At 62.5% G+C, this 43,899-nt stretch carries 38 protein-coding genes and 3 tRNA genes; 28 read left to right on the top strand and 13 right to left on the bottom strand.

Annotation, left to right across the window (positions count from 1 at the left end; genetic code table 11):
* On the top strand, positions 1 to 275 hold a 275-nt coding region (locus tag A3AI_RS46870), incomplete at its 5' end, for an integrase core domain-containing protein (protein ID WP_024520659.1).
* A gap of 261 nt (positions 276 to 536) precedes the next feature.
* Here A3AI_RS46870 and A3AI_RS0138825 read toward each other — a convergent pair.
* Positions 537 to 722 (bottom strand): hypothetical protein, encoded by a 186-nt coding sequence (locus tag A3AI_RS0138825; protein WP_024520658.1) that lies wholly within the window; start codon positions 720 to 722, stop codon positions 537 to 539.
* Positions 723 to 1,201: 479 nt separating this feature from the next.
* Between A3AI_RS0138825 and A3AI_RS0138815 the strand changes: the two genes are divergently transcribed.
* Positions 1,202 to 1,423 (top strand): hypothetical protein, encoded by a 222-nt coding sequence (locus tag A3AI_RS0138815; protein ID WP_156928140.1) that lies wholly within the window; start codon positions 1,202 to 1,204, stop codon positions 1,421 to 1,423.
* Between the two features lie 346 nt (positions 1,424 to 1,769).
* Positions 1,770 to 2,996 carry a heparin lyase I family protein gene (locus A3AI_RS0138810; RefSeq protein WP_024520656.1) on the top strand — a complete coding sequence of 409 codons (1,227 nt, stop codon included), beginning with the start codon at positions 1,770 to 1,772 and terminating at the stop codon, positions 2,994 to 2,996.
* Between the two features lie 789 nt (positions 2,997 to 3,785).
* Here the strand turns inward: A3AI_RS0138810 and A3AI_RS0138795 are convergent.
* Positions 3,786 to 4,034, bottom strand: coding sequence for a hypothetical protein (locus tag A3AI_RS0138795; protein WP_024520654.1), 249 nt, complete (start codon positions 4,032 to 4,034; stop codon positions 3,786 to 3,788).
* Between the two features lie 194 nt (positions 4,035 to 4,228).
* Between A3AI_RS0138795 and A3AI_RS49680 the strand changes: the two genes are divergently transcribed.
* The 3 genes from A3AI_RS49680 (at position 4,229) to A3AI_RS48440 (ending at position 6,066) form a co-directional block, all read left to right on the top strand.
* Positions 4,229 to 4,432 carry a hypothetical protein gene (locus A3AI_RS49680; protein ID WP_245287051.1) on the top strand — a complete coding sequence of 68 codons (204 nt, stop codon included), beginning with the start codon at positions 4,229 to 4,231 and terminating at the stop codon, positions 4,430 to 4,432.
* Entirely contained in the window at positions 4,429 to 4,776 is a 348-nt protein-coding gene (locus A3AI_RS44460) for a septal ring lytic transglycosylase RlpA family protein (protein WP_024520652.1), read from the top strand. Before A3AI_RS49680 ends, A3AI_RS44460 begins: the two co-directional genes overlap by 4 nt.
* A 1,137-nt stretch (positions 4,777 to 5,913) precedes the next feature.
* Complete coding sequence (locus A3AI_RS48440) at positions 5,914 to 6,066, top strand: hypothetical protein (protein WP_156928139.1); 153 nt, start codon at positions 5,914 to 5,916, stop codon at positions 6,064 to 6,066.
* A gap of 627 nt (positions 6,067 to 6,693) precedes the next feature.
* On the opposite strand, the gene A3AI_RS0138765 is transcribed toward A3AI_RS48440, so the two are convergent.
* A tRNA-Arg gene (locus A3AI_RS0138765) sits at positions 6,694 to 6,770 on the bottom strand.
* Between the two features lie 348 nt (positions 6,771 to 7,118).
* On the opposite strand from A3AI_RS0138765, the gene A3AI_RS0138760 reads away from it, so the two are divergent.
* From A3AI_RS0138760 to A3AI_RS0138735, 6 genes are all read left to right on the top strand, one after another.
* Positions 7,119 to 12,326 carry an alpha-2-macroglobulin family protein gene (locus A3AI_RS0138760; RefSeq protein WP_024520651.1) on the top strand — a complete coding sequence of 1,736 codons (5,208 nt, stop codon included), beginning with the start codon at positions 7,119 to 7,121 and terminating at the stop codon, positions 12,324 to 12,326.
* 101 nt (positions 12,327 to 12,427) lie between these two features.
* Positions 12,428 to 14,536, top strand: coding sequence for a penicillin-binding protein 1C (gene pbpC, locus A3AI_RS0138755; protein WP_198030338.1), 2,109 nt, complete (start codon positions 12,428 to 12,430; stop codon positions 14,534 to 14,536).
* A 50-nt stretch (positions 14,537 to 14,586) separates the two neighbouring features.
* Positions 14,587 to 16,329 carry an ArnT family glycosyltransferase gene (locus tag A3AI_RS0138750; RefSeq protein WP_024520649.1) on the top strand — a complete coding sequence of 581 codons (1,743 nt, stop codon included), beginning with the start codon at positions 14,587 to 14,589 and terminating at the stop codon, positions 16,327 to 16,329.
* Complete coding sequence (locus tag A3AI_RS0138745) at positions 16,329 to 17,120, top strand: phosphatase PAP2 family protein (RefSeq protein WP_024520648.1); 792 nt, start codon at positions 16,329 to 16,331, stop codon at positions 17,118 to 17,120. Before A3AI_RS0138750 ends, A3AI_RS0138745 begins: the two co-directional genes overlap by 1 nt.
* Positions 17,121 to 17,231: 111 nt before the next feature.
* The gene (locus A3AI_RS0138740; protein WP_051382729.1) at positions 17,232 to 17,987 is read left to right on the top strand and encodes a glycosyltransferase family 2 protein; all 756 of its coding nucleotides are present in this window, start codon (positions 17,232 to 17,234) and stop codon (positions 17,985 to 17,987) included.
* A complete protein-coding gene (locus A3AI_RS0138735; protein ID WP_024520646.1) occupies positions 17,987 to 18,325 on the top strand; it encodes a lipid-A-disaccharide synthase N-terminal domain-containing protein in 339 nt (112 codons plus the stop codon). Before A3AI_RS0138740 ends, A3AI_RS0138735 begins: the two co-directional genes overlap by 1 nt.
* A 115-nt stretch (positions 18,326 to 18,440) precedes the next feature.
* Here A3AI_RS0138735 and metC read toward each other — a convergent pair whose 3' ends face one another.
* Positions 18,441 to 19,634, bottom strand: coding sequence for a cystathionine beta-lyase (metC, locus tag A3AI_RS0138730; protein WP_024520645.1), 1,194 nt, complete (start codon positions 19,632 to 19,634; stop codon positions 18,441 to 18,443).
* 320 nt (positions 19,635 to 19,954) lie between these two features.
* Between metC and A3AI_RS0138725 the strand changes: the two genes are divergently transcribed.
* From A3AI_RS0138725 to A3AI_RS0138710, 4 genes are read left to right on the top strand one after another with little or no spacing between them, the layout of a single operon-like run.
* Positions 19,955 to 20,971 (top strand): amino acid ABC transporter substrate-binding protein, encoded by a 1,017-nt coding sequence (locus tag A3AI_RS0138725; protein ID WP_024520644.1) that lies wholly within the window; start codon positions 19,955 to 19,957, stop codon positions 20,969 to 20,971.
* A 30-nt stretch (positions 20,972 to 21,001) separates the two neighbouring features.
* Complete coding sequence (locus A3AI_RS0138720; protein WP_024520643.1) at positions 21,002 to 22,207, top strand: amino acid ABC transporter permease; 1,206 nt, start codon at positions 21,002 to 21,004, stop codon at positions 22,205 to 22,207.
* On the top strand, positions 22,204 to 23,727 hold the full coding sequence (locus A3AI_RS0138715) for an amino acid ABC transporter permease (protein ID WP_024520642.1): 1,524 nt from the start codon (positions 22,204 to 22,206) through the stop codon (positions 23,725 to 23,727). The genes A3AI_RS0138720 and A3AI_RS0138715 overlap by 4 nt, the downstream gene beginning before the upstream one ends.
* Before the next feature lie 12 nt (positions 23,728 to 23,739).
* Entirely contained in the window at positions 23,740 to 24,483 is a 744-nt protein-coding gene (locus A3AI_RS0138710; RefSeq protein ID WP_024520641.1) for an amino acid ABC transporter ATP-binding protein, read from the top strand.
* Between the two features lie 30 nt (positions 24,484 to 24,513).
* On the opposite strand, the gene A3AI_RS0138705 is transcribed toward A3AI_RS0138710, so the two are convergent.
* The 3 genes from A3AI_RS0138705 to A3AI_RS0138695 all read right to left on the bottom strand — a co-directional run bounded on the left by A3AI_RS0138705 (position 24,514) and on the right by A3AI_RS0138695 (position 28,735).
* Positions 24,514 to 26,361, bottom strand: coding sequence for a tetratricopeptide repeat-containing glycosyltransferase family protein (locus A3AI_RS0138705; RefSeq protein WP_024520640.1), 1,848 nt, complete (start codon positions 26,359 to 26,361; stop codon positions 24,514 to 24,516).
* A 30-nt stretch (positions 26,362 to 26,391) separates the two neighbouring features.
* Positions 26,392 to 27,429, bottom strand: a complete 1,038-nt coding sequence (locus A3AI_RS0138700) for a cysteine synthase A (RefSeq protein ID WP_024520639.1) — start codon at positions 27,427 to 27,429, stop codon at positions 26,392 to 26,394.
* Positions 27,430 to 27,505: 76 nt separating this feature from the next.
* Positions 27,506 to 28,735 (bottom strand): SAM-dependent methyltransferase, encoded by a 1,230-nt coding sequence (locus A3AI_RS0138695; RefSeq protein WP_024520638.1) that lies wholly within the window; start codon positions 28,733 to 28,735, stop codon positions 27,506 to 27,508.
* 277 nt (positions 28,736 to 29,012) lie between these two features.
* Here A3AI_RS0138695 and A3AI_RS0138690 point away from each other — a divergent pair, with 277 nt between their 5' ends.
* A complete protein-coding gene (locus tag A3AI_RS0138690; RefSeq protein WP_024520637.1) occupies positions 29,013 to 29,759 on the top strand; it encodes a tRNA-uridine aminocarboxypropyltransferase in 747 nt (248 codons plus the stop codon).
* A gap of 15 nt (positions 29,760 to 29,774) precedes the next feature.
* Here the strand turns inward: A3AI_RS0138690 and A3AI_RS44455 are convergent, their stop codons facing one another.
* Positions 29,775 to 30,020, bottom strand: a complete 246-nt coding sequence (locus tag A3AI_RS44455; RefSeq protein ID WP_036051331.1) for a hypothetical protein — start codon at positions 30,018 to 30,020, stop codon at positions 29,775 to 29,777.
* 266 nt (positions 30,021 to 30,286) lie between these two features.
* On the opposite strand from A3AI_RS44455, the gene A3AI_RS0138680 reads away from it, so the two are divergent.
* Both A3AI_RS0138680 and A3AI_RS0138675 read left to right on the top strand, forming a co-directional pair.
* Positions 30,287 to 30,484, top strand: coding sequence for a hypothetical protein (locus tag A3AI_RS0138680; RefSeq protein ID WP_024520636.1), 198 nt, complete (start codon positions 30,287 to 30,289; stop codon positions 30,482 to 30,484).
* Positions 30,485 to 30,740: 256 nt separating this feature from the next.
* Positions 30,741 to 30,814 (top strand) — tRNA-Cys (locus tag A3AI_RS0138675).
* Between the two features lie 750 nt (positions 30,815 to 31,564).
* Here the strand turns inward: A3AI_RS0138675 and A3AI_RS50075 are convergent.
* The gene (locus tag A3AI_RS50075; protein ID WP_283807319.1) at positions 31,565 to 31,693 is read right to left on the bottom strand and encodes a hypothetical protein; all 129 of its coding nucleotides are present in this window, start codon (positions 31,691 to 31,693) and stop codon (positions 31,565 to 31,567) included.
* 290 nt (positions 31,694 to 31,983) lie between these two features.
* On the opposite strand from A3AI_RS50075, the gene A3AI_RS48435 reads away from it, so the two are divergent.
* Positions 31,984 to 32,160 carry a hypothetical protein gene (locus A3AI_RS48435; RefSeq protein ID WP_156928138.1) on the top strand — a complete coding sequence of 59 codons (177 nt, stop codon included), beginning with the start codon at positions 31,984 to 31,986 and terminating at the stop codon, positions 32,158 to 32,160.
* A 75-nt stretch (positions 32,161 to 32,235) separates the two neighbouring features.
* Entirely contained in the window at positions 32,236 to 32,457 is a 222-nt protein-coding gene (locus tag A3AI_RS0138660) for a hypothetical protein (RefSeq protein WP_156928137.1), read from the top strand.
* 12 nt (positions 32,458 to 32,469) lie between these two features.
* On the opposite strand, the gene A3AI_RS0138655 is transcribed toward A3AI_RS0138660, so the two are convergent.
* A complete protein-coding gene (locus A3AI_RS0138655) occupies positions 32,470 to 33,150 on the bottom strand; it encodes a helix-turn-helix domain-containing protein (RefSeq protein ID WP_024520634.1) in 681 nt (226 codons plus the stop codon).
* A 376-nt stretch (positions 33,151 to 33,526) separates the two neighbouring features.
* Here A3AI_RS0138655 and A3AI_RS0138650 point away from each other — a divergent pair, with 376 nt between their 5' ends.
* From A3AI_RS0138650 to A3AI_RS0138640, 3 genes are all read left to right on the top strand, one after another.
* Entirely contained in the window at positions 33,527 to 35,293 is a 1,767-nt protein-coding gene (locus A3AI_RS0138650; protein ID WP_245287052.1) for a sensor histidine kinase, read from the top strand.
* On the top strand, positions 35,290 to 35,967 hold the full coding sequence (locus tag A3AI_RS0138645) for a response regulator transcription factor (protein WP_024520632.1): 678 nt from the start codon (positions 35,290 to 35,292) through the stop codon (positions 35,965 to 35,967). The genes A3AI_RS0138650 and A3AI_RS0138645 overlap by 4 nt, the downstream gene beginning before the upstream one ends.
* Before the next feature lie 214 nt (positions 35,968 to 36,181).
* Positions 36,182 to 36,553 (top strand): response regulator transcription factor, encoded by a 372-nt coding sequence (locus tag A3AI_RS0138640; protein WP_024520631.1) that lies wholly within the window; start codon positions 36,182 to 36,184, stop codon positions 36,551 to 36,553.
* 7 nt (positions 36,554 to 36,560) lie between these two features.
* Here the strand turns inward: A3AI_RS0138640 and A3AI_RS0138635 are convergent, their stop codons facing one another.
* Together A3AI_RS0138635 and aspT are read right to left on the bottom strand one after the other, a co-directional pair.
* Positions 36,561 to 37,418 carry a putative universal stress family protein gene (locus tag A3AI_RS0138635; protein WP_024520630.1) on the bottom strand — a complete coding sequence of 286 codons (858 nt, stop codon included), beginning with the start codon at positions 37,416 to 37,418 and terminating at the stop codon, positions 36,561 to 36,563.
* An 80-nt stretch (positions 37,419 to 37,498) separates the two neighbouring features.
* Entirely contained in the window at positions 37,499 to 39,190 is a 1,692-nt protein-coding gene (gene aspT / locus A3AI_RS0138630) for an aspartate-alanine antiporter (protein WP_024520629.1), read from the bottom strand.
* A 387-nt stretch (positions 39,191 to 39,577) separates the two neighbouring features.
* Between aspT and aspD the strand changes: the two genes are divergently transcribed.
* On the top strand, positions 39,578 to 41,191 hold the full coding sequence (gene aspD / locus A3AI_RS0138625; protein WP_024520628.1) for an aspartate 4-decarboxylase: 1,614 nt from the start codon (positions 39,578 to 39,580) through the stop codon (positions 41,189 to 41,191).
* A 132-nt stretch (positions 41,192 to 41,323) separates the two neighbouring features.
* On the opposite strand, the gene A3AI_RS0138620 is transcribed toward aspD, so the two are convergent.
* Positions 41,324 to 41,398, bottom strand: a tRNA-Asn gene (locus A3AI_RS0138620).
* Between the two features lie 273 nt (positions 41,399 to 41,671).
* On the opposite strand from A3AI_RS0138620, the gene A3AI_RS0138615 reads away from it, so the two are divergent.
* From A3AI_RS0138615 to A3AI_RS0138605, 3 genes are all read left to right on the top strand, one after another.
* Positions 41,672 to 41,854 (top strand): hypothetical protein, encoded by a 183-nt coding sequence (locus A3AI_RS0138615; RefSeq protein ID WP_024520627.1) that lies wholly within the window; start codon positions 41,672 to 41,674, stop codon positions 41,852 to 41,854.
* 155 nt (positions 41,855 to 42,009) lie between these two features.
* On the top strand, positions 42,010 to 42,675 hold the full coding sequence (locus A3AI_RS0138610) for a protein-L-isoaspartate O-methyltransferase family protein (protein WP_024520626.1): 666 nt from the start codon (positions 42,010 to 42,012) through the stop codon (positions 42,673 to 42,675).
* 216 nt (positions 42,676 to 42,891) lie between these two features.
* Positions 42,892 to 43,899: TolC family protein (locus tag A3AI_RS0138605; protein WP_024520625.1), on the top strand; the 1,008-nt coding region annotated here is incomplete at its 3' end.

The following is a 43,899-nucleotide window of genomic DNA, read 5'->3' as shown; positions in this document are numbered from 1 at the left end:
CCTTCCAGAAGGCCTGCAAGCGCCTCGGCCTCAAACACATCCGCACCAAGCCCTACACCCCACAAACCAACGGCAAGGCCGAGCGCTTCATTCAAACCAGCCTGCGCGAGTGGGCTTACGCCCAGGCCTACAACACCTCAAGAGAACGCGCCGCCGAGTTGCCAAGATGGCTCCACCGCTACAATTGGCATCGTCCTCATGGCAGTATCGGGTCTGTACCACCAATCAGCAGGCTCGGCTTGGCCGGGTATAACCTCTTGAGGCTCCACAGCTAGAGCGCGCCAGGCGCGTTTTGCAAATCTGACGATCGGCAACCATCGGCCACCAGCCACGTTATTAGCTGGCGTAGCGGCGCCATCCTCGACCCCACTTCGGCGCCCGCGTGGTCGCCGGGTGCGGCGGGCCTCCGGTCAGGCCTTGGCAGCACCCGGCACCGCCGGAAGCAGGCGCCCAGATCATCCGCTTGGCGCGACCAGCGCTGCAGACCGTCGCGCGGGCGAGGGCGATTTTAGAGCGTGTGCGTGTGGGGCGAGCGTCTATTTAGCCAACGATTGGCCGTTGCCCTCCCAAGACCAGTCCCCTGGTGCCAGGGCCGTCGCCGGCTCGGGCGGCGGGATGGGGATAGATGGCGTGAGGAACACGCCAGGGGTGAAGTTCCTATAGATGCCACCGCTGACCTCATCGAGATCGCCGATGGATAGCTCGTGAAGTTCGTCGCTCATGTCTCGATCCTCCTTTGTTTAGGAAGAGAGAATGTCCTCTCTTCGGGCTCGTTCTCGCCGTGACCCAAGTCACAATCCGGGGATCTCGATCGGCAGTGGCGCCACCCAAAGCGTCTATTCGCGTCTACTTTTTGGATCGCACCAGGCGTCACTAGTTTGTTGGCCTCCGGCCGCTCAGCAAGGCCAGTGCACGCGCATTCTCGGCTTCCAACACGGCAATCACCGTATCCTGTCCGTCGCTTGGGTCCGGCAATACCAACAACAGCGTCAACGTGTACGGCTATCAGGGCTGAAGGCCGCGCTATTTTCTTGGGCGCGCGGCTCAAACTGGCCCTCGGGCTTACGAGCCGGGGGCACCTTTTCGCTCGCGGGCTGATTGGTTTGTTTGTTGGCGAGGGTGTCAGCCACCTCGCCGAAATCCCGGCCGCCGACGCCGGATGAGCGCGCGGCGGCCGGCGATGTTTCAGGAGTTGCGATCAATGGCGAGCGCTGCCCGCAAACTCTGTCGGCAATTCGGGATCAGGTTCAATCCGATTGGCCAGAGGTGCGGCGAGCTTGAAACCTGGTGTCGCAATACGATTGAGCACCTGCTCAAGAACCACGGCGAAGAGGCCATGGTCTTGACGCTTCGCGTGCTCACCGAGACGCACCGCAACAATCGATCTGCCCTCAACAGAGAGGTGATCACTGCCGTCAACTGAGTGTGTCGGCTGCGCCGATGGACGTCGCTTGGCCTTCCATTCTTGGACGCTTGGGATGCACTCGACCTTGGCGAACGTGCGCTGATCGCCAAGCGAAGCGCCTCCGGCCCATATGCCACAGGTGGGGCCATGCGATTCAAAATGTCGCCATGCTCACCTATTTTTTTTGCCATACTCGCTCATTAACCAACCGCCCAGCAGTCGGGTGGGCAAAATCAGATCTCCGCTGCTTTGAAGTCTGTTCGCGGCGCGAGCCGCGAGCACGCAGTATGTTGCGCGCCTTTGCGATACGCGGTGGTGGAATGCCCTCGTCAACTCAACATCCTAACGCGATGGAGATCTGAAATTGGATACGACCGGCACGATTACAAAATTTGCGCCCGCACCGAAAACCTACATTGATATCGGTGGCGCCGCATTCGAAGTTGAGACGGCGGGCCGGAGTTATAGCCTGACCAATCCCGATCCGCAGACTTTGCAATTTGAGATCCAGCGGGGCGATCACGCCTGGTTCGATCCCTCGAGTAAGGATCGGGCCGAAGTTGACGGTTCCGCGGGCGGCTACATTCAGCCGGGGACTCCGGTTGCCATCGACTATCAGTTTATGGTGCAGCCGAACGGGCCCAACAACACGTTCACCAACACGGCGTCATGGTTTGTCACCGGAGAAATGCACAACGAAGACGAAGTGAGTGGTGCGGCGACGTCGCCCCCGTTTGCGATTCAACTTGCTGGCAATCATCTGCAAGTTGTTGCTCGCTACTCCTCCCCCGGTCAGAATCCCGGCAGTCCAACTATGCTGACGCTCTGGACCGACCCCAATCCCATTACACCTGGCCAGTATAATAATATTCAAATACAGGCCAATGTATCCAACACCGGCGGTGGCTATCTGCACGTCTCGGTCAACGGCACCCAGGTCGTGAATTATTCGGGTCCGCTGGGCTATGGAGCGCCCACCTATTGGGAGGAAGGACTCTATCGGAACTCGGGTCCAACCGAGAGCGTTACCGCCGATTTCCGCAATACGACGGTCGTCACTGGGGCCCAGGCGGCCGGTTGGACGGGCGTGGGCGGCACGACGACGCCGATCGCTCCGGTCTCGGGCGGCGGCGCCGCCGCCCCGACCGATCCTGCCACACCACTCACGAGCAGGCCGGGCCTCAGCGGCGGCATCGCCGCCCCGACCGATCCTGCCACACCACTCACAAGCAGGCCGGGCCTCAGCCGGGGCATCGCCGCCCCGACCGATCCTGCCACACCAGTCCTGACCGGGTCGGGCTTGAGGGGCGGCGCGTCTTTAGGCGACGTCGCTCAGTTGCTCAACAGTCATCCCGACTTCGCCAGTCCGGCAGCGACGCTGAGCGAGGCCGGAGCATCGAGGTCGGGCACCGTGCCCAACCTCGGCACCACGCCCGATCTCGCCTCAAGCGCCGGTACGAGGGCGTACGCCCTCCTGAATCAGATGATGGCGGGCGATTTCGGCGGCCAATCGCATTTCGCGCAGGCCGCGACGGCATTGTCCGCGTCATCCCCGCAGCAGACCCCTCTCCTGACCAGGTCTCTGCGCTAACCCAGCCAATCGAGACCGCAAGGGACGACCCCGCCGCCCCTTCGGGGGGCGGTCGCGGTGCTACGTTGGAGTACAACGCCCGCACGATGCCGATACGGGGCACCATGGTATCGCCGCCGCGCTCGACCACGAGCATCAGCGCCTCGATTGCCGCACGCCATTGTGGCTCGTCGTGCTTGGCCTTCGGCAATTTGGCGATGAAGTTGCCGGTCGCGTAACGTGTGCAGCTCTTCGCCGCTGGGAAGCGGGATCCGCCGCTGGCATGTTTGCAACCGTCTTAGCAATCCGACCGGTCTTTTCATTCTATTGGCCGAAGGGGGCGCGGGTGGCGGCCTAACATCAGCGCCCGCCGCGGACCAGGTCCGCGAGCAGCATTTTTGCGATCATCTCTGGCGGTGCCCCTCCGAGTTGGGTTGCTTCGGCTCCGAACGGGGATCGAACATGCACCATTGAGCCCTGAACGAAATAGGCCCCGTGATGCTCGACATCGTTGATCGTGACGCTCAGGATTCTGACTGGAGTTGGCCTAGTGCCTCTCATGTGCTCACCCAATCTCGATGAGACAGCGCCCCGAGTTGTCATTGTGATTCGGGCGACGAAACGGCCAGACCGTGAAGAAGAGGCGTTGTGGTGCTGAGCGGTTAACGAAGGGTGAATATTAGCTATCGGACAAAAGGGCCCAGCACCACAGTGCATGCCGAACCGGGCGAGGTGACTGTGACGACCACAGCGCGCCAAATGCACATGGCGAACCAGCCCGAGCGCTGCGAGCCTCGCTGGTGCGTTCTATCACCGCAGCTCGTAGCAGTTCACTATGGTTCGCGGATTGCGCGTCACGTCGTACAACGCGCTGCATTGCACCAGTGCGTTGATGCCCGGTTTGCGGAACAGGATGAGCGAGGTCCGATTGTCATAGCCGCTCGCATAACCGGCAACCTCCCAGCCTTGTCCGAGCAGTTGGCCGATGGTCAACGGCTGATCGTCGGCGGACACACTGGACGCTGCGAGCATCGCTGCAAAGAGAACGCCTGAACGCATGACAAGGCCTGCCGGCCGGCCGCGGGGGAATGCGGCCGGCCGGGGATTTTGTTTCAGAAATTGGAAAAGGCGGGGCAACGGCCGACCAGGAAAGGACGGCGAGCGAAAAGCTCGTCAATAGCGTTGCGTTGACGTTGTTTGCTCGCGTCGCAATGGTGATTGCGACAGGGCTCATTCTTCCGGCGGCGCTCTGGATGGGCAATCGCGGCGTTTCCACGATCGACGAGATCTCGCGCAAGCTCGACACGATGAACGTCGGCCAGGTCGAGCACGCCGCCGAGATTCGCGCGCTGCGCGTGGAATCGACCGCGCAGCAAAAGATCCTCGCCGACCACGAGGCGCGTGTGCGGCTGCTCGAGGCGCAGCAGCGTGTCGCGACGCCGATCGGCCGGCCATGACGCGCCTGGTTGTCCTGGTGGCGCTGGTGGTCGCGATCGCCGGCGGCCTCGAGCTCGCGCACGCCGAGAGCGGCCTCGCGAGCTGGTACGGCAAGGAAAGCGGCCGCTATACGGCGAGCGGCGCGCGGTTCAATCCGGAGGGGCCGACCTGCGCCATGCGGACCAGGCGCTGGCGTTGGGTCGTGGTGACAGATCTCGCGACCGGCCGATCGGCGCGATGCTACGTCAACGACTACGGGCCGGCGGCCTGGACCGGCCGCGTGATCGACGTCAGCCATGGCGTCGCCGGCGCGCTCGGTTTTGCGGGCCAAGGCACGGCGCGCGTCGAGGTCGTCGACCAATGAAGGTTACGGAGCGATGTCAGTCAGGAATGTCGGCGCCCAAGTGAATTAGATGTGCGCGGGGAAGCAATCTGGTGTCACCGCACACCCTTTTTGTGCTTGCAATCTAGGTGAACGATCGGCAACTCTTGGGAATTGTCTCCGCCGTGTTCACGGAGACGTTGCAAGGGGGAACATATGATCCGTGCGAGTATCGTTGCCTTAGTACTTTTGTCCCAAGGAACCGCCGCTTTAGCAGAGCGGTATCAAATCTTCCCGCTGAATGTTAACAGATCACGCAGGGGGGACACAGCTTATCAAGCACTCGTTTTGGATAACGAACTTTCGAGGGCTGTGACCTGTGCGGTCGTCATACTTGGGAGCGATATTCGGCAAATGGCCTGCCAAAGTCGCTTAGATAATGAATTTAAGATGCCGGGTAGCGGTGACCTCACTGCACAGCCGATGATCCCAGGACGTGATCCGGTATCGCCAGGAAACATGCCGGGCATCTGGTACATCAATCAGAAGACAGGCGATGTGCAGTTCTGTCATGTCACCTTGCCCCGCGGGAAACGGTGCTGGGGTTTGGATTGGCAGAACGCCCCAACGCAGTAACTAGGGCATGTACTCATAAATCTAGAGCGGCAGCGGTCTCCCGAGCGAGGCCGCCGCCCCTTCGACGCAGGTACCCACCCGTCCTTGAGGAGGGGTTTTCTCTTTTGATTTAGCCCCCTGTCTGCATCTGCTGGACCATCTGCATTATCTGGTTAAGTGTGCCCATCGGACCCCTCCCACCACTCTGACTCTGGGGCGAGCCGCCAGCCACCGCATCGAGCTCCTCGGAGGACAACTCGTGCAGCTCCAGAGCTTCGCTCTTTGCAGTGATTGCATTTGCAGTCATCACGTTTCTCCCTTGAATTAGTCGACGCTATCATCCGCGCCTGCGACCATATTTAGCATCACCGCTCTCGCCGCTATGTGACGGCCATCACGAATGTCTGATTCAACCGGTCGCTCGCCAATGAGCTTGTGCGCGGTTGTTTTCCAGTTTGTGCCTCGAAGCAGAAGGCCCAGTGTGCCGCACATCACAGTCGAGGCGAGGCCGATATGTTGTCATCCGCACCAGATGATTCACATGCAGCCCCCGAGAGGAAAGTCATGATTGAAGTGCGTGAAATCGAAACGCGTGAAATTGAAGTGCGTGAACTGATCGAAGCCGAACTCGACGGGGTCGCCGGCGGCATGATCAACCAAGACCCGGTCAGACGCCGCCCCGGTCCTAGCGCCGCGGACCCCACCCAGCACCCTTGATGCGCAGCGCGGCAACGCCGTTTTACCACGCCGACGCGCGCGGAAAGCGGTTGGGCTGGGCTCCCGCCTTGGAAGCTTCACATGGTTGTGAGCGCATAATCACACGCAGACGCAAGGCGTTTATGAGTACACGCCCTAGCAAAGCTACGCCGAGTCGCCACGGCCTGCGATCGATGTTGTCTCGATCGCGGGCCGTTCCGTCAGAGCAGCAAGTGCACGGCCGCGACGATCAAAGCGACGAGGCCGGCGAGCGCGCCGAGGACAATCAAGAGGGCATAAGCTGGGGCGCTGTCGGACATGCGATCGCGGCCGCTCATGGTGCAAGTCTCCCGCGGCCGCTCGAGATGGCCGCGAGCATTCCCCGAAAACCTAAAAGTTTCACATTCGCCACGATTCTACTTAAGGGCGAATTCGTTAGATGAGTTACTACGGCAACATAATACCGGAAAATGCCGCAGGTATGAGCGATTTCGTTCCGCAGGGCGGAACTACTTCGGGAATTTCTTCGGGGTTTTTGTGCCAATAAGGCCGGCTTAGACCAGCTTTGATCAGCTAATGTTCTAAGCGAAACGTGTAGTTTTTTCCGGCCGAAATCGCTAAATCCCTTTGATCTAAAAGGATTTTTGCTGGCGATCCCAGCAGGACTCGAACCTGCAACCCGCGGAGTAGAAATCCGCTACTCTATCCAGTTGAGCTATGGGACCATTGCCATGGCATCGCTCTTGGGGCCGGCCGGCGGTTGCGCCGGTGGCCGCATCGGCTTGCCCCCTTCATACCACCGTCAATATGAAAAATCCGCTGTGACGGAAAGGGTTTTTGCGAACCGAATCTGATGAATAGACGACAAAGCGCGTGAGCGGACCGCGTCCGGTCCGCCCGCAATGCTGCGCCGCGCATCCGGGGCCAGCCTATCAAGGCTCCGTTACGGTTTTTGGCTGGGCCATGCGGATTGCGACTGATTTTTACGTTTGCTTTCGCGCCATCGGGCCGTCACCTTTCCGCAGTTTTTTATGCCCGCCGCCTTCGATTTGCGGCCCCCAGGGAGTTTCCTCATGATCGGTTTGATTCGCGCCGTGGCCGTCTGCGCCGCGCTGGCGCTTGGCCATGCCTCAGTGCATGCGTCGGACAAGGCCTTCAGGCGCGACGACCTCGCGGATGCCGCGATCAAGCTGGAGGCGCAGATCAAGGGAGAGGCGGGGCCGGTCAGCAAATCGACCGGCGTCTTGAAAGCGGATGCCGACACCGCCTTCCGGCGCAATGATTTCCGCTCGGGCCTGCAGATCCTGGGGCAGATTGCTGCGGTCGCGCCTGAAGACTCCGGCAACTGGCTTCGGCTGGCGCGGTCGATCCTCCAGATCGTGCCGAAGAACCCGACCGAACAGACGTTCCTGCTCGAACGCGCCTCGACCGCGGCCTATATCGCCTATCAGCGCGCCGCGAGCCCGCTCGATGAAGCGGATGCGCTTGCCGTGCTCGGCCGCTCGTTCTCCGACCGGCATCTGTGGCGGCCGGCGCTGGATGCGCTGCGACTGTCGCTCGAGGGCAGGGAGGTCGCCGACGTCCGCGGCCAGTACGAGAAGCTGCGCGACGAGCACGGCTTCCGCCTGCTCGATTACACAGTCGATTCCGATTCAGCATCGCCCCGGGCCTGTTTCCAGTTCTCCGAGGATTTGGCCAAGCGCACCGACTTCACGCCCTTTGTGGCGCTGGCCGGCGCCGATAAGCCGGCGGTGTCGTCGGAGGAGAAGCAGCTCTGCGTCGAGGGGCTGCGGCACGGCGAGCGCTACAACGTCAATTTGCGCGCCGGACTACCGTCGACCGTGAAGGAGGGCCTGCCGAAATCGGCCGAGTTCAACATTTATGTCCGCGACCGCAAGCCGTTCGTGCGCTTCACTGAGCGTGCCTATGTGCTGCCGCGCACCGGCCAGCGCGGCATTCCGCTGGTCAGCGTCAACACGCCGGCTGTTACAGTCGAGGTCTACCGGATCGGCGACCGCAATTTGATCAATGCGGTGATCGATTCCGACTTCCAGCAGCAGATCAACCGCTATGCGCTGTCGGATCTGGGCGATAGCCGGGGGCAGAAGGTCTGGTCGGGCGAACTCGCGACCACGACTACGCTCAACCAGGATGTCACCACGGCGTTCCCGGTCGACGAGGTGCTCGGCGACCTGCAGCCCGGCGTCTATGTGATGACTGCCTCGCCAAAGAGCCCCGGCAGCAATGGCGCTGACGACAACCAGATCGCCACCCAATGGTTCATCGTCTCTGATCTTGGGCTGACGGCCTTCTCAGGCAATGACGGCATTCATGTCTTCGTCAATTCGCTTGCGTCGACTGACCCGGTCGCGCGCGCCGAAGTGCGGTTGATCGCGCGCAACAATGAGATCCTGGCCACCCGCAAGACCGATGACTCCGGCCACGTGCTGTTCGAGCCGGGCTTTGCGCGCGGCGAGGGCGGATTGTCGCCGGCGATGCTCACCGTGTCAGGCGAGAAGACCGACTACGCCTTCCTCAGTCTCAAATCCAACCCGTTCGACCTGTCCGACCGGGGGGTGACCGGGCGGCCGGTGCCATCAGGCGCCGATGCCTTCGTCTATGCCGAGCGCGGCGTCTACCGCTCCAATGAGACGGTGTACCTGACCGCGCTGCTGCGTGACGGCAAGGGCAATGCACTATCAGGTACGCCGCTGACGCTGGTGGTCGAACGGCCCGATGGCGTCGAGTTCCGTCGCGCCGTGCTGCCCGACCAGGGCGCCGGCGGGCGCTCACTGTCATTGCCGCTCAATTCGGCGGTGCCGGCCGGGACCTGGCGGGTGCGGGCGTTCACCGACCCGAAGGGCGCCTCCGTCGGCGAAACCACCTTCATGGTCGAGGATTACATCCCCGAGCGGCTGGAATTCGCGCTTGATTCCAGGGACAAGCTGATCAAACCGGATGCGCCGGTGGAGCTTAAGGTCGACGGTCATTTCCTCTATGGCGCGCCAGCCTCGAACCTCCAGCTCGAAGGCGACGTCTTGGTGGCGCCCGCCGCCGAGCGGCCGGGCTTTGCAGGATACCAGTTCGGCGTCGATGACGCCGAGACCACCTCCAACGAGCGCACGCCGATTGAGAACTTGCCGGAGTCGGACGCCAATGGCAGTGCGACCTTCCCGGTGAGCCTGCCGAAACCGCCGACCTCGACCCGGCCGCAGGAGGCGCAGATCTTCATCCGCATGGCCGAGAGCGGCGGCCGCGCCGTCGAGCGCAAGCTGGTGCTGCCGGTGGCGCCAACGGCCGCAGAGATCGGCGTGAAGCCGCTGTTCGGCGACCGTAACGTGGCAGAAGGCGACAAGGCGGAGTTCGATGTCGTCTTCGTCTCGCCTGACGGCAAGAGGCTGCCGCGCGACGGGCTGCGCTACGAGCTCATGAAGATCGAGTCGCGCTGGCAGTGGTATCGGCAGAACTCCTATTGGGATTTCGAGCCGGTGAAATCGACCAGCCGCGTTGCCGACGGCGATCTGGTGATTGCCGCCGACCAACCGAGCCGCATCAGCTTGGCGCCGCAGCCCGGCCGCTACCGGCTGGACGTGAAGTCGAACCAGGCGGACGGGCCGATCACCTCGGTGCAGTTCGATGTCGGCTGGTATTCCGACGGCAGCGCCGATACACCTGACCTCCTGGAGACCTCGATCGACAAGCCGGAATATCAGTCCGGCGACACGATGACGGTGTCGGTGAACACGCGCGTCGCCGGCAAGCTGACAGTCAACGTGCTCGGCGACCGGCTGCTGACGACGCAGACCGTCGACGTCAAGGAAGGCACCACGCAGGTCAAGATTCCTGTCGGCAGCGATTGGGGCAGCGGCGCCTACGTGCTGGCGACCTTGCGCCGTCCGCTCGATGCCGCTGCGCAACGCATGCCGGGGCGCGCGATCGGGCTGAAATGGTTCGGCATCGACAAGAAGTCGCGGAGGCTTGCGGTCGATCTCACCCCGCCCGCGCTGGTGCGGCCGAACACGACGCTGAAGATTCCAGTGAAGGTGACCGGGCTCAATCCGGGTGAGGACGCCAAGATCGTGGTTGCGGCGGTCGATGTCGGCATTCTCAATCTCACCAACTACAAGCCGCCGGCACCTGACGATTACTATCTCGGCCAGCGCCGTCTCACCGCTGAGATCCGCGATCTCTACGGCCAGTTGATCGACGGCATGCAGGGCACGCGCGGCCAGATCAAGTCCGGCGGCGATGCCGGTGGCGAGCTGCTCGGCGCGCCGCCGACACAGAAGCCGCTGGCGCTGTATTCCGGCATCGTGACGGTTGCCGCTGACGGCACCGCCGAGATCAGTTTCGACATCCCTGATTTCGCCGGCACGGCGCGGGTGATGGCGGTGGCCTGGAGCGCTACCAAGGTCGGTCGCGCCACGATCGACGTCACCGTGCGCGATCCCGTGGTGCTGACCGCGACGCTGCCGCGCTTCCTGCTCAATGGTGATCACGGCACCATGAGTTTTGACCTCGACAATGTCGAGGGCGCAGCCGGCGATTACACGATCAGTGTCAAGACCTCGGGACCAGTGAAGGTTTCGGGCAACCCGGCGACCAACCTGCATCTCGCCGCCAAACAGCGCAGCTCGACCACGCTGGCGCTCGAGGGCGGCGGTGCCGGTACGGCGCAGATCGATGTCGCGATCGACGGGCCGAATGGGCTTACGCTCGGCCGGCACTATGCGCTCGATGTGAAGCCTGCGACGCAGATCCTCGCGCGCCGTTCGATCCGCACCTTGGCCAAGGGCGAAAGCCTGTCGCTGACCCCGGACATGTTCTCCGAACTTGTGCCGGGCACCGGTACGGTCGCGCTGTCGGCAAGCCTGTCCACCGCGCTTGATGCGGCGGCGATCCTGCAAGCGCTCGACCGCTATCCCTACGGCTGCTCCGAGCAGATCACGAGCCGCGCCATGCCGCTGCTCTATGTCAACGAGCTTGCCAGCGGTGCGCATCTTGCCATGGACACAGGCGTCGATGATCGCATTCGCAGCGCGATCGAACGGCTGCTGGCCCGGCAGGGCTCGAACGGTTCGTTCGGTCTGTGGTCGGCGGGCGGCGACGATGCCTGGCTCGATGCCTATGTCATGGACTTCCTGACCCGTGCGCGGGAGAAAGGGTTTGCGGTGCCGGACGTGCTGTTCAAGAACGCGCTCGACCGTATCCGAAACTCCGTGGTCAATGCCAATGAGCCGGAGAAGGATGGCGGGCGCGATCTCGCTTATGGCCTCTATGTGCTGGCCCGCAACGGCGCTGCTCCCATCGGCGATCTGCGCTATCTCGCCGACACCAGGCTCAACAATCTGGCGACCCCGATCGCCAAGGCGCAGCTTGCGGCCGCGCTGGCGCTGGTCGGCGACCGGGTCAGGGCTGAGCGGGTCTATGCGGCGGCGCTCGACAGCCTGAACCCGAAGCCTGTGCTGGAATTCGGTCGCACGGATTACGGCTCGCAGCTGCGCGATGCCGCAGCGCTGGTCTCGCTTGGAGCCGAGGGCAACGCACCGAGGGCGACGATTACGCAGGCGGTCGCCCGGGTCGAGGTCGCGCGCGGGCTCACGCCCTACACCTCGACGCAGGAGAATGCGTGGATGGTGCTGGCGGCACGCGCGCTCGCCAAGGAGACGCTGGCGCTCGATGTCAACGGCGACGTGGTCAAGACAGCGCTCTACCGCAGCTACAGGGCAGCCGAGGTGGCGGGCCAGCCGCTCAAGATCACCAACACGGGCGATGCGCCGGTGCAGGTGGTGGTGTCGGTGTCCGGCGCACCTGTCGTTCCGGAGCCGGCAGCGTCCAACGGCTTTGCGATCGAGCGCAATTACTACACGCTCGACGGCAAGCCGGCCGACGTGACCAAGGCGAGGCAAAACGACCGCTTCGCAGTAGTTTTGAAGATCACCGAGCCCAAGCCGATCTATGGGCACATCATGGTGTCGGATTATCTCCCGGCGGGGCTTGAGATCGACAATCCGAATCTCGTGTCTTCCGGCGACAGCGGAACGCTGGAGTGGATCGAGGACGGCGTCGACGCTGCGAATGCCGAGTTCCGCGACGACCGCTTCACAGCAGCGATCGACCGTGCGACCGATTCCAAATCGGTGTTCACGGTCGCCTATGTCGTGCGCGCCGTCTCGCCGGGCAAATACGTGCTGCCGCAAGCCTATGTCGAGGACATGTACAATCCCTCGCGCTATGGTCGCACCGGCACCGGCAGCGTTGAGGTGCGGGCGGCGAAATGAGTGATGGTGAGATGAGTAGCGAGACTGTCGTTCCGAGGCGATGCGAAGTATCGAACCCGGAATCTCGAGATTCCGGGTCTGGTCCTTCGGACCATCCCGGAATGACCGCGTTTCGCGTGGATGACGGAGCCAAAGGGCGACACTTCGTTCGCGCAGCGGCAATCGCGGCTGCCATTGTTGTCGTCACTGCCGCGGCGTTCATCACCTGGGCCGTCTGCCTCGGCCCGTTGCCGCTCGACAAGGCGCGCGAGGTCTCCACCACCGTCGTCGACCGCAATGGCAAGCTGTTGCGCGCCTATGCGATGGCGGATGGACGCTGGCGGTTGCCGGTCGATGCCAGGAAGGACGTCGATCCGACCTATCTCAACCTGCTGCTCGCCTATGAGGATCAGCGGTTCTCCTCCCATGCCGGCGTCGATCCGCTGGCGCTGGCGCGGGCGGCATTTCAGCTTGCCACGCGCGGCCATATCGTGTCGGGCGGCTCGACCATCACCATGCAGCTTGCGCGGCTGATGGAGCCGCGGCGCGAGCGCTCGCTCTATGCAAAGCTGCGGCAGATCGTGCGTGCGCTGGAGATCGAGCGTGAGCTCGGCAAGGACCAGATCCTCAATCTCTATCTCGCGCTGGCGCCTTATGGCGGCAATCTCGAAGGCATTCGTGCCGCCTCCATCGCCTATTTCGGCAAGGAGCCGAAACGGCTGTCGCTGGCGGAGGCCGCGCTGCTGGTGGCGCTGCCGCAATCGCCCGAAACCCGCAGACTCGATCGTCATCCGGACGGAGCGCGCGAGGGCCGTGACCGCGTGCTCGATCGCATGGTCGAGGAGCATCGCATCACAGCCGATGAGGCGGCGCAGGCCAAGGCCGCACCCGTGCCGCGGATGCGCAGGCCGATGCCGATCCTGGCGCCGCACTCCTCCGATCAGGCGATTGCGGTGATGAAGGACGCGCCGGTCATCAAGCTGACGCTCGATGCGAACCTGCAGAAGGTGCTCGAGCCACTCGCGCATGACCGTGCCTCTGCACTGGGCCCGAATATCTCGGTCGCCGTCATCGTGGTCGACAACGAGACCGGCGACGTGCTCGCTCATGTCGGTTCGGCCGATTATTTCGACGAGACGCGGGCAGGGCAGGTCGACATGACGCGCGCGATCCGCTCGCCCGGCTCGACGCTGAAGCCGTTCATCTATGGGCTCGCTTTCGAGGACGGCTTTGTCCATCCCGAAAGCCTGATCGACGACCGGCCGATCCGCTTCGGCAGCTACGCGCCGGAGAATTTCGATCTGACCTATCAGGGCACGGTGCCGGTGCGCCGGGCGCTGCAGCTGTCGCTCAACGTGCCCGCAATCGAACTGCTCGACCGCGTCGGCTCCAGCCGATTGGCGTCGCGGCTGCGGCAGGCCGGCGCCAATCTGGTGCTGCCGAAGGATGAGGCGCCTGGCCTTGCGATGGGGCTCGGCGGCGTCGGAGTGACGCTGCAGGATCTGGCGATGCTTTATTCCGGACTGCCGCGGCTTGGCACCACGCGGCCACTGCGCGAGATCATGGACAAGGACGAGCCCCGCGAACCGCTGCGCCTGATGGACAAGGTCGCGGCCTGGGACGTCGGCGATGTCCTTTTGGGCACACCGCCGCCGGAAAACGCTCCGCGCAACCGCATCGCCTTCAAAACTGGAACCAGCTACGGCTATCGCGACGCATGGTCGGTCGGCTTCGATGGCCGCATGACAATCGGCGTCTGGGTCGGCCGCCCCGACGGCGCCTCGGTTCCCGGCCTGATCGGCCGCAACACGGCCGCGCCCATTTTGTTCGATGCCTTCGCCCGCAGCGGCAAGGTGCTGCAGGCCTTGCCCAAGCCGCCAAAAGGCGCGCTGGTCGCCAGTAACACAAAACTTCCGCTGCCGCTGCGCCGGTTCCGTCCCTTGGGGGAACTTGTGCGAAGTGGCGGGGAACAAGCCGTGCTGCACATCCAGTTCCCCCTCAATGGCTCCCGGATCGATGTCGATCGTTCGGGCGGAGCTGAGACTGCTGCCATGCCGGTCCGGGTCTCGGGCGGGGTTTTGCCGCTGACAATGCTGGTGAACGGGCTATCGATCGGCGAGATCGATGGCCGCCGCCAGCGCCTGATCAATCCGCCGGGCCCGGGCTTTGCCAGGCTCACTGTGATCGATGCCACTGGCGCTGCCGACACAGTTGTCGTGAGAATCCAATAGATGTGCCTTAAGCGGTTGTGGGGCTGGCGGTTTCGGCGTATGCGGAACCAATGGTTGAGACCTATTCCCGCCCCCGTTTTGGCGCCGGACGCGAGCCGAAAAACCTCGTCAATCCGGGCAGCCGGCTCGTGCGCGGCCTGGACTTCGTCACCAGCAGTCACGCGCGCGCCGTGGCGTTCCTGCTGCTCTGTGGCCTGCTTTTGTTCCTGCCGGGATTCTTCACCATTCCGCCGGTCGATCGCGACGAGGCGCGCTTTGCGCAGGCGACCAAGCAGATGGTGGAGACCGGCGACCTCGTCGACATCCGCTTCCAGGAGGACGTGCGGTACAAGAAGCCGGTCGGAATCTATTGGATGCAGGCGGCCGCGGTCCAAGCTGCGAGCGCCCTCGGCCTTCCGGGTGCGCAACTGCGCATCTGGGTCTACCGTATGCCGTCGCTGCTGGGAGCGATCGGCGCCGTGCTGCTCACCTATTGGACCGCGCTTGCCTTCGTGACGCGGCGCGGTGCCGTGCTTGCGGCACTCCTGATGTGTAGCTGCGTGCTGCTCGGCGTCGAAGCCCGTCTCGCCAAGACCGACGCGATGCTGCTGCTCACGGTGGTCGCCGCGATGGGCGCGATGGCGCGCCCCTATTTGTCCTGGCAGCGCGGCGAGGATCCCGCCCATTCGCCCTGGAGCTGGCCGGCGATCTTCTGGACGGCGCTCGCAGCCGGCGTCCTCATCAAGGGCCCGCTGATCCTGATGTTCGCAGGGCTCACCATCGTCACGCTTGCGATCCTCGACCGCGGCGCCGCCTGGCTATGGCGGCTGCGTCCGATCTGGGGCCTGATGTGGATGCTGCTGCTGGTGCTGCCCTGGTTCATCGCGATCTTCTGGCGCGCGGGCGATGCGTTCTTCACGGACTCCGTCGGCGGCGACATGTTGAGCAAGCTCAGCGCGCAGGAATCCCATGGCATGCCGCCAGGGCTCTATCTGCTCCTGTTCTGGATCACCTTCTGGCCCGGCGCGCCGCTGGCGGCGATGGCGGCGCCCGCGGTGTGGCGGGCGAGGCGCGAGCCCGGTGCGCAATATCTCCTGGCTTGGCTGATTCCATCCTGGATCGTGTTCGAGGCGGTGTTGACAAAGCTGCCGCACTACGTGCTGCCGCTCTATCCGGCGATCGCGATCCTCACCGCCGGCGCGGTGGAGCGGAGCGTGCTGTCGCGCTCCTGGCTGATGAAGGGCGCGGCGTGGTGGTTTGCGATTCCCGCCATCACCTCGCTGATCGCCGTGGTCGGGGCGATCTGGGTGACCCGGCAACCGGTGTTTCTGGCCTGGCCTTTCGTGGCGGTGTCGCTGATTTTCGGACTGGCCGCGTGGTGGCTCTATGAGGACAACCGCGCTGAACATTCGCTGCTGAACGCCCTGGTTGCCGCGCTCGCGCTCGCTATCACGGTCTACGGCGTGGTGCTGCCGAGGCTGACGCCCTTGTTTCCGAGCGCCGAGATCGCGCACGCGCTGCGCAATGTCCGCTGTGTCGGGCCGAAGGCAGCCGCGGCCGGCTTCCAGGAGCCCAGCCTCGTCTTCATGACCGGCACCTCGACATTGCTGACGGACGGTTCGGGCGCGGCGGATTTCCTGAACCAGGGAACTTGCCGCTTTGCACTTGTCGAGGCCCGCACCGAGCGCAATTTCGTGCAGCGGGCCGAAGCGATCGGCCTGCGCTACAATGTCTACAGCCGGATCGAGGGCTTCAACATCTCGCAGGGGCGGGCGGTCACGATCTCGATCTTCCGCTCCGAAGGCACGGAGTGATGTCGACCTCGGTCGCCACGATCGAATCCCGCGGCTATGTCGTGCAACTGGTCGCGCTGCTGCGTTTGTCGGTCGTGCAGCTCCTGCGCACGCCGACCCACGCGCGGCGTTCCATTGCCGCGCAGCGACTGGGACGCGACGTGCTGCTGATCGCGGGTCTTGGCGGCGTACTGGTAATCGTGCTCTTGGTCGGTTTCGATGCGACTGAGATCGCGCTGATGCCGCCACGCGGCAGCCCTGATGTTTGGTGGGCGCGCGCCGTGACCGACTTCGGCAAGGATTCCTATGTGCTGTGGGCGCTGTTCGCCGCGCTGATTGTGACCGTGACTGCTTTGCCGCTGCTCCAAGGCGCGTCGCGCGCGAGGCTCCTGCGCTTCGGCACGCAGCTCGAATATGTCTTCGTCGCTGTGTTGTGTGCGAACCTCGTCACCGAGGTGCTGAAATACGCGATCGGCCGCGGCCGGCCGTTCGTGGGTGGCAAGGCCAATGCCTTCAACTTCGTGCCCTTTACCGGAACCGAGCCCTATTTCAGCCTGCCGTCCGCACATGCGGTGACCGCGTTTGCACTCGCCTTCGCGGTTGGCGCGGTCTGGCCGCGGCTGCGCCTGTTCATGTTCGCCTATGCTCTCCTGATCGCCATGAGCCGGCTCGTGCTGCTCGCCCATCATCCGAGCGACGTCGTGGCGGGCGCCATGATCGGCATCCTCGTAAGCGTGGCGGTGCGCTACTGGTTTGCCGCGCGGCGGCTCGGCTTTGCCATCCGAAATGACGGCCAAATTGTCCCGATTTGAGGTGATTTAGAGGGTTGCCCAAGCCGCGTCCGCCCCATAAGAAGCGGGCGCCGCGCACGGGGCCCGATTTGCGCAGGCGTGCGGCAGGCCAACCCAGGGACGAGCGTCGATTTGCCTTCTTCCGACCCAGCGGTTTCCGACAAGACCTTGGCGGTTTCCATCGTCGTCCCCGTCCGCAACGAAGCCGACAACATTCTCCCGCTGATCGAGGAGATTGCGGCTGCGCTGAACGGCCGCCAGGACTACGAGATCATCTACGTCAACGACGGCTCGACGGATGCAACCGCGGAACGGCTCGCCGACGCCATGAGGCGCTGGCCCAACATCCGTCAGCTCAAACATGTCGTCTCGAGCGGCCAGTCGGCCGCTGTGCGCAGCGGGGTGCGTGCGGCACGCGGGGGAATCGTGGCGACACTTGACGGCGACGGTCAGAACAACCCGGCCTTTCTGCCTGAACTGATCGCAGCAGTCGAGAAGGGCGGCGCCAAGGTCGGCCTCGCCGCAGGCCAGCGCGTCGGGCGCAAGGACACCGGCTTCAAGAAATTGCAGTCGCGCGTGGCCAATGCGGTCCGAAGTTACATCCTGCACGACGGCACCCGTGACACCGGCTGTGGGCTGAAGGCGTTTCGCCGCGAGGTGTTCCTGATGCTGCCTTATTTCGACGGGCTGCACCGCTTTCTCCCGGCGCTTGTCCGACGCGAAGGATTCGATGTCGCCTATGTTGACGTGATCGACCGTCCCAGGCATTCGGGCGTGTCGAATTACGGCTTCTTCGATCGGCTCTGGATCGGGATCCTGGACCTGTTCGGCGTGTGGTGGCTGATCCGCCGCAAGAGGCCGACGCCCGTTGCGACCGAGGTGAAATGATGCTGATCCAGTTCGGGCAGGCCTTCAGCAATTACGTTTACGAAATCTTCGTCGCCAAGTTTGATTTCTGGCTGGCTTTCGGCCTCATCGCACAACTCGCCTTCGCCGCCCGCTTCCTGGTGCAGTGGATCGCAAGCGAGCGCGCCGGAAAAAGCGTGGTGCCGCTGGCATTCTGGTTCTTCTCGATCGGCGGCGGTCTGTTGACGCTGATCTACGGCCTGGTCAAGCGCGAACCTGTCATCATAATCGGGCAGCTGGCTTCGAACATCATCTATGTCCGCAACCTCATGCTGATCTTCAAGAACCACGCGAAGGGATCGGAGACGCTCGATCGCTGAGTGCTGGCAACCTCAGGAACCAAAGTCAAAGATCGCCAAGTGCCCACGCGCGAATGTTGTGTCGTACAGGTCGACTGGAAATGTCCGTCACGCCGACTCTCCGATGCGCAGCGGCTCAGGCCTTATTGAACGCCACAAATCCGCGTTCCAGATCGGCCTTCAGATCATCGACATTTTCCAGGCCGATATGGAGCCGCACGGTCGGGCCCTCCGGGGCCCATTTGGTGGCGGTTCGATACTCCGCGCAGTCGAAGGGAATGGCGAGGCTTTCGAAGCCACCCCAGGAATAGCCCATTCCGAACAGGGTCAGGGCGTCGAGGAAGGCGTCGACCGCGGCCTGCGGCTTGGGTTGGATCACGATGCTGAACAGGCCGGAGGCGCCGGTGAAATCCCGCTTCCAGATCGCGTGTCCCGGATCGCTTTCCAGTGCCGGGTGCAACACCCTGATAACTTCGGGCCGGCTCTGCAGCCAACGCGCGATGTCGAGCGCGGAACGATAGTGCTGGGCGAGCCGCACGGCCAGCGTCCTCAAGCCCCGCATCGCCAGGAACACGTCGTCGGGGCCGGCGCAGATGCCGAGCAGGTGAGTGGTCTCCTGGATGATCGGCCACGCCGCGGCGTTGGCCGAAATCGTGCCGAACATGATGTCGGAGTGGCCGCCGATATATTTGGTGGCGGCCTGCATGCTGATGTCGACGCCTTGCTCCAGCGCGCGGCGAAACAGCGGCGTGGCCCAGGTGTTGTCGTCGATGACAAGTGCGCCGCGCCCATGCGCCACGGCGGCGATGGCGCGGACGTCAGGCATTTCGAAGGATTGCGAACCTGGCGCCTCCAGCAGGACTGCCCTGGTGTTGGGTCTGAACAGCGTCTCGATTGCGGTGCCGATCAGGGGATCGAAATAGGTCGTCTCGACGCCAAGACGTGTCAGCACGATGTTGCAGATCTGGCGCGTCGGCCGATACACGTTGTCGCAGACCAGGATGTGGTCGCCGGCCCTGAGAACCGAGAGCAGGGTGGTCGAGATGGCGGCGAGCCCCGACGGCGCGATCGCAACGCCCGCGCATTGCGGGCCCTCGAGGGCCATCAGCGTCTGCTGAAAGGCCTTGGTCGTCGGTGTGCCGTAACGGCCATACCGGTACTCGCCCGTATGGGCGTGCAGGTCGGCCGCGGTCGGGTAGAGCACGGTGGAACCGTGAACAACAGGGGGATTGACAAAGCCCTTCTGCGCCCTTGTGTCGCGCCCGGCGGTCACCAGCCTGGTTTCCGCATTGAGGGGATGGCCTGATCCGGTGTCGTTCACGGAGCTCATTCTTTGGTCGCTACCAGAAGTTTCGTTCGCCATTTGCGGGCGAGGCCCGGCGCATCCGGGCGAAATCGTTAATAACAGAATATGGAAGCGGTGCGTCAACCCCTTGACCCGGCCCGCCAGTCGTTCTGTGATGCGGGGGAGCTATTCAGTCGCCGCACGTTGAGGGGCCTGCCGCGACCTTCGATCCATTGCTTGGCCGGTCGGGACGTTAACCGTCTTCGGTTTGACGTTTGCCGCGCGGGGATCGCAGGGCTGGCCTCATCGACGTTACGCGCATTGATCAGCCAACGTACCCAAGGACCCCTTGAAAAGGCCTAGCCATGAAACGCGTATCCCTCCTGTTCACCCTCGCTGCCGCCGCTGCTTTCTCGGCCCAAGCCGCTTCGGCGGAAACGCTCAAGACGATCAAGGATCGGGGCATGCTGTCCTGCGGCGTCAGCCAGGGCCTGCCGGGCTTCTCCTCGCCCGACGACAAGGGCAACTGGACCGGGCTCGATGTCGACGTGTGCCGCGCCATTGCGGCGGCGATCTTCGACGATCCGACCAAGGTGAAATTCGTGCCGCTCTCGGCCAAGGACCGCTTCACGGCGCTGCAGTCGGGCGAAATCGACGTGCTCTCGCGCAACACCACCTGGACGCTGTCGCGCGACACCTCGCTGGGCGCCAATTTCACGGGCGTGACCTATTATGACGGCCAGGGATTCCTGGTGAAAAAATCGCTGAAGGTGAATTCGGCCCTTGAGCTCAATAGCGCCTCCGTCTGCGTGCAGACCGGCACCACCACCGAGCAGAACCTCGCCGACTACTTCAAGGGCAACAACATGAAGTATGAGGTGATCGCGTTCGCCGGTGCGGACGAGACGGTCAAGGCCTATGAATCCGGCCGTTGCGACGTGTTTACCTCCGACGTGTCCCAGCTCTATGCCGAGCGGCTCAAGCTCGCAAATCCCGCCGACCATGTGGTGCTGCCCGAGGTGATCTCGAAGGAGCCGCTGGGACCGATGGTCCGCCATGGCGACGACCAGTGGTTCGACATCGTGAAGTGGGTGCTGTTTGCGATGGTCGATGCCGAGGAGATGGGCGTCAACCAAAAGAACCTCGACGAGATGTCGAAATCGGACAAGCCCGAGCTGAAGCGTGCCTTCGGCACCGATGGCAATCTTGGCGAGCAGCTCGGCCTCACCAAGGACTGGTTCTACCGTATCATCAAGGCGGTCGGCAATTACGGCGAATCCTTCGACCGCAATGTCGGCGCCGGCTCCAAATTGCAGATCGCCCGTGGGCTGAACCAGCTCTGGAACAAGGGCGGCATCCAGTACGCGCCGCCGATCCGCTGATCTCTGCTACCTGGGCCAACGGTTGCGGCGATGAGTATCGAAGCAAGGTCACCACCGCCGCAACTCATATTCCGCCTCAAGCGGGCGCTCGGCGGCCGCTCGGGTTGGAGCGGCGTCGCACTGCAGATCGTGTTCGTGATCGCACTGGCCTGGATTGGCTATGAGATCATAGCCAACGCCCGGACGAATCTTGAGGCCCAGCGAATCACCTCCGGCTTCGGCTTTTTGAAGAACACCGCGGGCTTTGACGTCAGCCAGAGCCTTATTCCTTATTCCGGCTCTGACACCTATACGCGGGTGTTCCTGGTCGGCCTGCTCAATACCTTCCTGGTCTCGATCATCGGCATTTTCTTTGCCACCGTGATCGGGTTCGTTGTCGGTCTGGGGCGGCTGTCGCCGAACTGGCTGTTGTCGCGCGTCGCAGGCGCTTATGTCGAGCTGGTGCGCAACCTGCCGCTCCTGTTCCAGATCCTGTTCTGGTATCTCGCGGTGCTTGCCGCCTTGCCCGGCCCGCGGCAGAGCATCTCGCTGTTCAACAGCTTCTTTCTCTCCAACCGAGGCCTGGTCATCCCCCGGGCGATCGGCGAATCCGGATGGGAGCCGTTCCTCATTGCCGTCGCCGTTGCGGTCATCGCTGTACTGGCCTTGCGCTACTACGCGCGCCGGCAATTGTTCCAGAAGGGAAGGGCGATCAGGATCTGGCCCTATGTCCTCGGGCTTCTCGTCGGGTTACCGCTTCTGAGTGCGCTGATCTTCGGCGCGCCGCTAAGTTTTGAAGTACCGCAGCTCAAGGGCTTCAACTTCGCCGGCGGCACGCGCGTCATTCCAGAGTTCGTCGCGCTGACGGTCGCGCTGTCGACCTACACGGCGGCCTTCATCGCCGAGGTCGTGCGCGCTGGGATCCTGTCGGTGCACAGGGGACAGATGGAAGCGGGCGCATCGCTGGGGCTCAGCCGAGGCACGACCTTGCAGCTGATCGTGGTGCCGCAGGCGCTACGGGTGATCCTGCCGCCGCTGACCAACCAGTATCTGAACCTGACCAAGAATTCCTCGCTCGCGGTCGCGATCGGCTATCCCGACCTCGTCTCGGTGTTCGCGGGAACGACGCTGAGTCAGACCGGCCAAGCGATCGAGATCATCGCCATCACCATGGGGGTCTATCTCCTGCTGTCGCTGACCACGAGCGCGATCATGAGCTTCTACGGATGGCGGCTGAGCCGGAGCCTCGCGCAATGACCGACGTCACCGCATCCTCTTTCGTTCGCGATGCGATGGTCGCCGAGCGGCCCGCGCCGGTCAAAACCACGGGCTTCATCGGTTTCATCCGGACACGGCTGTTGAACTCGCCGACCAACATCCTGCTCACGATCCTCGGCATCCTGCTGGTCTGGTACACCGTCGTCCCCGCGCTCAGATTCCTGCTGGTCGACGCCGTCTGGCACGGCACCGACCGCAACGCGTGCCTTGCGGAAAACGCCGGGCATCCCGTCGGCGCCTGCTGGCCCTATATCGGCGCCAAGCTCGACCAGTTCATCTACGGCTTCTATCCGGTCGAGGAGCGCTGGCGGGTCAACCTGACCTTCGTGATCGCCGCCGTGCTGCTGGTGCCGATGCTGATCCCGCGGTTGCCTGCCAAGGGTTTGAACGCGGGCCTATTCTTCCTGGCCTTTCCGGTGGTCGCGTTCTTCCTGCTGCATGGCGGAGGCCTGAGCGGCTTTGGCGTGAGCTGGATCACGAGCCTGCTTGCGGCCTTCGCCGACAGCATCAAGAGTGCCGGCGACGCGCTGGTGCGGGCGGCGGCCACCACGCCGGTGGTCGGATCGCTGTTGTGGCTGTTGGGTCAGATCGTCGCGCTGATCGGCGTGACGCTGGCACTGATCCTCACACCGCTGGTCTGGGCGCGCGACCAGATCCAGAGCTCGCATTATCCCGTCTGGGTCGATTTCGGGCTGACCGCGATCATCGTATCGGTGCTGCTGTTCGCGCTTGCCGGCGGCGTGCGCACCGGATGGCGCGCGCTTGCGACCTCGTTGGCAAGTTTTGCCGGAATCGCCATCGTCATCGCGGTGATGGGCCTCGACGGTCACGGCTTGCCGGTGGTCGATACCAGGCTCTGGGGCGGCCTCCTGGTCACGCTGGTGGTGTCCGTCACGGGCATCGTCACCTCGATGCCGATCGGTGTTGCGCTTGCGCTCGGGCGGCGCGCGACCATTCCGCTGATCCGCGTCTTCTCGATCATCTTTATCGAGTTCTGGCGCGGCGTGCCGCTGATCACGGTGCTGTTCTTCGCCACCTACATGCTGCCCCTGTTCCTGCCCGGCAATTTCACGGTCGATGGTTTGATGCGTGCGCTGATCGGAATCGCGCTGTTTGCCGGTGCCTATCAGGCCGAGGTGATCCGTGGCGGATTGGCGGCCATTCCGCGCGGGCAGGGGGAGGCCGCGAGCGCGCTCGGGCTGTCCTGGTGGAAGACGACGGCGCTCGTGGTGATGCCGCAGGCGCTGCGCCATGTCATTCCCGGCCTCGTCAACAGCTTCATCGCGCTGTTCAAGGACACTTCCCTGGTGTCGATCGTGGCGCTGTTCGACCTGCTCGGGCAGCTCCGCGCCTCATTCTCCGATCCGAACTGGGCCACGCCGACCACCGCCTTTACCGGCTTTGCCTTCTGCGGGCTGATCTATTTCACCTTCTGCTTTGGAATGTCGCGCTACTCGCTCTTTGTCGAGCACCGGCTCAATCCGTTCCGGCGCAACTGAACCGAGACCATCATGACCGAAAATCCGATTGTCAGCATCAAGGGCCTCAACAAGTGGTACGGCGACTTCCACGTGCTGCGCGACATCAATCTCGAAGTCGGCAAGGGCGAGCGCATCGTGATCTGCGGCCCGTCCGGCTCGGGCAAGTCGACCCTGATCCGCTGCATCAACGCGCTTGAGGAATTCCAGGAAGGCGAGATCGTCGTCGACGGCATCGCGCTCGGTCCGAACCTGCGACGCGTCGACGAGGTGCGCCGCGAGGTCGGCATGGTGTTCCAGAGTTTTAACCTGTTCCCGCACCTGACCGTGCTGGAGAACTGCACGCTCGCGCCGATCTGGGTGCGCAATATTCCGCAGAAGGACGCGGAGGCTGCGGCGATGAAATATCTGGAGCGGGTCAAGATCCCGCAACAGGCGCAGAAATATCCGGGTCAGATGTCCGGCGGCCAGCAGCAGCGCGTCGCGATCGCGCGCGCACTCACCATGAGCCCCAAGGTGATGCTGTTCGACGAGCCGACCTCGGCGCTCGACCCCGAAATGGTCAAGGAGGTGCTGGACACCATGGTCGACCTCGCCAAGGAGGGCATGACCATGCTGGTGGTAACGCACGAGATGGGCTTTGCGCGGGAAGTCGCGAACCGCGTGGTGTTCATGGATGCGGGCCAGATCATCGAGTCCAACACGCCAGCAAATTTCTTCGCCAATCCACAGCACGCGCGTACCAAGCTGTTCCTGAGCCAGATTTTGCGGCACTAGGACGGCATCCGGTGGGATCAGGCTAAAGCATCATTCCGGAATGAACGCTACATCGGCCTGAAGGGATGCGATTTCCTTCTCAAGCGCGCGTCTCACCCGATCGAAAACGCCCTGCCAGTCTCCAGGGCTATCCTGTCGAAACAGCCGCATGCTTGGGTACCAAGGGCTGTCGTCGCGATCGAGCAGCCAGCGGTGATCCGGCGTGTAGCACAGCAGCGTCCAGGTCGGACGTCCCAGCGCACCGGCAAGGTGGGCCACGCTGGTCTCCACTGATATCACGAGGTCGAGGCAGCTGAGCAGCGCCGCCGTCTCGGCAAAATCGGTGAGGTGGCCGGTCATGTCGATCATGCCGGTCATCTCCCGCAGCGCCGCTTGGTCTTCCGGTTTCGTCTCCTTCTGGACGCTGATGAACACCGCGTCGGCGTCGAACAGCTGCAAAAATGTGCGTAAGGCGATGGAGCGGTTGTGATCGTCCGGCTGCCCTGGATTCCCTGCCCAGCAAAGCCCCACGCGCAGCCGATCATGCGTGCCGAGGCGCCGCTGCCAAGCCTGCACACGATCATCATCGGGCGCAGGCAGATAGGGGATCGACGCCGGGATCGTCTGCAATGTAGTGCCAAAGGCGAGCGGCAGGCTCATGAGCGGACAGTGAAAGTCGAATGGCGGCAGACGGGTTGCCGACATTGGAAGGCACTGCGAGATTCCTGGCAATTTCGACAACAGCGGATAGAGCGGGTCCTGAACGACAAGGACGACGCGCGCGCCGCGTTCGGCCAGCATGGGCACGTAGCGGACAAACTGTAAAGTGTCTCCCAGGCCTTCATCGGAGGCGACCAGAATCGTCTTGCCCGCAAGGCTTTGCCGTCCGAGCCACACGGGTTGTGCGAATTGTGGATAGTTTCGCCGCATCTTCCAGCGCGCCTCGCGGCCGGCCCAGCCCGCCCCGAAATTGCCTGTCAGCAACTGGAGATGGGCAATCCCCAACTCGGCCAAGGCATCGGTCGGATCGTCCGTCCTGAGTTGCTCATAGACCGCCATGGCTTCGCTGAGTTTGCGAATTTTCGCGAGTGCGGCGGCCCTGTTATGCAGCGCGTCTCGGAAGCCCGGTTGAAGCGAGAGCGCGCGGTCGAGCCATGGCAAGGCGTCCTCGTCCCGGCCCAGGGAACGAAGGACGGTGCCGAGATTGTTGCAAATGGCGGCGTCGTGGGGCGCAAGCGTGTGCGACCTGTGACAAAGGCTGAGCGCGTCCTCGAACCGTTTCAGGTTGCTAAGGCACGCAGCCTGCCTCTGCAGCGTTGCGACGTCGTTGGGCCGCAACGCGTCGCAGAGGTCGAGATAGGAAAGGGACTCCTCGACACGGCCGAGACCGTGGAGAAGAACCGCGCATTGGTTCGCCGTCTCCCAGTGCTGCGGGTTGAGCTTGAGTGCATGCTGAAGGCTCAGGACAGCCTCGTCCGTGCGTTCGAGGGCGACCAGCGCGTTGGCAAGGTCGCGCCAGAGATTGGCATCGTCAGGTTTGAGCTGGACGGCCTTGTCGAAGACCTGCAGAGCTTCCTCGCCTCGGTCTTGCCTCGAGAGGCAGGTGCCGAGACTGGTCAAATAAATCGGCTTCGGCTCGCGCTGGATTGCGCGCGCGATCCAGTCCGTGGCCTGGCCGTACTGTTCGACTTGCAAGGCAAGGAGGCCCATCAGATGCAGCGCGTCAGCGTGCTCGCTGTCGAGCGCGAGGGCCTCCCGGCAGCAGGCCTCTGCATCGCCTGCACGGCCGGCGCGCAGGTGGCCCAGAGCGGCTAGAAACAGCGCAGACGTCGTCGGCGTCCCGGTGGATTCGTCGACCTGGACCGTCGCGTCGTCCGCCGGCCGATTGGAATCCTTCATCTCCGGGGTTAGCTCCCCGCACACCGCGCCTTACTCGAACGGCACGTCGATCTTCGTGCGCTTCTCGAGCCACGTCGGCACCGGCAGTTTCTTTCCGCGCATGAACTCCGGATTGAACAGCTTGGACTGATAGCGTCCGCCGGAGTCGGCCAGAATGGTCACGATGGTGTGGCCAGGGCCGAGCTGGCGGGCAAGGCGGATCGCGCCGGCGACGTTGATGCCGGTCGAGCCGCCGAGGCAAAGACCCTCGCGCTCGGTAAGCTCGAAGATCACGTTGACCGCTTCCTCGTCGGGAATGATATAGGCCTCGTCGACCTTGCCCGCGCTTTCGATGACGGGCGTCACGCGGCCGAGCCCGATGCCTTCGGTGATCGAGTTGCCGGGCGAATTCTTGGCTTCGCCGTGCTTGAAATACTCGTACATGGCAAAGCCATTCGGATCGGCGCAGCCGATCACGATGTTCTTGTTCTTCTCCTTCAGATAACGGCTGATGCCGGCGAGCGTGCCGCCGGTGCCGACGGAGCAGATGAAGCCGTCGATCTTGCCCTCGGTCTGCTGCCAGATCTCCGGACCCGTCGATTCGTAATGCGCCTTGGGGTTGTCGAGATTATTCCACTGGTCGGCGAACAGCACGCCGTTGGGCTCGGTCTTGCGCAACTGTTCGGCGAGGCGGCGACCGACGTGCTGGTAGTTGTTAGGGTTGGAATAGGGCAGCGCCGGTACCTCGAGAAGCTCGGCACCGGACAGCAGTAGCATGTCCTTCTTTTCCTGGCTCTGGGTGTCCGGAATGAGGATCAACGTCCGGTACCCGCGGGCACTCGCCACAAGCGCAAGCCCGATGCCGGTGTTGCCGGCGGTGCTCTCCACCACGAGCCCGCCGGGCCTGAGCTCGCCTCGCTTCTCGGCTTCGAGAATCATCCACTTGCCGGCGCGGTCCTTCACGGACTGGCCCGGATTCATGAACTCGGCTTTGCCGAGAATGGTGCAGCCGGTCGCCTCGGATGCGCGCACGAGCTTGATGAGGGGGGTGTTGCCGATTGCCTCGACGACGTCTTTGTTGAAGATCATGTTCTTGAAATGCCGGTCGTTTCCTCGGGGGTCCAGCACACGTAATAGGTCGGCCGGCAGTTGCAAGCCAGCTTATTTATCGTTGCTTTGCGAAGACCACCTGCCGCACGTCGATGTTGCCGGACAGGAATCCGGCTTCGCAATAGGCCAGATAATACTCCCACAGCCGCCGGAAACGGTCGTCGAAGCCGAGCGGCTTCAGATTGGGCCAGGCAGCGCGAAAATTGTCCCGCCAGGTCGCCAGCGTCTTGGCATAATCTTGCCCGAAAATGCGCTCGCGGATGACAGGTATTCCGAAGCGGTCGCCGAGCATCTTCAGGACCTGGGGCGAGGGCAGCATGCCGCCCGGAAACACATAGCGCTGGATAAAATCGACCTCGCGCCGGTAGGACTGGAACATGCTGTCCTGAATTGTGATGGCCTGGATGCCGGCAAGCCCTGATGGCTTGAGTCGATCCGCGAGCGTGGAGAAGTATTTCGGCCAGAACTGCTCGCCGACCGCCTCGATCATTTCGATCGAGGCGATGCGGTCGTAGTGATCGCGCTCGTCGCGATAATCCTGCAGCCTGATCTCGACTGTCTCGGCAAGGCCCGCCTCGTGAATTCGCTTTTGCGCAAAATCGCGCTGCTCCCTGCTGATCGTCAGTCCGACGACCTTGGCGCCGAAGGTCTTGGCGACATATTCGGCAAAGCCGCCCCAGCCGCAGCCGATCTCCAGGAGCTTCTGTCCGGGCCGCAAATCGATGGCTTCGGCAAGCCTGCGGTACTTGTTCTTCTGCGCCGAGGTGAGATCAGCGGCGTCATCATCGAACAGCGCCGACGAATAGGTCATGCTCGAATCGAGCCACGCTGAATAGAAGGCGTTGCCGATGTCGTAATGCGCGTAGATGTTTCGCTTGGCCTGACGTTTGGTGTTGCGGTTGAACCAGTGCCGCACCACCTGCACGAAGCGGATCAGCGGCTTGTTGGCCAGCATGGCCTGGATCAGGTCGTGATTGACGCAGAACAAGTAGAGAAATTGCGTCAGGTCCGGCGTGTCCCAGTCGCCGTTGAGATAGGCTTCCGCAATTCCAATGTCGCCGCCGTTCACAAGGCGGTAGGCAAAGCCGTAGTTGTAGACGGTCATCGCCGCCGCGGGCCCGGGCTCCAGGCCGCCCATTCTCATGGTGCGGCCATCGGGCAGGGCGATGTCAAGCGTGCCGCGCCTTAATCGCGCAGCAAAACCAAGAGCGAGCCTGACCAGTCGCGGCAAGTCCGCAAGCTTCTCATCTGCGTTGTCCGGGGTCACCGGAATGACGTCGGGCATAGAGTCCACCACTCATGTGGCTCTGTGTCCGAAGGTACGTGTCAGGGGTCGAGCCTCACTCGACCTTCGCCGGACCAGAGCGCGCCCCCGCGGGCGTTCAGCGCAACTGTATTATTGCAATTGTAATATTAGACTCGGTTCCGCCTTGCGCCAAGGCGGTATCCGGCATGGCGAATACGTTGTTGCCTGTCTCAGCAAAACAAACAGGTTGCGGGAGGGGCGCTTGCGCTTTCAGGTCGTGTTGAAGCCTGCGGCCTGTGGGCGTATAGGCGGCGCAATGTCGGACCCAGCCTCAAATCCAGCCGAAGATGTCGCCGGCGCGGACGCCGTCGCGGACTGCCCGCGCTGCCGGAAGCCGTTGCCGCTATGCATCTGCGACAGCGTCACCCCCCTGCAGAGCCGGCTTTCGCTTTTGATCCTGCAGCATCCACAGGAGCAGGACCGCGCGCTTGGCACCGCGCGATTGACCGCGCTGCACTTTGCGAACGCGGTCATGAAGGTCGGGTTGTCCTGGCCGAGCCTTGCCAAGGCGCTGGGCCGACCTGTCGCTGACCCCTCGCGCTGGGCGGTGCTCTATCTCGGCTCGGCAAAGGCCGCCGCGCTCGATCCGGGAAAGGAGGTCGTCGCGCTTAACCGCAAGGGCGAGATGGCCGAGAACCAGCGTGCGATCCTGGAACGCATCGAGGGCGTGGTGCTGCTCGACGGTACCTGGAGCCAGGCGAAGGCATTGTGGTGGCGCAATCCATGGATGCTGAAATGCCAGCGCGTGATCCTGGGGCCGAAGCGACCCTCGGCCTATGGGCAACTGCGTCGCGAGCCGCGTCGTGACGGTTTGTCGACGCTGGAGGCGGCGGCGGTGCTGATGGCAGCACTGGACAAGCGGCCGGAAATCGCCGCCACGCTGCAAGCCGCCTTTGGTCGGATGCTGGCGCGTTTTCGCGAGGTTCAGGGCTCGAATCCTGAGCTTGCGCCGCGGCCAAAGCCGCGGCGGCAGCGCGATTTCCGCCGGCGCCGGAAGCTCTGAGGGAGGAGAGGGTCCTTACTGCTCGAAGACCGCGCGGCAGGCCTCGCTCAGGCTGGCCTTCTGGCGCCGCAGGCACTCGGTGATGGCGCGGACATTGGGAATTTCGCCGGCGCACAGACGGTAGACGTCCGGGGTGCAGGCCCGGCGCTGCTCCGGCGTCCCGACGGCGAAGGCGGACGTCGCTGAGGCCAGTGTCAGCAGCAACCCGAGCAGCGCCGCAGGGCGCCCAGAGCGCCTGATTTGAATCGGTCTTTGACCCATGACGCAATTTCCCTTTGCTCCTGCCGATGCGCGCAGTAGGGTGATCGGCAACCGCTGTCGATTACGGGAAATTTTTCCGGGAAAATGTGACTCGTCTCACACTTTCCAGCTGATGCGATCGATTAGGGTCGGCGCAGGGAACAATAGGACATTGTTAACCAAGGCGGCTCCGGCCGCCGGGTCGTTACAATTTGAGCGATCCGCTCAATTCGAAAACAAAAATGTTTTGCGAGGTTGCGCCACCCGAGATTTGGGGAGAGCGCAAAATGAGCGAAGCAGAATTTGATCAGTTGCTGGATGTGGTCCGGAGCGAGTTGGCGCTGGATCATGGGGAGGACAAAATGTTCGCTCTTCTCGCTCAATTGCCGCTGTTTCGTTCGCCCTTAAAGCGGAAGGCCGCCAACGACAATGGGCGGGCGTGGCCGCTGATCCCGTTCCCGGAAGGCTGGTACGCCGCCTGCTGATGGCGTCGAAGGCCACCGAGCCGGCTATTCGTCAGGCGGGTTTTCCGCAGCATCTCAACACATCCGTGACTGAGGATTGTTCCCGCAAACACAAGGGCTTGCTGCGCGGGAATTCACAGCCGGTGCCAAGCCTTTCCACCGGACCCGGCAGGTCTCCCTGACAGCCGGATTTCGGTGAAAGCACCGGACCTTGCAAAGAATGCAGCTAGGGCGGTTGCCTAGCCCCCTGATCGCCTGTATCTAACGCCCCGCCTGGGGCCACGTGGCGGAGTGGTTACGCAGCGGTCTGCAAAACCGTTTACACCAGTTCAATTCTGGTCGTGGCCTCCAGCAATACCATCCCAGTTTCCTGAAAAATTCCGATCCGGTGACGCTCCGTGACAGAATTTGCGGCGGCTCGCTTCCGCTTTTCCTCGGCTGGCGGCGCAGCTGGAGCATGATCCGGAAAAGTGTGCAGCGGTTTTCCGAAAAGATCATGCTCAAAGCGCGATGACGATTCCACCCAATCTCATCGCGGCTTAGGGACTGGGGCCGCCCGATTTCAGGGAATGAGGCGGCCCCACCTCCTAAGCGACAACCGAATCAAAAGAGGCCCGAACGGGGCTGGCGTGTCCAAGCCTCGGGTCGATCCGATCACGGCCGCACCGGGTGCGGCGTGCGCTACAGGAAATCGATGTCCGTTTTTACGGCGGCGGCCAGGCGACTGAACTGGCAAACTGACCGCCCGAAAAAAATTTACGCCGTCGGGCTCGAAATATCTTGTCCCGGCGGCGCACGTGACTGGGCCCCTGAAATCCCCCAGCACGGTGCATCTAGCAGGCCTGGTGCCGCTCAAATATGAACTGGTTCACAAATCGCGATCGTTCTTCGGGAATCGCGGGCGGGGGTAGGGCAGCAACGAGCAGGCAGCTCACTTATGTGCCGGCGTCACTCAACGAGGATCTGGGACTGAGATTGTGCGCTGCGATTGTGCCCAAATCGAAATCTCGGGCCAACGGAATCAAGGGATTGCGCAGGGACCTTCAGGCGCTGCCGGAAGCTCCAGCAACATAGCTTTGGGGTCGCTTGCTACCGTGATCGTTATATCCCGAACACCCAGACCGTGACGATGGTTGCGATCACGGCGATCCCGCTGATCGTCCAACCGGTCAGATAGGCCGCGCCATCAGGCTCCGGCTGATCGACCATGGTGTCGCGCCAATGGTTCATGACCGCCTCCAAGAGATTCTTCTCGTTGCAAGATAAGTCGGTTGGCGCGCGAGAAAGGTTCAAACAGGGGTTGCGGGTGCGACTTGCTGAATACCGCAACGGCGGTCGACGACCGGTGCGATTGGCGCCTGACCTGGCGTGCCGCAGGTAAAATTACCGGCGTTCGACCCGCTCGGTTCCATCTTCCTGCCAGCGCATTGCTGCAAAATCTCCCCGGCTCGGTCACGTTTTCGCACCGCCTGCCTGCGAATCTTCAGCAGAGGGTTACGAGATGGGCGGGAGTACCTGAAATGACCGATCTTCGCGCTAAGGCCGAGAAATACGAGAGCAAGGCTGCCAAGTGCCAGGAGACGGCGCAACGTGCGGCCGGCGGCGCGCAGAAGGCGCTCTACGAGGTACTGGCGGGCTATTATAGCGGACTCGCGACCGATTTTCGCCAGATCCTGGCCAAACAAGCGGCGGCGTAGGCTCGAAATTGGGCTGGAGAACGTTTCGGTTTCGGCGAACGTGCTTACGCCGACGATCTTCTTGATTTTGATCTGTTGTTCTTGATGTTTTCATTTGGTTGCGACGATCGCGGTATGGGCAGCGACGCGAAGATTGACTACCAGCGCGAGGCAATGACGGCCATGAAAATGGCTCTTGCCGCAAGCGGCTTCGAGCGCATGAAATGGGTGCGTGTTGCCCAGGCGTGGCAAGATATGGGACGCTGGGTGGAACGTCGCGACGGCGCGGCGCCTTGTGTTCAGGCCGAACAAGACTGAATCAGCACAAAACTAAGAGTCCAGTTTTTGCAGCTGTTGCCGGTCCTGCAGCACAATCTGGCGTTGGCTGGTCTCGGAGAATTCGAGAACATGCTGGTCGCGGAGATAGGATAGCGCGCGAGAGACTGTCTCAAGCGTCAACCCGAGATAATCTGCGATGTCGCGCCGGCACATCGGCAGTGCGATCATTCCCGTGCCTTTGAGCCGCTGATCCATTTCCAGAAGGAAGGCGGCCACGCGCTCGAGCGAGGTCTTGCGTCCCAACAGCAGCATATGGTTCTCGGCATGCAGCAGATTCCTGGCGGTCATGCTGAGGAGATTGCGGGCGACCCTGATGTCGCTTGCCGCAACATATTCCAGGCTGTGACGCCGGACCACGCGGGCCGTCGTCTCCACGATGGCTTCCGCCGTGAAGCGATAATTGATGCCGTTCTCCAGTCCAAAAATATCGCTAGGCAGGTGAAAGGCGCAGATCTGGCGCCGACCGTCGGACAGGACCTTGTAGCTTCTGACCGCGCCGCTGATCACCTCGAAAATGCAATCGGCGGGCTCGCTCTCGCCGTAGATTTCCTCGTCCTTGCCGAAGCAAGCCTCCGACGCTCCGAATCTTGCGTGGATGGCGATGACCGGCACTTCCTGGATGATATCGCCGATCGTCGGTTGATTGGCTGGGTTTCTTGAACGGCTGAGCATTAACGCACTCCGTACGCGAGGGGCCGTCACAGAAATGTCTTGAAAGGGCTCCCTGTTGGGCATGATCCCGGAGGACTGCTAACTGCACCATTGTCCCTAAGGACAATTACGGTAGCCCGAACGTGACAGTTGCGTCAGTTTGTAGCCGTGAGCGCGGGTTGCGCCGCCGTCGTCGCCTGATAATCTGGCCAAGACGGTCCGGCCCGCAACGGGACCCCAGGAAGGGGCCCTGGGCAAAGTTGTTCTTTTAAATCTATTTGATCTGTCGATTTTGACCGGAGCGATGCGCCAACTCGGGGCGGTGATCATTTGGCTTGTCGCGAGCGTCTTGCCGACGTGCCTGCTGGCGTCGGGACAGCGCCAAGGATCGATATTGGTGCTCGAACAGTCTGATGTTCGCAGCTCGTTCTATGCGGACATCTTTGCGGGAATCCGCGACGAGGCCAGTGCGCGCGGCCAGTCCCATGCCACGATTTATGCCGAGAACCTCGATCTGGCGCGATTTCGCGACCCGCAATACGAGGGCAGCCTGGTCGAGCATTTCAGGACAAAATATGCGGATCATCCGATCGGCGTCATTGTTGCGATCGGTGTCGACAGCCTCAGGTTTCTGCAGCGCAGCAAAGCGACCCTGTGGCATGACGTTCCCGTGGTGTTCGGATTTGTCCCGGACCAGCCTGAGACGCGTGCGTTGCTATCGCCCGATACAACAGGAACATTTGCCAATGTGACTTTGGCCCAGATGATCGCCGCGGCGCGCGCGGCCGCGCCGGATTTGACAAGAATTGTTCTTGTCGGCGAGGCTTGGAAGGACCCGGCCATTTTTGGTCACTGGAAGGACGAAATGCCGGAAGCCGGTGTTGACCTCGCTGTGACAGATCTTTCCGGCGTGAACATGCAGGAGCTTCGTCGCAGAGTGGCTGCATTGCCTGCCCAATCCGCGATCATCTACTCCGCAATCTATTCGGACGGGGAGGGCACATTTTATTCGCCGGCGCACGCCCTGGAACTGGTCGCTCAAACCGCAAACCGGCCGATCGTCATCGCGTCCGAAACTTTCCTCGGGCGCGGTGCGATCGGTGGATTCCTGCTACTGCCCGGTGTCATCGGGCACGACGCGGGGAGGCAGGCCATGCGGGTTCTCGCGGGCGAACCCGTGCCAAACATTCCGTTGTCTGCCGGCGACAATGTCCGTCCCATCTTTGATTGGCGCCAATTGCAACGCTGGCAGGTGGCGGAGTCCGGCCTGCCGCAGGGCAGCGAGATCCGCTTTCGGACCCCGACCATCGTGGAGCAATATCGCTGGCAATCGCTGACTGCGGTGGCCATCATACTGATCCAGGCGCTTCTCATCACGGGCATGCTCTACGAACGCCAGCGCAGGCATCTGGCCGAGATCGAGGCGCGCAGCCGGATGTCGGAGCTCGCGCATCTCAACAGGCGGGCGACAGCAGGAGAAATGACCGCCTCGATCGCTCATGAGCTCAACCAGCCGCTGGCGGCTATCCTGAGCAATGCAGAGGCTGCGGAGAGTCTTTTAAAAAGGCCCTCGCCGGATCTTGCCGAAATCGGCGAAATACTCCTCGACATCCGCCGTGACGATGAGCGGGCTAGCGGGGTGATCAAGCATTTGCGGAGCCTGCTGAAGAAGGGCGAATTTGAAGCGGAATTGATCGATATCAACGATACAGTTCGTGATGTTTTTCAGTTCCTCGCCGTTCAGGCGTTGGTCCGCGGCGTCAAGCTTGAGACCGATCTGGCAGGGACGGTCCTCCACGTGTGGGGGGACCGGATTGAGCTGGAGCAGGTGGTTCTCAACCTTGCCATGAATGCGATGGATGCTGCAGAACAGCAGCCGAAGGAGAGGCGCCGGGTCATCGGTCGGACTGAACCGGGTAACGGGAAGTCCGTCGTTGTCTCGGTCGTCGATTTCGGTCAGGGAATCCCAGCCGAACGGCTTGCCCGGGTATTCGATCCGTTTTTCACGACCAAGGAGCAGGGCATGGGGGTCGGCCTTTCCATTGCGCGCACGATCGTGGAAATGCACCGCGGCCGGATCTGGGCGGACCAGCGGCCCGGTGGGGGCGCTGTCTTCTTCGTCAGTCTGCCGCTTGCTTCCGCCGACAAGGGGCGGACCAAGTGACCGCAGCTGTGCATGTCGTCGATGATGATGCCTCCTTCAGGACCGCAGTCGGTCGCCATCTGCGCGCCGCCGGCTACGAGGTCTTCACCTACGAGACCGCCGCTGACCTGTTGGCACAGCTCCCGCTGACGGCCCCCGGCTGCGTGATTCTTGATGTTAAACTGCCTGGAATGAGCGGCCCGGAGCTGCAGCGGCGGCTGATCGAACACGGAACGACCCTGCCGATCATATTCCTGACCGGTCACCCCGACATTCCCGCAAGCGTGCGCACGATCAAGGCGGGCGCAGAGGATTTTCTGATCAAGCCGGTGCCTGGACACCAGCTTCTCGATGCGATCGAACGGGCAATTGCGAGCCATCACACCGGTCAGGCGCGCGGCCACGAGATCGCTGCGCTGCGTGCCCTGTTCGACGCGCTGACGCCGCGTGAACGCGAGGTCTTTCGCCTGGTCGTGCATGGCAGGCTCAACAAGCAGATTGCGCACGAACTCGACATCACCGAGCGCACCGTGAAGGCGCACCGCCAGAGCGTCATGGAGAAGTTCAAGGCCCATTCGCTGCTTGAGCTCGTGTTCGCCGCGGAAAACCTTGGAATTCTCTCGAGGTCTGATCGCCATGCCATGCTCGAGCGAAATCTCACTGAGAGATCGTCTGGATCGGATCGAGGGCACTAAAGCGCGATGAGATCAGGCTGAATCGTCATCGCGCATTAGATCTTTGATTGGCATGATCTTTCCGGAAAAGCCGCTGGACACTTTTCAGGATCCTGCTCTGGCAGCCAAAGCCCGATTCCTGTGCACATTGTCCGTACAGCCAATATGAAAGGCAGTCGCGCGGGTCCAGATTTCTGGAAGTTCCTACCAAGCGGCGGCTCAGGAACAAGCGCTCTTGTCGAATAATAAGGTCATAGTCATTGACGACGATCCCTCGGTGCTGAAGGGATTGGCGCGCGTGTTGAAAACATCGGGGTTCGATCCGGTCGTCTTCGACTGCGCGGAAAGCTTCGAGAATGAACGGGATATCGGCGAGGCGTGTTGCCTGGTGATCGACATCCACTTGAAGGGGAAGTCCGGCCTCGAACTGAGGCAGACGCTCGGAGAGGAAGTGCCGGTCATCTTCATCACCGCGAGCGACAGCGACGCCGTCTCTGTCGCCGCCCGCGAGGCCGGCTGCATTGCGTTCCTGCGCAAGCCATTTTCCGCGCGATCGCTGATCGATCCGATCCAGCGCCTCTCGATGGGTACACATCCGCGCGCGTGACCAAGACTTAGAACGACATGAAGGTCGGAAGGCTCATCTCCTTCAGCGCGTCCCGCGTCACTCCGCCAAGCACGAATCGGCCGGCCTTCGAGTGACCGTAGCCGCCCATGACCAGCAGCTTGGTGCCGGCCTCTGCTGCAGCAACCATGATGGCGTGATAGATGCCGAGGTGGTCCGCCTTTGGCTGCTCGACGCGGGCGTTGAGCCGTCGCCTGGCGAGATACGAGGCCAGCGCCTCCGCGGACGCTTCGAGACGCGCGCCGGGTTCGTTGATGGCGATGATATCGATGCAGCCGGCCAGCTCGAGCAGCGGCATGGCGTCATGGAGGGCGCGTGCGGCATAGCGACCGCCATCCCAGCAGACGCCGATGCGATCGAGCGCGATGCCCGTGCGGTGGGCGCGTGGGATCAGGATCACAGGACGTCCGGAATCGAACAGCATTGCCTGAGGCTGGGCGGTGTTCACGGTTGCAGGGTCTGGCTGAGCGATGATGCTGACATCATACAGGCGTGACGCGCGGGCCAGCATCCGGTCGACCTTGTCGCTGTGGTCGGCGATCAGGCGCTTGCCATAGGACAGTCCTGCCTGTTTGGCGGCCGCCTCAAACTGAAGCAGCGTACCCGCCGCGGCTCCGGCGGTATCTTCGAAGGCCACAATTGTCTGAAGCCCGCTCGCGCTCGCATCGGCCGTTCCATGGCGCGCGTCGGAATGCTCCACGGCAGCGACTGCGTCGATGTGAGCCGCAAACAGGCGCGCCACCGAGATGGCCGATCCGATGACTCCCGCCGCCGACGCGTCCGAGGGCACGTGCGCCAGGATATCCTTGAAGCAACCCGTCGACGGCAGCTTTGGCAAGGGGTTCATTCGCTGCGTCCGATCGTATCATTATATTAAACAGAAGCCCCACAGTCTGAACCCGGAATTGGGATCGCGTATGGTTGCAATCAGGACAGGAGCATCACCATCACCATTCCCCAGATCGTCAGCAGCGTGTTGCCCACCGCATAGGTGACGGTATAGCCCAGACCGGGGATCTGACTTTTTGCGCGGTCGTTGATCATGCCAAGGGAAGCGGTCGTCGTTCGTGCGCCGGAGCAGCACCCAAGCAGGATGGCGTCATGGAAGCGGAATACGTATTTCCCGACATACATCGCGATAATCAGCGGTACAGTCGTAACAACGACACCCCAGAGGAACAGGCTGAAGCCAAGCTGCTGTAATCCAGCAACGAAGCCCGGTCCGGACGAGATGCCGACCACGGCGATGAACATGTTCAGGCCAACCGAATTCATGAACCACAATGTAGACGAAGGAATGCGCCCAAAGGTCGGGTGCACCGAGCGCAGCCAGCCGAAGAACAGGCCGGCAATCAAGACACCGCCCGATGTGGACAGGGTCAGCGGCACGCTGCCGACCTTGTAGACCACGGCCCCCAGCAGCGCGCCGATGACGATGGCGGCGCCAATGAAGGCGACGTCGGCGACGTCTGTCGCTCGATCGGGATAGCCCAGCAGCTTGGTTGCAGCCGCGATATCAGGCGTCCGTCCAACGAGGGTAACGATATCGCCACGGTGCAGCTGAGTACCCGGCAGGATCGGAATATCGATCGCAGTGGCACCCCGGGTGATCTTGCGTAGAAAGACGCCGCGGACACCCGGAACCTGCGCGAGTTCGGCGAGGGTCTTTCCGTCGACGTTCTTGCTGGTCACAAAGACATCGACACCTTCAATCGGCACCGCCAACAGCTCACGATCATCGACCTCTTCCGCCGCAGCGCCGATCACGTTGACGAGCACATCGCGCCGGCCGGCCACCGCGACGGTGTCGCCGGCATGAATCACGGTATCGGCGGTTGCATCGACGATCTTTCCGTTCTGTCTAATACGCTCGACGAACACGCGCTGATCGGGAACCAACGCCTCGGCCTCCCGGACCGTCTTTCCGACCGCCGGCCCGCGTTCATTGACGCGAAACGCCCGCAGCTCGAACTGGTGCCAGGCCGTGCCCGGCCCGCCCAGTTGCTTCTTGCCGCCATGTTCCTCCTCGTAGCGCTTGCATGCGGCTTCGAGATCAATGCCGAGCAGGGCAGGACCGACCAGAGCCAACACAACCGCCGAGCCGATGGTGCCGAAGATGTAGGTGACGGCATAGGCGACGGGCATGCCATCGAGAAGCTTCTTGGTCTCTTCTGGCGACAGGCCGAGGCGATTGATCGCATCGGTGGCAAGGCCCATTGAGGCGGAGATCGTCTGCGAGCCCGCATACATGCCTGCCGCCGAGCCGACATCATACCCGGCAAGCTTGGCGCCAAGATAGCCGGCCGCGAGACACAACACGCAGACGACCACGGAGAACAGAGCCTGCGGCAGACCGTCGTGCGCGATGCCGCGAACGAATTGCGGACCCACGCCGTAGCCGATCGCGAACAGGAACATCAAGAAGAAGGTGGGCTTGAGTGGGCCCGAGATCGTAATGCCGAGTTGGCCGATGAGAACCGCACAAACCAGCGTGGCGGTGACTGCACCAAGCCCAAGACCCTTGTAGCTGAAAGATCCGAAATAGTAGCCGGCCGCAAGAGACAGGAAGATGGCGATCTCCGGGTAGCTGCGAAGCGTTTGGACGAACCAGTTGATCATGACGTTACCCGTTCATGTCACCCGACGTTGCGGCCGATCCCTAAAGCCGCGGATGCTATCGGACGATGCGGCGGACCACCCGCGAGAACCCACACCTGCGAGCTGCGAACCCGCGCTATCGCACACTATTGAACGGGCGGCGCGGGCCACGCAGCGTTGATCTAAATCAACGGTCGTTACGGGACACGCGCTGCAGGTGCGAAGGCGCCAGCGGCTTGAGATAGATCAATGTGAGGAGAGAGCGCGGTACCGATCCTCACACCAACTCCTTCCGCTCCGAGTCAGCCTGAGTTGTCCTCGGTTGCAGAAGCCTGCACCCGTTCCATCACTTCGGCATGGCGATCGCTCCGCCGGTCTCGCCATGCTCTTCGAGCTTGGGAGCGTGAGATGGCTGATATTTTGACGTTGAAAAAATTCGAGGCGCTCAGCCCCTTCGAGATCAAGGACGAATTGATCTCGCTGGCCAAGAGTAATTCGAAACGCACGCAGACGGCGTTTCTCAACGCCGGGCGCGGCAATCCGAACTGGGTGGCGACGACACCGCGCGAGGGATTCTTCCTGTTGGGGCAGTTCGCCATCACTGAGAGCAAGCACGTGATGGAGCATCCGGCCGGTATCGGCGGCATGCCCCAGGCAAAGGGGATTGCAAGACGATTTGAGGCGTGGCTGGCAAAGCATGCGGACATGCCCGGCGCCGGTTTCCTCTCGGCGATGCTACCTTTCGCGGTCGAGAAGTTCGGCTTCGAGGCTGATGCCTTCGTGCACGAGCTCGTGGACTCGATCATCGGCGACAATTACCCCGTGCCCGACCGCATGCTGGTGCACAACGAGCGCATCGTGCACGAATATCTGATGTGGGCGATGTGCGGCAATCCGCGTCCGGCCGGAAAATTCGACCTCTATGCCGTCGAAGGCGGCACGGCTGCGATGTGCTACATCTTCAAATCGCTCAAGGCCAATCGCCTGCTGCAGCCGGGCGACACGATCGCGCTGGGGACGCCAATCTTCACGCCCTACATCGAGATGACGCATCTCGAGGACTACGACCTCAAAGTCGTCCAGATCAAAGCGCCGCAGGAAAACAAATTCCAGTACACGGACGACGAGATCAGGAAACTGGAAGACCCGAAAATCAAGGCGTTCTTCGTCGTCAATCCTGCGAACCCGTCCGGGATGGGAATAAGCAGCGAGACGATCGCGAAGCTGACCAACCTGGTCAAGACCAAGCGGCCGGACTTGATGCTGCTGACCGACGACGTCTACGGAACGTTCGTGCATGGCTTCAGGTCGCTACTGGGCGAACTGCCGCGCAACACGATCGGCGTCTATTCCTATTCGAAATATTTCGGTTGCACCGGCTGGAGGCTCGGCGCCATCGCGGTGCATGAGGACAATATCTTCGACCAGATGATCGCCAAGCTGCCGGAAAGCGCGGTGAAGGCGCTCGACGAGCGCTACGGGCCGCTCACGCTTGAACCCCGCAAACTCAAATTCATCGACCGCATTGTCGCCGACAGCAGGGACGTGGCGCTCAATCACACCGCCGGGCTGTCGCTGCCGCAGCAGGTGATGATGAGCCTGTTCTCGCTGTCGGAGATGTTGGATGAGAAGAAGGCCTATCAGAGCGCCTGCATGGAGATCGTCAATCGCCGCGTGTGGGCACTCCTCGACGGGTTGGGCCTCGCGGACAAACTTAGCCCGAACCCGAACTACGATGCCTATTACGGCCTGATCGATTTCGAGTTCTGGGCCCGCAAGAATATCGGCGACGAAGCGGTCGATTACCTGAAAAAGAATGTTCACCCGCTGGATCTCGCGTTCAGGCTGGCCGAAGCGCATGGCATCGTGCTGTTGAACGGCGGCGGGTTCGATGCGCCCGAGTGGTCGCTTCGCGTCTCCCTGGCCAACTTGCCGGACGAGGTCTACGATGACATCGGGCGCGGAGTGCGATCGATTGCGCGCGGTTATCGCGACGCCTATGAAGCGGCAAAGCGCAGATAACCGCGAGGAGCCCTGCGCTCCCTGAGACCAGGCAAGGCAGCGTGAGCGAAGGCGCGCTCGCATCGCGCCTCTGGTGCGCGTTGGTTGCGCGACCCGCGCCGTGTCGTGCTGTCTATCGATGTCGTGAAGGTTTGGCTCCCCGGGCTGGATTCGAACCAGCGACCATCCGATTAACAGTCGGATGCTCTACCGCTGAGCTACCGAGGAATGAGCGATACACAAGATCGCGAGCGGCCAGCGTATAACAAAGCCTTTTCGGCTTGCATAGGAGGAATCTCACACTTGTTCGCGATTGTTGGCAGGTCCGGAAATCCTCGAAGTCGCAGCAAGTTGTTCCGGTTTTTTGATGTAGGGGGACGGGACCCTGGGGGAAAATCGCGTGTCTCCTTTGGCCCCGACGCGGGCTCAAGCGCTTGACGCCAAATCGACTCAATTTGCCGAAAGCTTTGCTGGTGCCGGGGGTTCAAGGAGATTGATTCAATGAAAGACAGCGTTGGAACCGAGCGCTTCGATTCGATGCCCTCGATCGTTCCGAACGACATATTCTCAATGAGCGACGATGAGTGCGTGGCCCGTTTGGCGCGCGCGATCGAAAGGCATGATTTGAATCATTTGGACGAGGTTGCCCAATTGATCGGGCGGCTTGCCGTCACAATCGAATAGATCGCGCCTGGCAGAAGCAAACGGGGTGACTGAGGCTCGGCGGGGATCTGGCACGCCGTTCGTGTTGCGTTTTGGCAAAGCTTGTACCAAAGATGGCGGAGGTCCAGTTCACTTCCGCGGAGGTCGCTCCGCGTCTGCTTTTGACAGGTTCTCCAATGTCCGGTTTTGCGACTGCGCGCCAGAAAATGGTCGATGGCCAGGTGCGCACCAATGACGTCACTGATACTCGCATCCTCGACGCGATGCTCGCGCTTCCCCGCGAGCTGTTCGTCCCGGAAAGCCGGCGGGCGCTTGCCTATCTCGACCTCGATCTGGATGTGAGTGAGGACGGGGCGCCCAAGCGCTATATGATAAAGCCGCAGGTGATCGCCAAGCTGCTGCAGGCCGCTGAAATCGTGACGACCGACAAGGTGCTGATCGTTGGAAGTGCCACGGGCTATGCTGCCGCGCTGGTGTCTCGCCTGGCAGCCAACGTGACGGCGACCGAGAGTGAACCCGCCTTGGTCGCCAAAGGTAATCTGATACTCGGCCAGCTGGGCTTTACGAATGTTTCACTCAGGGCGGCCGCGGCGGCCGAAGGCGATGGCGCGGGTGCTCCCTATGACGTCGTTGTCCTCAACGGCGCCACGGAGGTCGCTCCGGAGCGGCTTTTTGAGCAACTTGGCGAAGGCGGCCGGCTGGTTGGCGTCTTCGCTGCGCGCAAGCCGGCGCGCGCCACTATCGTGACCAAGTCGCATGGCGATCTCGGTCACCGTGCGCTTTTTGACGCGGCCGCGCCGGTCCTGCCGGGGATGGAGCGGGTCCCCGGCTTCGTCTTCTAGGGGCGTTCCACGCCCTTAACCTCTGTTAAAATCCCATTCTGAATCAGAAGTGTGGCCCGGAAGCAGCAGCTCCAGAGTTTCATTTGAGTCAGGGGCGCCGGGTAGTTCCGTCGCGCTTGAGGCCAGCTTATGCTGCTGGATAGGCGCTGACTCGGGTTGACCGGTTGGTTCGGCTTGCTCGCGCGGGCTGACAATAGAATGAATGGAATAGCAGGAATGGATGGGGTGAAGGTCGTTACCGGAGCCGCGGCTCTGGTCCTTCTGATGGTGTGTGCGGGGCCGGCGCCTGTCCTCGCAGACACGATCGAAGGTGCGTTGGTTCAGGCCTATCAAAGCAATCCCCAGCTCAATGCGCAGCGGGCGCAGGTGAGGTCGACCGACGAGGCTGTCCCGCAGGCGTTGTCAGGCTATCGCCCGAAAGTCGCCGTGACCGCGAGCCTGGGCTACCAATACACCGATACGCTCGCCACCCAGGGAGGCACGCCGACCGCGTTGGTGCGTACCGATCTTCATGGCACGAATCCGCCGCGCAGCGCGGGCATCACTATCAACCAGACGCTTTACAACGGCAACCAGACCGCCAACAGGACGCGCGCCGCCGAGGCGCAGGTGTCGGGGTCGCGCGAAGCGCTGCGCGTGCTTGAACAGACCGTGCTGTTCAGCGCCGCCAGCATCTACATGGATTATCTGCGCGATTCTGCCATTGTCGAGGTCAACAAGAGCAACGTCCGCGTGCTCGAGCAGACGCTGAAGCAGACGCGCGATCGCTTCAACGTGGGCGAGGTGACGCGCACCGACGTCGCGCAATCCGAAGCTCAGCTTGCCGCCGGCAAGACCCAGGAGCTGACCGCCGAGTCCCAACTGAACACGACGCGCTCGAACTACCGCCGTATCATCGGCAGCGAGCCGCGAAATCTCGCGCCCGGCTCGCCGGTCGATCGCTTCCTGCCGGGGACGCTGCAGCAGGCGGTCGATATCAGCCTGATCGAAAATCCCAACGTCACTGCTGCGATGTACGGCATCGACGTGAACTTNCTCACGGTCAAGGTCAATGAAGGGGCGCTGCTGCCGACGGTGAACCTGCAAGCCACGGCGCAGGAGGCCTACGAGCAGACCTTGATCACCCAGCGCTCGTTTAATGCCGGTGTGGCGGCGCAGCTCACCGTTCCGATCTATCAGGGTGGCGCCGAATATTCTCTGATCCGGCAGTCCAAGGAAAATCTG

The sequence above is a fragment of the Bradyrhizobium sp. Tv2a-2 genome, from assembly GCF_000472425.1.
GTDB lineage: Bacteria > Pseudomonadota > Alphaproteobacteria > Rhizobiales > Xanthobacteraceae > Bradyrhizobium.
This window is presented reverse-complemented; position numbering and strand designations above follow the sequence as displayed.

Excerpts from the sequence above, each read along its gene's own strand:
- A3AI_RS0138825 (WP_024520658.1), bottom strand. The coding sequence starts at position 722 with ATGAGCGACGAACTTCACGAGCTATCCATCGGCGATCTCGATGAGGTC.
- A3AI_RS0138815 (WP_156928140.1), top strand. The coding sequence starts at position 1,202 with ATGGCGAGCGCTGCCCGCAAACTCTGTCGGCAATTCGGGATCAGGTTC.
- A3AI_RS0138795 (WP_024520654.1), bottom strand. The coding sequence starts at position 4,034 with ATGCGTTCAGGCGTTCTCTTTGCAGCGATGCTCGCAGCGTCCAGTGTG.
- A3AI_RS49680 (WP_245287051.1), top strand. The coding sequence starts at position 4,229 with ATGGGCAATCGCGGCGTTTCCACGATCGACGAGATCTCGCGCAAGCTC.
- A3AI_RS44460 (WP_024520652.1), top strand. The coding sequence starts at position 4,429 with ATGACGCGCCTGGTTGTCCTGGTGGCGCTGGTGGTCGCGATCGCCGGC.
- A3AI_RS48440 (WP_156928139.1), top strand. The coding sequence starts at position 5,914 with ATGATTGAAGTGCGTGAAATCGAAACGCGTGAAATTGAAGTGCGTGAA.
- A3AI_RS0138760 (WP_024520651.1), top strand. The coding sequence starts at position 7,119 with ATGATCGGTTTGATTCGCGCCGTGGCCGTCTGCGCCGCGCTGGCGCTT.
- pbpC (WP_198030338.1), top strand. The coding sequence starts at position 12,428 with ATGACCGCGTTTCGCGTGGATGACGGAGCCAAAGGGCGACACTTCGTT.
- A3AI_RS0138750 (WP_024520649.1), top strand. The coding sequence starts at position 14,587 with ATGGTTGAGACCTATTCCCGCCCCCGTTTTGGCGCCGGACGCGAGCCG.
- A3AI_RS0138745 (WP_024520648.1), top strand. The coding sequence starts at position 16,329 with ATGTCGACCTCGGTCGCCACGATCGAATCCCGCGGCTATGTCGTGCAA.
- A3AI_RS0138735 (WP_024520646.1), top strand. The coding sequence starts at position 17,987 with ATGCTGATCCAGTTCGGGCAGGCCTTCAGCAATTACGTTTACGAAATC.
- metC (WP_024520645.1), bottom strand. The coding sequence starts at position 19,634 with ATGAGCTCCGTGAACGACACCGGATCAGGCCATCCCCTCAATGCGGAA.
- A3AI_RS0138725 (WP_024520644.1), top strand. The coding sequence starts at position 19,955 with ATGAAACGCGTATCCCTCCTGTTCACCCTCGCTGCCGCCGCTGCTTTC.
- A3AI_RS0138720 (WP_024520643.1), top strand. The coding sequence starts at position 21,002 with ATGAGTATCGAAGCAAGGTCACCACCGCCGCAACTCATATTCCGCCTC.
- A3AI_RS0138715 (WP_024520642.1), top strand. The coding sequence starts at position 22,204 with ATGACCGACGTCACCGCATCCTCTTTCGTTCGCGATGCGATGGTCGCC.
- A3AI_RS0138710 (WP_024520641.1), top strand. The coding sequence starts at position 23,740 with ATGACCGAAAATCCGATTGTCAGCATCAAGGGCCTCAACAAGTGGTAC.
- A3AI_RS0138705 (WP_024520640.1), bottom strand. The coding sequence starts at position 26,361 with ATGAAGGATTCCAATCGGCCGGCGGACGACGCGACGGTCCAGGTCGAC.
- A3AI_RS0138700 (WP_024520639.1), bottom strand. The coding sequence starts at position 27,429 with ATGATCTTCAACAAAGACGTCGTCGAGGCAATCGGCAACACCCCCCTC.
- A3AI_RS0138695 (WP_024520638.1), bottom strand. The coding sequence starts at position 28,735 with ATGCCCGACGTCATTCCGGTGACCCCGGACAACGCAGATGAGAAGCTT.
- A3AI_RS0138690 (WP_024520637.1), top strand. The coding sequence starts at position 29,013 with ATGTCGGACCCAGCCTCAAATCCAGCCGAAGATGTCGCCGGCGCGGAC.
- A3AI_RS44455 (WP_036051331.1), bottom strand. The coding sequence starts at position 30,020 with ATGGGTCAAAGACCGATTCAAATCAGGCGCTCTGGGCGCCCTGCGGCG.
- A3AI_RS0138680 (WP_024520636.1), top strand. The coding sequence starts at position 30,287 with ATGAGCGAAGCAGAATTTGATCAGTTGCTGGATGTGGTCCGGAGCGAG.
- A3AI_RS50075 (WP_283807319.1), bottom strand. The coding sequence starts at position 31,693 with ATGAACCATTGGCGCGACACCATGGTCGATCAGCCGGAGCCTGATGGC.
- A3AI_RS48435 (WP_156928138.1), top strand. The coding sequence starts at position 31,984 with ATGACCGATCTTCGCGCTAAGGCCGAGAAATACGAGAGCAAGGCTGCC.
- A3AI_RS0138655 (WP_024520634.1), bottom strand. The coding sequence starts at position 33,150 with ATGCTCAGCCGTTCAAGAAACCCAGCCAATCAACCGACGATCGGCGAT.
- A3AI_RS0138635 (WP_024520630.1), bottom strand. The coding sequence starts at position 37,418 with ATGAACCCCTTGCCAAAGCTGCCGTCGACGGGTTGCTTCAAGGATATC.
- aspT (WP_024520629.1), bottom strand. The coding sequence starts at position 39,190 with ATGATCAACTGGTTCGTCCAAACGCTTCGCAGCTACCCGGAGATCGCC.
- aspD (WP_024520628.1), top strand. The coding sequence starts at position 39,578 with ATGGCTGATATTTTGACGTTGAAAAAATTCGAGGCGCTCAGCCCCTTC.
- A3AI_RS0138615 (WP_024520627.1), top strand. The coding sequence starts at position 41,672 with ATGAAAGACAGCGTTGGAACCGAGCGCTTCGATTCGATGCCCTCGATC.
- A3AI_RS0138610 (WP_024520626.1), top strand. The coding sequence starts at position 42,010 with ATGTCCGGTTTTGCGACTGCGCGCCAGAAAATGGTCGATGGCCAGGTG.